The following is a 57671-nucleotide window of genomic DNA, read 5'->3' on the forward strand; positions in this document are numbered from 1 at the left end:
CAACACCGGCGCGCCGTTGCCGAGCGACACGATCAGCTGCTCGAGGACGTCGAACAACGCGTGCTGTTCGCGCGCGCTCGACCACAGGAACCCCTTCGCATCGCAAGGCAACCCGAGCCACGTCGCGAGCGCGACGCGGGCCGCCGCATGATCGCATTCGAGCGGCGCGATCATCGCGTCGATCGCCGCGAGCGCAAGGCCGGCCGGGCGATCGGCGTCGATGTGCCAATGCGCGCCGATGAACCGCAGGATCGGGAACAGCGCATGGTTCTCCCGCTCGGGCAGGCACCCGCAATGCGCGAACGCATGGCCCTGGGTGCGGACCGCCTCGCACAGCTCGTGCACGAGGCGCGACTTGCCGATGCCCGCCTCGCCGACGACGAGCCGCGGCATGCCGCGCGGCGCCCGCTCGCCGCGCGCGTCGCGACGATGGCGTGCAAGCACGTCCTGCCACGCGCGCAGCAGCGCATCGAGTTCGCGGGCGCGGCCCACCATCGGCGCGGTCATGCTGGCGTCGAGCGAATCGAACGGCGTATCGGCGCGGCGCTCGCCGAGCAGTTCGTGGACGGGCTGCGGCACGAGGCCCGCCCGCGCCAGCCGCAGCGAGGTCGGCCGAGTGTCGGCATGCCGTTCGAGCGCGAGCCGCGCATCGTCGCTGATCAGGATCTGCCCCGGCCCGGCAAGGCGCATCAGCCGCGACGCCGCGGCGGGCATCGACACGCCCGTCAGGTCCGACATGCGCGACGCGTGCGCGAGAACCTGCCCGACGTGAATCGCGGCGGCCACTTCGACGCGCCAGCCTTCGTCACGCGCGTGGCTGCCGGCAGCCGTCGGCGCCGGCAGCCGCGCCCGCTCCGCGACCCGCACCATGTCGAGCGCCGCGCGCGCCGCCCGGCGCGCGGGCCGGTCGATGTCGCCTTGCAGGCCAAAGTGGAACAGCAGCGTATCGCCGAGCCGGCCGCCGACCTGCGCGCCATAACCGACGGCGATGTCCGCGCACTTCGTCAGCCATTGCGCCTCGTAGCCGTCGAGCAGGTCGCCGTGATCGGTTCCGGCGTGCCGCTGCGTGCCCGCTCCGGCGAGCGTGACGGAACAGCACAGCGTGGTGATCTGCCGATACTCGCCAGCCGTTGCGGCCGTCGCGGCCATTCCAGCCATTCCAGCCATTTCGCCGCGCGGCGCGAACGGGTGCGGGCGCGCCGGCCGGCTGGCGCGGCTGGCATCGAACTGGCCGACCAGCGCGGCGAAGTTGAGCGCGCGAAACTGCGCCGCGAGCTCGTCGGCCGACGCGGCGCGCTGCGCCGGATTCTTGCTCAACGCGCGCCGCAGTACCGAGCCGAGCGGATGCGACGCGATCGACGGCGGCAGCGCGATATCCACCGGGCTCAGGTGCTGATAAAGAATGTCGGCCACGCTTGCGCCGTGCATCACGACATCGCCCGTCAGGCATTCGATCACGACCAGGCCCCACGCATACAGGTCGCTTCTGGGCGTCGGCGCCTCGTTGCGCAACTGCTCGGGCGCGCAATATTGCGGCGAGCCGAGCACTTCGGTGTCCTGCGTCGACGTCTGCCGTGCAAGGTCTTCCGTACCCGGCAGCAACTCGCCGATGCCGAAATCGAGCAGCTTCGCGTGCGGCTCGCCATCGGCCATCGCGATCATGATGTTCTGCGGCTTCAGATCCCGATGCACGATGCCGCGCCGATGCGCGGCCGCGAGCGCGTCGAGCACCTCCGTCATCAGCCGGCCCGTGTCGACGGCCGACAGCGGCCCCTGCGCCGCGAGCCAGTCGCGCAAGGTCCGGCCCTCCACGAACTCGAATACGGCGAACAGCCGCCCATCGGGTGCTTCGCCCTTGTCCAGCAAGGCCACGATGTTCGGGTGCCGCAGCGCTTCGCACAGATGCGTCTCATGCTGAAAGCGCGCACGCCGGCGCGCGCGTTCCGCCGTGGCCCGCGCGGCATCGTCCCGCATCAGCTTGATGGCGACGTCTCGCCCCGTGTCGCCGCAGGTGGCGCGAAACACCACGCCGTTGCCGCCTTCGCCGAGCAGCGGGCCGAGACGGTAGCGCCGCTTGCCGGCGAGCTCCGCGAACGGCGCGGCGGCGACGGCAGGCAGCGCGGCGGGCGGCACGACGGGCGGCGCGGCGGGCGGCGCGGCGGGCGGCGCGGCAGGCAGCGCGGCAGGCAGCGCGGCAGGCAGCGCAGCAGGCGGCGCGGCGGGCGGCGCGGCAGGCAGCGCAGCAGGCGGCGCGGCGGGCAGCGCGGCAGGCAGCGCGGCAGGCAGCGCGGCGGGCGGCGCGGCAGGCAGCGCGGCGGGCGGCGCAGCAGGCAGCGCGGCGGGCTGCACGGCAGGCAGCGCGGCGTGCAGCCGTGGTTCGGGCATCTGCGGCGCGACGGGCACGCGCAACGCGGTCGGCAACACGGCCGTTTCTCCCGCGTTCATGACGAGTACTGGACGACCGGGCCCGGCGCCCGACGATGCACGCCGCCGATACGCAGTTCGACGCGCGGCACCGACTGGCATTCGAGGTGCTCGCCGCGCATGACGCGGAACGGAAAATCGCCGAAGCGGACGCTGCCGCGCCGGCGTTCGACGAGCTGGCTCGCGTCGAGCCCCGGCAGGGCCGCGAACTGGGCCCGCGCGCGGTGGATCTGCACGTTGACGTGGGAGGCGTCGATGCCGAGCATGCGCGCCAGCCGGTCGAGCTCGACCCAGCCTTGCGTCGCGGCGTCGTAGCCGGCCTGCATGTCGGCGGAGCGCGCCCGGGCAAGCGTGACGAGGCTGTAGTGATGGGCGCGCTCGCCAAGATCGACCACGCCGCCGCGTATGTGCAGCAGCATGCGTACGTGCTCTTCGTTCTGGCTGACGCGGAATTCGAGCAGTTGCGCCGGCGCGGCGGGATCGGCGGGCGACGCGAGCATCATCGTCGAGCCGCTGCGCACGAGCGCCAGGCGCCAGGTGAGCTCGCCGGTCGACACTTCATCGCCGTCACGCAGCGTACGCGGCGGCAGCGTGTCGTCGCACAGCCATTCGCCGGCCGGCGACCGGACGATCGTGACCGGCCGCGCGGCGTGCGCGGGCAGGATCTGGCGCGGCGCGAGCACGATCGGATGCGCGGCGCCGCGGATCGGCCACAGCGTATCGGCCGGATCGTCGAGCGTGTCGACGCGCCACGGCGCGACGCCCGCCCGGCCGAACCGGATCACGTCGCCTCGTTGCAGCACCGCATGTTCGCCGTCGCGCAACGGCGTGCCCGATACCGTCGTGCCGTTGCTGCTGTGATCGTGCAGTTCCCACCGCCCGCCGATCCAGCGGATATGGGCATGGACGCGGGACACCGACGCATCCCGGATGACCGTGTCGCAGCGCGCGGGATCGCGGCCGAACACGTGATACGCGCGGAGCAGACACGCTTCTCCAGAAGAATCGTTCCTGAGTATCGCCATGGCCGCCCCGTTTCGGTTCCGCCCGGATCGCTCGAGTGACGCATCGACGCAGCCGGGCCAGCGATTGATTCACTGATCGCGAACAATGTCGCCTGTTCGCCGCCTCGTTACCTGTTTTCGTCAGCTATCTGTTGAATCGTTGCCCATCCGGCGCGCCATTTCAGCCAATTGAATGGTTCACCGTTTTGTTGTTTTTAAACCGTGCAACTTGATGAAAATCCTGCCAAATAAACTCATGCATCGCAACCGGAATGCGCAATCCGAAACCGGATATTGCAATGCTTTACATTTGCAGACGATTTTCCGGTGATAAATAAAGGGTCGAAGAATCTTCTCCAGGCACGACGCTGGACAGCCGCCCGCAGCCACGCTGACTGGCAATAATGACAGGCCGGATATGAGAAACAATTTCCGCCAAAGTAATCCGTCATACACGCGCAAATTGAATTAAATAATTTCGGCAATTCATATAATCATCGCCGTCATTTTGGCGGCCGGCATTACCTCGCTCATTGCGGCATACCGAAACCTGGCGATCCGCCCGTCCGCGACCTATATTTAGCCGCATGGCTAACTTTAACCCCGGCATCAGCGACGTATTCCATGCGCTGTCCGACCCGACGCGCTGCGCGATCGTCAGCGCGCTCGGCCGCGGCGAGCAGACCGTCTCCGTGCTGGCGGCGCCGTTCGCGATGGCGCTGCCGTCCTTCATGAAGCACGTCGCGGTGCTCGAGCGCAGCGGCCTCGTCCGGACCCGCAAGACCGGGCGCGCGCGCACCTGCGCGCTGGTCGGCGGCCGGCTGTCGGAAGCGGAGCAGTGGCTCGCCGCGCAGCGCGCGACGTGGGAAGCCCGGTCCGACCGCATGGTCGAATTCGTCGAACGCCGTCATGCAGAGGAGCACGTCGATGTCAGCCCACCCCGCCGAACCCGCTGAAGCCAGCGACCTCGTCATTTCCCGCGTGCTGCGCGCACCGCGCGGCGCGTTGTGGCTGGCGTGGACCGCCCCCGAACTGCTGAAGCAATGGTGGTGCCCGAAGCCGTGGACCACCGAAGTGCGCGCGTTCGAGCTGCGGCCCGGCGGCGCGTTCCACACGTTCATGCGCGGCCCCGAAGGCGGCACCAGCGACAACCCGGGCTGCTTCCTCGAGATTGCGCCCGAGTCGCGCATCGTGTTCACGTCGATGCTCACCGGCGGCTGGCGGCCGCACACGCCGTGGCTCGGGTTCACGGCCGTGATCACGATGCGCGACGATGACGCAGGCTGCCGCTACGAAGCCCGCGTGATGCATCCGGACGTCGCGACGCGCGAGCGCCACGAACAACTCGGCTTCTTCGACGGCTGGAATACCTGCATCACGCAGCTCGACGAGCTGGCCGGCACGCTCGACTGACCGCGCACGCACGCCCGGGGCGCGACGCCGGGCGTCGCGATGCGCCGCACGACTGGTGCTGCGCAAAACGCGCACGCATGCGACACTGCCCCGCATTCGCGCCGCCATGGGCGGCGCCTGCCCCGGACATGCACCAGAGGACCCTCGCGATGAGCACCGCGACCGCCGCCACGTGGTATTTCGATTTCGTTTCGCCGTTTGCCTACCTGCAGCAGGAACAGTTCGACGCGCTGCCGCCGACGCTCGCGCTCGAACCGCGCCCGGTCGTACTCGGCGCGCTGCTCGCGCACTGGGGACAAAAGGCGCCGGCCGAGATCGCGGCCAAGCGCGTGTTCATCTATCGCCACGCGCAGTACCGCGCCGACAAGCTCGGCATCCCGTTCCGGATGCCGCCCGCGCATCCGTTCAATCCGATCCGGCCGCTGCGCCTCGCGATCGCGATGGGCGGCTCGCTCGACGTGATCCGGCGCATCTTCCGGCACATCTGGCGCGACGGGCACGACGTCGCGTCGCCGGAAGGCTTCGCCGCGCTGTGCGACGCGGTCGGCTTTCCGGACGGCGTGAACGCCGTCGATGCGCCGGCCGTGAAGGACACGCTGCGCGCGTATACCGACCAGGCGATCGCGCACGGCGTGTTCGGCGTGCCGACGTTCGAATGGAGCGGCGAGCTGTTCTGGGGCGAGGATGCGACCGCGATGTTCGTCGACTGCGTCGCCTCGCGCGCGTGGCTCGACTCGCCCGAAGTGCAGCGCATCAGCGCGCTGCCGGAAGGCATCTGGCGCGGCTGATCCCGCCGGCCGGGCGGTCGACGGTTGCCCGTTGCCCGTTGCCCGTTGCCCGTTGCCCGTTGCTGGTCGCCGGTCGCCGGTCGCCGGTCGCCGGTCGCCGGTCGCCGATTGCCGGTTGCCGGTCGCCGGTCGCCGGTCGCCGGTCGCCGATTGCCGGTTGCCGGTTGCCGGTCGCCGGTCGCCGGTCGCCGGTCGCCGGTCGCCGGTCGCCGGTTGCCGGTTGCCGGTTGCCGGTTGCCGGTTGCCGGTTGCCGGTTGCCGGTTGCCGGTTGCCGGTTGCCGGTCGCCGGTCGCCGGTTGCCGGTTGCCGGTCGCCGGTCGCCGGTCGCCGGTCGCCGGTCGCCGATTGCCGGTCGCCACGCGCCGGCGTCAGAGCGCATGCCCGTCGACCAGCCCCGGCACCGCCTCCCGCATCATCGCGATGAACCGCACGAGCCGCGACGGATAGAACTGCGCGTGCGGATAGGTCAGGTAGACCGGCAGCGGCGCGGCCTCCCACTGCGGCGCGAGATGGACGAGACGCCCTTGCGCCAGCGCGTCCGCGAGCATCCACGACGAGCCGACGCAGGCGCCGACGCCCAGCAGCGCCGCGCTGCGCAGCGCATACAGGTTCGCGGTGCTGATGCGCGGGCGAATCGCGATGCGGCGCGTCTCGCCGGTCACCGCATGGCGCAGCGCCAGCTCGTTGCGGTAATACGTGCGCAGCGACAGCCACGGCAACGCGGCCAGCGCGTCGGGCTCGGCGGGCACCGGCGCACCGTTCAGCACCGACGGCGCGGCCACCACGAAGCGCGGCACCTTCGACAGCCGGATCGCGACCACGCCGGGATCGGTCGGCTCGCCGACCTGGATCGCGCAATCGATGCCGCTGCCGATGAAATCCCGCACCTCGTCCTGCAGCAGCCATTCGACCGACACGCGCGGATAGTCGGCGAGAAAGCGCGCGAGCGGCCCGACGAAACGCTCCTGCCCGAATGCGTGCGGCACCGCCACCCGCAGCAGCCCTTCGGGCTCCTCCTGCGCGCCGCGCAGGTCGGCTTCGAACGCCGCCCAGCTCGCCAGCAGCTCCTTCGCGCGCTTGAAGCAGCGCTCGCCGTCGACGGTGAGCCGCATCGTGTGCGTCGTCCGCTGCAGCAGCCGCACGCCGAGCGAGCGCTCGAGCGCCTGCAGCCGGCGGCTGATCGTCGGCTGGGTCGTGTTCAACTGCGCGGCCGCCGCGGACAGGCTGCCCGATTCGACTATGCGCACGAAGGTTTCCATCAGCTCGAAACGATACCCGGCGCCCTCCACCGGATCGGTGCGATGGCGCTCAAGGCCTTGAGCAGTGGTATTTTCTGGGCTTTTTTCGTTCATACGTCCAGCGTATAACAAATCTGCACGGCACGGTACTACCGTCGCATCCAGCCTGTCGGCACACTCGCGTCCATCTCCTCACCTGACGAAGGACCCGATCATGTCCACCCCGACGAACCTCGATACCGCGGCCCGCCCGCCGCTTACCCCGCACCACGCCGCACCGCTCGGCCGCGGACTCGTGCTGCTGCTCGCCGCGGCGGCCGGCCTCGCGGTCGCCCCGCTCTACTACAGCCAGCCGATGCTCGGCGTGCTCGGCCCGGATCTCGGCGCGGGCGCCCGCGCGGTCGGCTTCGTGCCGACGCTCACGCAGCTCGGCTACGCGCTCGGCATCCTGCTGCTCGCGCCGCTCGGCGACCGCTTCGACCGCCGCCGCGTGATCCTGATCAAGGCCGCCGCGCTGGTCGGCGCGCTGCTGCTCGCCGCCGCCGCGCCGTCGATCGGCCTGCTGCTGGCCGCGAGCTTCGCGATCGGCCTGTCCGCGACGATGGCGCAGGACGTCGTGCCGGCCGCGGCGACGCTCGCGCACGACGCGCATCGCGGCCGGATGGTCGGCACGGTGATGACGGGCCTGCTGATGGGCATCCTGCTGTCGCGGGTGGTCGCCGGCTTCATCGCCGAGAACGTCGGCTGGCGCGCGATGTTCGTGATCGCCGCCGCGAGCGTCGCCGCGATCGGCGCCGTCGCCGCGCGCGGCCTGCCGCGCTTCGAACCGACCACGCGCCTGTCGTATCGCGCGCTGATCGGCTCGCTCGGCGAACTGTGGCGCCGTCATCCGGCGCTGCGGCGCGCGGCGCTCGCGCAAGGCGTGCTGTCGGTCGGCTTCAGCGCTTTCTGGTCGACGCTCGCGCTGATGCTGCATGGCGCGCCGTTCCATCTCGGCAGCGCCGCCGCCGGCGCGTTCGGCCTCGCCGGTGCAGCCGGCGCGCTCGCCGCGCCGATCGCGGGCCGTCTCGCCGACCGTCATGGGCCGGAATGGGTCACGCGGCTCGGTATCGGCATCGCGACGCTGTCGTTCGCGGCGATGGCATTCGCGCCGCTGCTGTCGACGCATGCGCAGCTCGGCCTGCTCGCGGCGGGCACGATCGGCTTCGACCTCGGCGTGCAGGCGACGCTGATCGCGCACCAGTCGATCGTGTACCGGATCGATCCGGCGTCGCGCAGCCGCCTGAATGCAGTGCTGTTCGTCGGCATGTTCATCGGCATGGCGGCCGGCGCCGCGATCGGCAGCCAGCTGCTCGCGCAACTGGGCTGGACCGCGGTGCTCGGGCTCGCCGTCACGACGTCGCTCGCCGCGCTCGCCGTGCGGATCTGGCGGCGCTGATCGGTCGACGCACGACGCGTCGATAAAATGCACCCGGACGGGCAAGCGCCTCGCGCTTGCCCGTCTTTTCTTTTCATTTTCGATCGGCGCAAGCGCAAACACGAGCGCGCGCGCCGCCCGCCAGGTTCACGCGCCCCGCTTGCCGCATGCGTTCATCCGATGCAATGCGCAGACCAATTGATCCGATTGTCCAGTTCACCCAAATATTTTTGGCATTTCCACGGCTGCGGGAGCGTCACACACCGCCTTATCCGCGAACACCACGCCGGACGGCCCGCACGCATCCGGCCCCATGTCGCGCGACCCGTTTTATCAGGGGATTCCCGGTATTTTTTCCCATTTTCTTTGAAATTCCGGGTGGACATACTTGCCCCCCGTTGCGCTGCAGCCCGAGCGCGCCTTGAGTCCCGCCGGCCGCCATGTCATGCGCTGCACGTCCGCCGGGGCCGCAGACCATGAACGACTTCGACACCACGATCCAGCTCCACCTCACCCAGATCACGCTCAGCCCGCTGCTGAACCATGCGATCCGCGTCATCGCGGGCCTGTATACGTTCAAGGGCTTCGTGCTCGTTCCGATACTGTGCTGGCTCTGGTTCCAGCCCGGCCCGCATCGCGAACGGCAGCGCGAGATGATCGTCGCGACCGTCGCGAGCGGCCTGCTCGCGCTCGCCACGGGCCGGCTGCTCGCGAAGACCCTGCCGTTCCGCCTGCGCCCGATCTACAACCCGGATCTGCACCTGCACTTTCCGTCGGCGGAATTGCGCGAGGCGACCCTGCGGACCTGGAGTTCGTTTCCGAGCGACCACGCGATGCTGTGGATGGCGGTCGCGACCGGCATCTTCCTGATGTCGCGCCGCCTCGGCGTGCTCGCGCTGCTGTACACGGCCGTGTTCATCTGCCTGCCGCGCGCGTATCTCGGCTTTCACTATCCGACCGACCTGCTCGGCGGCGCCGCAATCGGCATCGCGATCACCTGGCTGATGACGCGCGATGCGATCCGCACGCGCTTCGCGCCGGCCGTGATGCACGGCATCCAGCGCTTTCCCGCGCCCGCCTATACGCTCGCGTTCCTGCTGTGCTTCGAGCTGATCACGCAGTTCGACGAACTGCTGACGCTCGCGCGCTCGGCATCGCACGCGCTGTGACCGGCATGCTGCCGCTGCTGCTGTCACGCCGAACCCGCGCGCGCTGCCGGGCGTGCGCGTCGGCATCCCGCCGCGCGGACGCCGGCCTGCCCGTCAATCGCGATCGGGCGCGCCGAGCGGAAAGAACGCGCGATACGGCCGCGCCTCGTCCACCGCGCGCGCAAACGACGGCCGCGCCAGCAGGCGCTGCCGGTACGCGATCACATGCGCGAACGACGGATCGATGCGATGGGTCCAGTCCGCATAGAACAGGAACGGCGCCGCGCCGCAATCGGCGAGGCTGAAGCGCGCGCCGGCCGCCCATTCGCGCGCCGCCATCCTGGCGTCGAGCCACGCATACGCGGTGTCGAGCATCGCGCGCGCATCGGCGACGCCGCGCGCGTCGCGTTCCGCCTGCGGACGCAGCGCGTCGAGCACGATCTTCTGCTGCGGCGTCGACACGTAGTTGTCGAAGAAGCGATCCATCATCCTGACCTCCAGCGCCGCGTGCGGATCGTCGGGCAGCAGCCGGACGGGCCCGGGATGGTTCAGCCCGAGATACTCGATGATGATCGTCGCCTCGATGATCGTGCGGCCCGCATCGACCAGCACCGGAAAGCGCTTCATCGGCCACAGCGCGGCGAGTTCCCGCATCGGCGCCGGGTCGTCGTGCTGCAACAGGCGATAGTCGAACGGCGTGCCGTTTTCGTACAGCGCGGTCAGCACCTTCTGGCAATACGACGAGAAAGGATGGGCATACAGGGTCGGCAGCATCGGCGCTCCTCTTCCGGGTAGGGTCATACCGGCCGCGCCTGCGCGCCGCGACATGCGGCGCACCTCGGCCGGTCAATACGACGACGAACGACACGGGCCGGAATCGACATCCGGCGATCAGGATTTCCGGCGCACGCGCCTGCCCGGCTACAGCCGCCCGTTCACGACCGTGCGCCCGTCGGCCCGCCAGCGCAGCATGCCGCCGCCGAGATTCGCGACCGCGTCGAAGCCCGCCTGACGCAGGATCACGGTCGCCTGCGCGGACCGTCCGCCGGCCCGGCACACGGTCACGATCGGCCGCTCGCGCGCGAGTTCGCCCGCGCGCGCGGCCAGTTCGCCGAGCGGGATCAGCGTCGCGTCCGGAATGTGCCCGAGCGGCCCGGTGAATTCGGCGCTCTCGCGCACGTCGACGACCTGCACCGCGTGCAGGTGATCCTCGAGCCATTGCGGATCGATTTCCCAGAAGCCCGCGAACGTATAGACGAGCGGCGCCCAGCCGGGCTCGGCCTGCTGCTCGGGCGCGCTCGCCGCGAAGCCGCACTGCAGGTTCGCCGGCACCGCGACGTCGATCTGGCGCGGGTGCGGCAGCCCGAGGTTCGTCATGTAGCCGGCGAAATCGTCCTCGCTGAGATCGCCGCCGAGGCGCGGGTTGAAGCGCCGCTCCTCGCCGACGCTCGTCACGGTCAGCCCGCGATAGTCGTGCGCCGGATACAGCAGGCACGCCTGCGGCAGCGTGAAGATCCGGCCGTGCACCGCGCGATACATCGCGCGCGGGTCGCCCTGCTGGAAATCGGTGCGCCCGGTGCCGCGGATCAGCAGGCAGTCGCCGGTGAACGCCATCGATTCATCGTCGAGCACGAGGCTGATGCAGCCGTTGGTGTGGCCCGGCGTCGCGCGCACGGTCAGGTAGCGGCCGCCGAACGCGCACTGGTCGCCGTCGCGCAGATAGCGGTCCGCCCCTTGCGCGCCGCTCGCCGCGGAAAAGCCGATCGCGCTGCCGGTGCGCTGCTTCAGCAGCCACGCGCCCGTCACGTGGTCGGCGTGCACGTGCGTATCGATGGTCATGACCAGCCGCAGGTCGAGTTCGTCGAGCAGCGCCGCGTCGCGCCGCACCTGCTCGAACACCGGATCGATCAGCAGCGCTTCGCGCGATGCGCGATCGGCGAGCAGATACGTATAGGTAGACGATTGTGGATCGAAGAGTTGCCTGAAGATCATCACGATGCCGCTCCGCCGCCTGTCCATGCCCGGCGCGCGCCACGCGCCGCCTCGCCGCGCCGCCGCTCCTCGCCCGCGCGAATCGGCCGCCGCCTTGCCGGCCCGGCCGATTCGCGCCCCCGTCGTGCCGTCGCGCGCCGCGTCAGCGCGGCTGCGTGACGTACCGCAGGTACGGCTTCAGCGTCCTGAAGCCCTGCGGATACTTCTTCTTCGCATCGTCGTCCGACACCGACGTCGGAATGATGACATCGTCGCCCGGCCGCCAGTTCACCGGCGTCGCCACCGTGTGCTGCGCGTTCAGCTGCAGCGAATCGAGCAGGCGCATCACTTCGTCGAAATTGCGGCCCGCGCTCATCGGGTACACCAGCATCGCCTTGACCTTCTTGTCCGGCCCGATGATGAACACCGAGCGCACCGTCGCGTTGTCGACCGCGGTGCGCGGCCCGCCGCCCGCGTTCGGATGGATCATGTCGTACAGCTTCGCGACCACCAGGTTGTCGTCGCCGATCATCGGATAGTTGATCGCGTGCCCCTGTGTCTCCTCGATGTCCTTCACCCACCGCTGGTGATCGCTGACAGGGTCGACGGAGAGCCCGATGATCTTCGTATTGCGCTTGTCGAATTCCGGCTTGAGCCCGGCCATGTAGCCGAGTTCGGTCGTGCACACCGGCGTGAAGTCCTTCGGATGCGAGAACAGGATCGCCCAGTGGTCGCCGATCCACTCGTGAAAGCGAATCGTGCCCTCGGTCGTCTCCGCGGTGAAATCGGGGGCTTCTTCTCCTAGTCGAATCGACATTTCGTCCTCCATGACATGGAACCCTCATGACGCCCGCGCCGCGGTCGGCGCGGCCGCGCCCTGATTCGTCGAACGTGGGTGTGGCGATCGCCGCGAGGCCCGCCCCGTGGCCACGGGGCGGATCGGCGCGCCGGCGGGCGGGCACGCGGCCCGCGCGCGGCGCGCCGCGCAATCGTCCTGGCGCGGGACGCCGGCCGGCACGCGCCGTGTCCCGCGCGCTTATAGCGTAGGTCAAATTGCGCACGCCACGGGCGGCAGTTCGCCGCGGGCATGGCGCGCGGCGGGCGTGGGACGGCCGCATCGCACCGCCTATACTTTTTGCATCGACACCCCGGCGCGCGCCGCGCGTCCGGCCGTTTCCTTTCCTGTGAGGAGACCATCATGGCCCGCCGCTACATCGATTGCCGCGAGTTTCCCAGCGACATGAACTGTTCGGTCGCGATTTCGGCCGATTCCGACGGCGAACTGCTGGAGGCCGCGGTCCAGCATGCGGTCACGGTGCACCAGCACACCGACACGCCCGAATTGCGCACGCAACTGAAGGCGCTGTTCCGCGACGGCACGCCGCCCGCCGACGCGCCCCGCAGCGCGTGAGCAGGCATCCGCGCCGCGCCGGCCGACTGTCCGCCGCAGATCTCCCCTTTCCGCCTTCCGATCGCTCCCCGCCGCGCCGGCATCCCCCGCCGGCCGGCGACTGTCGCGCGCAATGCCGACGCGCACCGTCCCGAACCGATGCGCGCGCAACGATACGCCCCTGTAACGCGCACGTTCGCGCGCGGCCCGGCGCCGCTTGCCGCGCCCGCCGCATACGGCGCGTGAGCGATGCCACAGGCCCTCGCCTTCGCGCGTGGATCACGCGTGAAACGTTTTTTCCGCGTTGTGCCGCAGCAGCCGTCGCGAGAAATGAAATTCCCCAATTGAATCATCACGTTATCGCATTTGGCACGTTGCTCGCTTACCTCCTGGAACAGGTTCGCACGCAGGTGACGCCGGCATAAACACGCCGTCCCGGTCACGCTGGCTGCAACCGGGCGGCATCGCGTATGCCGCGTCAGAACAGGCCGCAGGCCTGCAAGGGAGATCCGTTTCGCCGAACCCGACGAATCCGGGGGCCGCTGCCGGCGCGATGCGCCGGGCAGGCCACCTGGCGGATGGTCGTTTTTGCAACGCGTCGAACAACGCGAGTCGTTTCAGGAGGAAGCCATGAAAGTGCGAGGAACCCATGGGTCGCTGCGCGTATGGAGCGCCGTGCTGACCGGTCTTTGTGCAGCCGTCGTCACAGTCGCCGCACTCGGTTCGCAGGCGGCCTTCGCCGGCCCGAAACGTCAAACGGGCCACGGCTCGCTGCCCTCCAAAGGGAACATACCGGCCAAGTTCGAGACGCTGCCGTCCGGCCCGCATCCGAGCGAAGTGAAGAACGCAGGCAAGTTCAAGCCGCAACAACTATAGGCATCACGCGGAAGTCATTGTCGGGGAAGGATTCAGTCATTTCGATTACCGATGCGTGAGGTTTGCCATGAGTGCAATGCGAACGTTATTCCGCTCCCCCGGGCCATTGGCGCGCGGGCTGGCCGCCGCCGGACTCTGTGCCGCGGCGCAGGTCGCGCAGGCCGTCCCGCTGGATGCGCTGATCGACCTGAAGGTGCTGGTGCTCGCCAGCCAGCAGGCCGGCAATACCCCTGAACTGCAGGCAACGCAGACGATCCTCGACCGCCTGGGCGTGCCGTACACCATCTACAGCTACGACACGAACAACCCGACGCTGCCGCCGCTCGAAACCGGCAACCATGCGATGTATCAAGGCATCATCATGCCGGTCAGCGACGCGCGCTACATGAACCCGTTCGGCGCGAACGCGCTGGCCACGACGCTCGCGCGCTACCAGTTCAAGTACAACGTGCGGCTCGCGAGCGTCTACACGTGGCCGGGCGACACGGGCTGCATGCAGTACGTCGGCTACCGCGATACGACCGCGTCGCCGCTCAACACGACGCTGACGACGACCGGCAAGACGCTGTTCCCGTACATGAACGCCGGCTCGACCACCGCCAATCCGCTGGTCGTGCAGAACGCGTGGACCTACTTCATGTCGCCGGCGAGCCCGCTGCCGGCCGGCACGACCACGACGACGCAGATCCAGGGCACGGCGTCGACCGGCGTCACCTATTCGGTCGCATCGACCTGCCTGTTCGGCAATACCACGCCGCTCGCGGGCGACAGCACGTCGCGCGAGATCATGGCGGTGTCGTTCGACAACAACCCGTTCCTGATGCACTCGCTGACGCTGTCGTACGGCATCGTCAACTGGGTCACGCGCGGGCTGTTCGTCGGCGTCCGGCACACGTACATGGATCCGCAATTCGACGACCTCGGCATTCCGGACGAAATCTATCCGTATGCGCAGTCCGACCTGACCGGCCTGTGGTACGACGTGCGGACCGGCAAGACGACCAACACGAGCCCTCCCGGCCAGTGCCCGCTCGGCAGCCCGCCCGGATCGGTCAACCCGAGCACCGGCACGACCGCATGCGAATACCGGATGGTCGGCACCGACTTCGACAACGCGATGAACTGGCAGGACACCGTCAACGCCAATACGGCGAACGCGGGCGCGCTGAAGTTCACGATGGCGTTCAACGGTTCGGGCTTCAGCACCGATTTCGGCGGTCTCGGCAACTACCCGGCCACCGGCACCGATACGCTGACCACCGAGACCAACGCGAACGAGTTCGAGTTCAAGTGGATCACGCACACGTACGACCATGCGCTGCTCGATCCGCCGTTCACGACGACGGCCGCGCAGGTCACGACCGAGTTGCAGAGCAACCACGCCGTCGCCCAGTCGTTCGGGTTCGAGAAGTACAACAAGACCGTCATCGTCACGCCGGAGATTTCCGGGCTGTACAACGCGACGACGCTCGGTGCGCTCCGGTCGTTCGGCGTGACGACACTCGTGTCCGATTCGTCGAAGCCGACGCCGCCGGTCGGCACGCCGAATTGCCCGACCAACAACAACGGCGTCATATGGCCGCTGCCGCCGTTCAACGCGGGCAAGTTCAACTGCGTGAACCAGAACATCTTCGAGATCCCGCGCTACGCGACCGCGCTGTTCTACAACGTGTCGCAGCCGGCGGAATGGGTGGCCGAGTACAACTACTTCTACGGCGCGAACGGCATCGACCCGACACGCTGGGGCTTCGACCTGAACTACACGCAGGTGCTGGACAAGGTGTCCGATACGCTGGTGAGCTACCTGCTCACGTACGACGTCCGGCCGCTGATGTTCCATCAGTCGAACCTGCGCAGTTACAGCGGGACGAGTTCGCTGGCGGGTGACCTGCTGAACGCGGTGCTCACGAAGTACAACAAGTTCTACAAGGGCCTGCCGATCCGCAGTCCGTACCTGTCCGACTCGGGCACGCTCGGCCGGCAGCGGCTGGTGTTCAACTCGTCGAACGTGGCGGCCACGCTGAAGCCCGGCGTGTCGATCACGCTCAGCGCGTCGCGCACCGACGGGCAGTCGGTCGTGGTGCCGATCACCGGCGTGACGTTCGGCACCGTGCATGAGACGTATGGCGGCCAGAGCAACTCCACGATCACGCTGCTTCCGGCCACCGCCTATACGACGTTGATTACGCCGGCACCGGTCTGGCAATAGCTTGCCGAAAGGCATGACCGCGTCACGGAGGCGCGAGTTGACGACGCCCGCCGCAAGGCGGGCGTTTTTTTGTCTGCGGATCGCGGATCGCGGGCTGGGGCTGGGGCTGGGGCTGGGGCTGGGCTGGGCTGGGCTGGGCTGGGCTGGGCTGGGGCTGGGCAGCGTCGTTGGGCCATGCGCGAATCTGTGAAACAATCGCGCTTCGCTTTCAGCCGGAATCCGGCGCCCCAGCCAAGGAGCCTGTCGATGATCACCTCGGGAAGCTGTCACTGCGGCAACCTTACTTTCGCGCTCGACTGGCGCGAGGCCGCGCCGCGCATCGCGGCGCGTTCCTGCACCTGTTCGTTTTGCCGCAAGCATGGCGGCACCTGGACGTCCTGCCCGTCCGGCGCGCTGGAAATCACCGTGAAGGACCCGGCGCGGGTCGGCACGTATGCGTTCGGCACGGGCACCGCGCAGTTCCACGTATGCGCGACGTGCGGCGTCGTGCCGGTCGTGACGAGCAAAGTGGACGGCCGGCTCTACGGGGTCGTCAACGTCAACGCATTCGACGGGGTCGACGCGTCGCTCATCGATCCGCCCACGGCGGGTTCGTTCGACGGAGAAAGCACGGATGAACGTCTCGCGCGCCGCAAGCGCAACTGGATACCGGATGTCGTGTTCCGCCACGTCTCGTCCGCGTGAACACCTGAACAGGACCCGGCCGACATGTCGATGACGATCGATCCGAAGCAGGCCGCCGCGCTGCTGGCCGTCGCCGACACCGGCAGCTTCGAGCAGGCCGCGGTGCGCCTGCATGTGACCGCGTCCGCCGTCACCCAGCGCGTGCGCGCGCTGGAAGCGAGCCTCGGCACGCCGCTCGTGCTGCGCACGCGGCCGTGCCGGCCGACCGTTGCGGGGCAGCGCGTGCTGCAGCACCTGCGCCGCGTCGCGCTGCTGCAGGCCGACCTGCAGAGCGCGCTCGCGGTCGAGCGCGAATCGCCGATCTCCGTCACGATCGCGCTCAATTCCGACAGCCTCGGCACCTGGTTCCTGCCCGCGCTGACGTCGGTGCTCGCCGGCGAACGCATCCTGTTCGAACTGATCGTCGAAGACCAGGATCACACGTTCGCGCTGCTCGAAAGCGGGATGGCGGTGGGCTGCGTGACGACCGAACCGAAGCCGATGCGCGGCTGCGTCGCGACGCCGCTCGGCATGATGCGCTACCGGCTGCTGGCCGCGTCGGCGTTCGCCGCGCGCTGGTTCCCGCGCGGGCTCAGCCGCGCCAGCGCGCGCCGTGCGCCGGTCGTCGCCTATTCGCGGCGCGACACGCTGCAGTCGTCGTTCCTGGAAGAGAAATTCGGGTTGCCCGTCGGCGCATACCCGTGCCACTACGTGCCCGGCACGCACGCGCATTTTGCCGCCGTGCAGCACGGGCTCGGCTACGCGATGGTGCCGGCGCCGCTGCTCGGCGACGCGCCGCTCGACGCGCAGGGCCTCGTCGATCTCGCGCCCGCGCACCCGACCGACGTCACGCTGTACTGGCACGCGTGGACGGTGCAGTCGCCGGCGATGGCGTCGCTGTCCGCGCGCGTCGTCGAGGCGGCGCGGCGGCTGCTCGCGCCGCTTGCGCGCTGAAGCCGCCGCTTTGCGCTTGCGCGCGCCGCGTTCCCGCCGCGTTCCCGCCGCGTTCCCGCCGCGTTCCCGCAGTGTTCCCGCAGTGTTCCCGCGTTGTTCTCCGTGGTGCTCCCGCTACGCGCGGCGCTGCGCGAAATACCCGCCGACCGCGCTGACGAACGTATCGATGTCGGCGCGCGACACATCGCAGTGCGTGACGAAACGCGATGCATAGAGCATCTGCGTGAGGATCCCGCGTTCCTTCAACCACGCCTCGAGCGACACGCAGTCAGCTTCCGGGAATTGCGCGAACACCATGTTCGTCGCATGCGACAGCACCTTCACCTCGTCGATGCGTGCCAGCCCTTCGGCCAGATGCGCGGCGTTCGCGTGATCGTCCGCGAGCCGTTCGACGTTGTGCTCGAGCGCATACAGGCACGCGGCGGCGAGAATCCCCGCCTGCCGCATCCCGCCGCCGAGCACCTTGCGCCAGCGGTGCGCGCGCTCGAGCAGCGGCCGGCTGCCGACCAGCACCGAACCGACCGGCGCGCCGAGCCCTTTCGAGAAGCAGATCGACACCGTGTCGAACGGCGCACACACGTCCGCGATCGTGCGGCGCGACGCGACCGCCGCATTGCACACGCGCGCGCCGTCGAGATGCGTGGCGAGCCCGCGGCCGCGCGCGACCGCGACGGCCTCCTCCGCGTAGCCCGTCGGCAGCACGCGGCCGCCGATCGTGTTCTCCAGCGCAAGCAGGCGCGTGCGCGCGAAATGGTTGTCGATCGGCTTGATCGCCGCGACGATCTTGTCGATCGGCAGCGAGCCGTCGAGCGCGTTCTCGATCGGCTGCGGCTGGATGCTGCCGAGCACCGCCGCGCCGCCGCCTTCGTACTTGTAGGTGTGCGCGAGCTGGCCGACGATGTATTCGTCGCCGCGCTCGCAATGCGCCATCAGCGCAGCCAGGTTGCTCTGCGTACCGCTCGGAAAGAACAGGCCGGCCTCCTTGCCGGCGCGCTCGGCGACTGCCGCCTGCAGGCGCAGCACGGTCGGGTCGTCGCCCCACACGTCGTCGCCGACTTCGGCGGCAGTCATGGCGGCAAGCATTGCGGGGCTCGGACGTGTAACGGTATCGCTGCGTAGATCGATCATCGCTGTTCCCTGAGTAAACGCGGGCCGGCACGGGCCCCGCCAAAGCAAGACCCAGAGTGTACGCAATTCACCGCGCGCACGCCGGCCCCGGCGGCGCGCGCATGCGTGACGGACGAATGTGCGGAAATGGACGGCCGGCCGGGACGATCGCGCGGCCCGCCGGCCGTTCCCGATGATGCGACGCGCCATATTGACGCAGGTGCGGCGGCCCGCCGCGCCCCGCGCGCCACGGCGCATTTCGCGATCTTGATACGAATCAACGATTTAACGCGACAGCGCCGCGCGGGGGCTGGACATCTGCGACGAGTTGGCGCATTTCGCGCCGCAACATCGCGTTCCATACTCCAGCCAACCCTGCCACCGTCATCGGCCAGGGTCCGCCGGCAGCCCCGCCGGCGGGTATCGACAGCTTCGGTCAACTGGTATGGATACCGCATTTTCGGCCCTCGATCTGGCCCGCCTGCAATTCGCGTTCACCGTCTCCTTTCACATCGTCTTCCCGGCGCTCAGCATCGGCCTCGCGAGCTTCATCGCCGTGCTCGAATACCGCTGGCTCAAGACGGGCAAGCAGTACTACAAAACCCTCTGCCTCTTCTGGTCGAAGATCTTCGCCGTCGCGTTCGGGATGGGCGTCGTCTCCGGCGTGGTGATGAGCTATCAGTTCGGCACCAACTGGTCCGGCTTCTCGAGCTTCGCCGGCTCGGTCACCGGGCCGCTGCTGATGTACGAGGTCATGACCGCCTTCTTCCTCGAAGCCGGCTTCCTCGGCATCATGCTGTTCGGCTGGAACCGCGTGAGCCCGCGTGCGCACTTCGGCGCGACGCTGATGGTCGCGATCGGCACGCTGATCTCGACCTTCTGGATCCTCGCGTCGAACAGCTGGATGCAGACGCCGCAGGGCTTCGAGATCGTCGACGGCCGCATCGTGCCGACCGACTGGTTCGCGATCGTCTTCAACCCGTCGTTCCCGTACCGCCTGCTGCACATGGCGATCGCCGCGTTCATCGTGGCCGCGCTGGTGGTCGCCGCGACCGGCGCATGGCACCTGCTGAAGGGCCGCCGCGACAAGGGCGTGAAGAAGATGTTCTCGATGGCGCTGTGGCTGCTGCTGGTGCTCGCGCCGGTGCAGGCGCTGATCGGCGACCAGCACGGCATCAACACGCTGAAGCACCAGCCGGCGAAGATCGCCGCGATCGAAGGGCTGTGGGAAACCGAGAAGGGCGGCACGCCGCTGAACCTGTTCGGCATCCCGGACATGGAAGCGGAGACGACCCGCTACGCGGTGAAGGTGCCGCACCTCGGCAGCCTGATCCTCACGCACAGCTGGGACGGCGAGATCCGCGGCCTGAAGGAATTCCCGCCGGAAGACCGGCCGAACTCGACGGTCGTGTTCTGGAGCTTCCGGATCATGGTCGGCCTCGGCATCGCGATGATCGGCCTCGCCGCGCTCGCGTGGCTGCTGCGCCGCCGCGGCCGCCTGTATGAATCGAAATGGTTCCAGCGCTTCGCGCTCGTGATGGGCCCGACCGGCTTCGTGTCGCTGCTCGCCGGCTGGGTGACGACCGAAGCGGGCCGCCAGCCGTGGGTCGTGTACGGCGTGATGCGCACCGCGCACGCGGTGTCGCCGCTCACCGCGCAGCAGGTCAGCATCTCGATGATGACGTTCGTGGTCGTGTACTTCCTCGTGTTCGGCACCGGCGTCTACTACATGCTCAAGCTGATGAAGGCCGGCCCCGCGCTGCCCGACGTCAAGCATGACGACACGCCCGACACGCGCCCCGACCACACCGCGCGCCGCCCGATGTCGGCCGTCGACGAGCTGATCGAGACCGTCTGAACGGCCCACCCCCTACGCATACGAGGATATTCATGGACGTCACCGTAATCTGGGCCGCGATCATCGCATTGGGGCTCTTCATGTACGTCGTGCTCGATGGTTTCGACCTCGGCATCGGCATCGTCTTCCCGTTCTTCCCGGACGAGAAGGAACGCGACCTGATGATGAACACCGTCGCCCCCGTGTGGGACGGCAACGAAACGTGGCTCGTGCTCGGCGGCGCGGGCCTGTTCGCGGTGTTCCCGGTCGTCTACTCGACCGTGCTGTCCGCGCTGTACCTGCCGCTGATCTTCATGCTGGTCTGCCTGATCTTCCGCGGCGTGTCGTTCGAGATCCGCGCGAAGGCGCGCCGCACCAAGCAGCTGTGGGATCTCGCGTTCATCGGCGGCTCGGCCGGCGCGACGCTGTTCCAGGGGATCGCGCTCGGCGCGTTCCTGCAGGGCATTCCGGTGAAGGACGGCGTGTTCGCGGGCGACGCGTTCGGCTGGCTCACGCCGTTCAGCCTGCTCACGGGGCTCGGCCTGGTCGTCACCTACGCGCTGCTCGGCTGCTGCTGGCTCGTCGCGAAGACCGAAGGCGACCTGCAGCGCCGCCTGCATCGCGTCGTGTGGCCGCTGACCGTCGTGCTGCTCGGCTTCATCGCGATCGTCAGCCTGTGGACCCCGCTGCAGGATGCGGCCATCGCCGAGCGCTGGTTCGATTCGGGGCTGTTCTGGCGCCTGCTGCCGGTGCCGTTCATGGTCGCGGCCTGTGCGGTGTGGATGCACCGCGCGGTGCGCAACCGGCATGACATGACGCCGTTCGTGCTCGCGCTGGCGCTCGTGCTGCTCGGCTACGTCGGCCTGCTCGTCAGCCTGTTCCCGTACGCGATTCCGCAGAGCATGACGATCTGGGAAGCGGCCGCGCCGCGTTCCAGCCAGACCTTCACACTGGTCGGCGCAGCGGTTATCCTGCCGATCATCATCGCCTACACGACGATGGGTTACTGGGTATTCCGAGGCAAGGTGCGCCATGAAGACCAGCATTACTACCACCACTGACACCGGGCAACAGCCCGCGCCGCGCCAGCGGCTGCGCGGCTGGATGTGGTTCGTCCTGCTGTGGGCAGGCGGCGTCGCCGGGGCAGTCACGCTCGGCTATGTGTTCAAGATCTTCATGAACCTGACGCTGTTCGCGGTCAAATGACCTGAACATCCGACAGGAAGGCGCCCGGCGGCGATGGCTGCCGGGCGCTTTGTCGTTGGTGCCGCGCTCGCGTGCCCCGCATGCACGCTACTGTACCTGCCTCACCACGCCGAGCTTCAACCCGAGCACGCCGAGGATGCGATTCATCGTCTGCACGGTGCCTTCGCTGCGCCCCTGCTCGATGTCCTGGATCGTCTTGGTCGACACGCCGGCCAGCTTCGCCATCTCCGTGCTGGTCAGTCGCATCGTGCGCTTGAGATGGCGCACTGCGTCGCGCAGCGTCCACTCCGGATGCGCAAGCACGTCCTCGACCGCCTGCCGGCGCAGCGCCAGTTGATCAGGCAGCGACAGCGTGTTGTAGCGCTTGTCCATGGCTTGATCCGTTGAGTCAGTGCAGTTCGGCCAATGCGTCGGCGAGCCGCGCGAGCCCCGGCCGAAGGTGCGCATGCACGTCCGGCTCCAGGCCGAATTCGGTGCCACGTTCGGCAATGCCTCGCAAACGGGGCGCCATCTCGCGCAACCGCGCGGCCAGAACGCCGCGATCGAGCACGCAATGCGTGTCCCCAGCCTGCGGCTCACTGGACGCCACAACCGCCTCGAGCACCTTTGCCCAGTCCGGGCTGCCGCCATCGTTGTCCTGCCAGCGAATCCGCCGCGCGATACCGTCCGGATGCAGATACATCGGCGCAAAGTCGTAAAGCGGCGTCAGCGCGACGCGGCCGTCGAAATCCCGCTGCAAAGCCGTGTTCCGCGCATGGTTGTCCTTGTTGCCCAGCGCCAGGTTCGCGACGTCGCGACACAGGTATTCACTGACTTCGGCCTGCGGATCCGTGCACTGGCGAACGAGATGCCGGCACACCTCGTCATGGGTCGGCACGACGCCGAAGCCGGCCTTGCCGGTCAGCGACGCAATGCTCTCCTGCCCCAGTCGAATCACCCCGGCGGCATCGCGCACACGGTCGAAACGCGGAATGAACAGCGCACGGCCGCGTAGCGTCAGTGGCGCGTGCACGCGCAGGCCAAGATATTGCGCAATGGCCATGTAAGGGGCCTCGTGCCGCAAAATTTGCGCGAGACGTTCATTCGTGCCGCGCGCGAACTTGACGATGTAATGCGTGACCGCCCGCTCGTCCGGCAGCGTGTGATCCAGATACAGCAGGCCATCGTCGGCACGGGTAAGCAGCAGCTTCGGCCATTCGCCTTGCACGCCGGACGAACCGGCGACGAAAAGCCCGTGCGCGGCGAGATACTCGGTAAACGCATCGCCGCGCGCGGCAATCTCGTCGTCCGTGAAGCCTTGCAGCGGCCCGCGTCTCTCGTCCAGCCATTGCACGGCTTCCTTCACGCGAAGGTTGCCGATCGAGTTGCCGGCGCCCGCGAGCAGCAACGGCCAGTCGGCTCGTTCTTCTGCGGTTTCCGGCAACCCGAGACGACGAAGCAATTCGAGACGCCCGAACCCCTGCGGCAACAGGTCGATCAGGAATACCGGCCAATGAGGCTGTTTCAGCAGCTCGAGGCTGACGGGAAAGCGGCAGGTCATCGCGTGCGCATCCCGGGCAGGCCCGTGTTCGACGGCCCATTCGACGTCATATCCCGTGTAGGTGTGACAGCGCCGGCCTTCGTCGGATTGACCGAGCAGGCTGACGATGCCGACGTCATGCCAGGCGCCGCCGGCATGGAGCTGGATCGTGCACGCTTCGTTCATTTCAGTAGAAATCTATACAATTCATGCGACTTATCGTGCATGAATTATATAAATTTCCTCTGAAATAGGAAGATGCGGATGTGCGATAGGCCGGCATGCCGTGCATGCACAAACGCGGCGCCGTCGACCACCCGGCGCCGCGCATCTCCGCATTCCCCCGTCAGCGCCCGATACCCAACCCCGGCAGCACCCGCGTATGCTCGACGACCACCGCATGCAGCCGCTCCGGTTCGACACCGAGCAGCCCGAGGATCGTCGGCGCGACCTGTTTCGTGCCGACATAGTCGTCGACCGCACGCGCGCGATGCAGCCCCGGATACGACACGAGCAGGCCGAGGTGGTTGTCGTCCGGCGCGTTGCCGCCGTGCTCCTCGTCCTTCTTCTTGCTCGACGTATAGATCACGCCCGGGTTCGGCTGCACGATGATGTCCGGCGTGCGGCCGTTGGCCGGATCGCCGAACCGCTCGGCGAGCGCGGCGCCGTACAGGATGGCCGCCTGCGGGCCGTCCGCGCAGATCCCCGGCGCGTTGCAGCCGAGGTTCGCCTTCAGCGTCTCGACCGCGGCCGTGCGCTGGCCTCGGTCGCGCAGCCAGATCAGGCCGACGTCGTCGGTCTGCACGAAGCCGGTGCCGGCGAGGCCCGTGCCGTCGTTCAGGTTGCCCGACGCCGTGTTGTTCTGGCCGAAGTTGCCGTTCTGGTCGAGGTAGTTGTTCTGTTCGAGCAGCGCCGTCAGCGTGTCGCCGTTCTTCACGAGCTTCGTGTGATCGGTCGGCGACTGGCCGTGCTTCGCCGTCACGATCACGGCCGTCGAGCTGTAGAGGTTGCGCTGCTTCAGCTCGGCGACGATCCGGCCGATCGAGTGGTCAATATACGTGATCGCGTTCGCGACTTGCCCGTTCGGCGTGAAGTTCGCGTCGAGATAGCCGCCGCCCTTCGTCACCAGCGCCTTCTGCGCGACGCTCAGGGTCTGGAAGTTCGCGCCGAACAGCGTCGGCACCGGCGCGGCCGTCTTGCCGGTCGAGTCCAGGCCGTCGATCTGGTTGATCAGCGCCTGCACGTGCAGGTTGTCGAACTGCGCGGTGTGCGAATAGACGTCGGTGTAGTCCGTCTTCGTCGCCGGATCGATCGAGTTGATCTCGGTGCGCGCGAGATCGTCGACGCCCTTGCCCGACGGGCCGTTCAGCCAATCGTAGCCCCATGCGTGCTTGTCGGCCCATGCGGTGCGCGCGTTCGGCAGCGCCGCCTTCACGGCCTCGAACACGGTGTTCGTCTTCACGTAGTCGTGCGGATAGACGGGCACGCACCGGCCGCCGACGCGCGCGTTCGGGATCGCCTGCGGATTGAACGCGCCGCCGCCGTCGAGGTGCACGAGCGGGCCGCCGTTCATCGCGTCGATGCCCGTCGTTTCGTCGAACACGACGTTCCATCCCTGCTTGCCCGAACAGGTCGTGTCGGCCGGCGCGTACAGGTTGCGGTCGTACGACACGTCGTAGAACAGGCCGGCCGTCTTCGGCGAGCCGCCCGTCACGAGCGCCGCGAGGCCCGGAAACGAATCCGACAGGCCCGGCGTGTGCGCATTCGTGTACGTCACGCCGCTTTGCGCGAGCGCCGCCACGTTCGGGCACGTGTTCGCGCCGATGCAGCGCGCGAGATCCTGCTCGTGCAGGCCGTCGACGCTGAGCAGCAGCACATGCTTCACGACGCGCCGGCCGTGCTCGCCGTGGTTCCCTTGATCCCCCTGGCTGCCTTCGCCTTGCTGCGCATATGCACCCGCGCTCGCGAGCGCCAGCGCGCCCGCCACCACCCTTGCCATGTTCCGCTGCTTACCGAAGAACGAAATCATCACCCCACCTCATCGATTGACGTTGAACCGCTGGGCCTGCATGCAGGCGCGTCACTATCGCCGAGCCATGCGGCGGTCCCATGAAGCGGGGCTTTCTGTTTTCTATCAAACGTAACCAATCGCAAATGACACAAGGCGGTCGCAATGCGCTGTCCCGCCCGTGGCGCGTGCGTGCGGGCGGGCGCCGGTCACGCGCAGGCGCGGCGATTCGTCGGAATTTTGTCCGCTTGGCACCCGACTATTGGCGTGTGATAAAGGGTTTTCCCTGACCCGGAGCACGAGAATGTCGACCCTGGAAGCCCTCCGGTTCGTGCTGGACGACGCACGCACCCCCGAGATCATTCGTCACCACGTCGTCGACGCGTTGCAGTACGCGCTGCGCAACCACGGACAGGTGTTCACGGCGAAGGAGGTGCAGTGGCTGACACAATGGGACGATCCGCGCCTGCCGCTGGCGGCGAGGCGGGAACTGGATAAGCGCGACCTGCCCGAGGCCGTGCGCTGAACGCGCCGCCGCTGCCGCGCCCGGACGGGCAGGCAGCGGCACGCGGCGGGATTACTTGAGACCGAAGTCGACGCGCGTCGTCGCGCCCTTGTCTTCGATGCCCTTCGCATCGAGCTTCGGCGCCACGATGAACATCCGGCTCGCATCGATCTTCCCTTCGAGGTACTGACGCACCGCCTGCGCGCGGTTCTGCGCGAGCGTGCGCAGGCCGCCTTCGTCCACCGGCGCGTGCTCGGCGAGCGCCTGCTTCATGTCGGCGTCCGGCAGCGTCTTCTGCAGGCCGATCACGTTGCGCGGCTTCTTGAAGTCGGCGGCCTTGTACGCGCGCGTCAGGTACGTGTGGTATTCGGCCGGCTCGATCTTCACCGTCCGCGGATCGATGCTCTCGCCCTGGCCGACGACATCCTTCAGCTTTTGCTGCCGCACCAGGCGCTCGACGTACGCATCGCGCAGCCCCGGCGTGTCCTTGTCCGGATCGACGCGGCCGATCAGGTCGAGGCGGATCGACGACTTCTCGTTCAGCATCTTCACGACCGTGTCGAGCTTCTTCTGCTGCGCATCGTTCAGGTCGTACGAGCCCGGCGCGAACTCGACGTAGCCGAGCTCCTCGCCGCCGCTGCCGAACGCGTGCGCGAGCAGCGTGAACGGCGACGTGACGGCCTTCGCGATCAGGTTCAGCACCGCGCGCCAGATCAGCCCGCCGACGCTGAACTCCGGGTTCGACAGCGAGCCCGACACCGGCAGGTTCACGTCGATCTCGCCGCGCGAATTCTTCAGCAGCGAGATCGCGAGCTTCACCGGCAGCCGGGTCGCCGTATCGTTCTCGACGCGGTCGCCGAACGTCAGCTGGTCGATGAAGATGTGGTTGTTCGCCGACAACTGGTCGTTCGCGAGCTGGTAGTGCAGGTCGACGTTCAGCTTGCCCTTCGTGATCGGATAGCCCGCGTACTTCGCCGAATACGGCGTCAGGTTGGTCAGCTCGATGTCGTGCGCGGTCGCGGTGAGGTCGAGCGCCGGCTTGTCGATCAGCGGGTTGACCGTGCCCTTGATCGAGATCGGCCCGTTGCCGGCGAGGTTCGCATTGACGTCGACCGGCGCGGACGTCGTCGAATCCGTGCCGAACGCGCCCACCGTGCCCTTGATCGCGACGAGGTTCGCCGTGTAGTTCGGCTTGATGAAGTTGTCCGTGTAGGTCACGCGGCCGTTCTGCAGCACCAGCTGGCCGAAGTGCATCCGCACCGGGTTCTGCGGCGGCGGCGCGGCCTTCACGACCACCGGCGCGGATGCCGCGGCAGGCGCCGAGGCCTGCTGCGCGGCCGCGGCCGACGCCGCCTGCGGCGACAGCGGCACCGGCTCGCCCTTGCTCGCATCGCGCGTGAGCGACTGCGCGGGGCCGCTTTCCTTCGCGACGAGGTCCTTCAGGTTCAGGCGCCCCTGCGCGTCGAGCAGCACGCGGCCGTAGAAGTTCGCGAACGTCACGCGCGCGGCATCGACGTCGGTGCCCTTCTCGTCGTAGGTCGCCTTCAGGTTCGACAGCGCGAGCGAGCGCCAGCCCGCGAACGGATCGGACGTCACCTTGTCGAGCATCCGCACGTCGACGAGCGCCGCGTCGCCGCGATACGACGCGCGCGTCGCGTCGTTCGCCTGCGCGAACGTCAGGTTGCCCTGCGCGTTGAGCAGCGCGCTCGCGACGGTCGCGTTCAGCACGCTGCCGAAGTACGGCTCGAACGCCGCCGCGTCGAGGCGGTTGCCGTTGATCTTCAGGCCGAGCTTCAGCGGCTGCGCGGTGACGTCGCCGGACAGGTTCAGCGTGCCCTTTCGGTTCAGCGTCGCCTGCAGCGTCACGGGCAGCGGCTTCGACAGGTCGTCGCTGATCTTCTGCACCGACAGCTGCAGCGGCTTGATCGCGAGTTTCACCGGGCGCGGCGTCGACAGGTCGGTGTAGTTGGCCGCCGCATCCTTCAGGTTCAGCGCGTCGATCTGGTAGTGCCACGACGGCGCGGCGGCTTGCGCCTTGCGCGCGACCGTGCGCGCGGGCACGGCGGCCTGCGCGGGGCTCGCGAGCGCCGCGAGGTCGATCTTGCCGTCCTTCAGGCGCGTCACGTCGAGCGCGAGCCCGCTCGCGTCGACGCTCGCGATCTGCGCGTTGCGCGCGGCGACATCGATCTTCGCGATCTTCGCGCGCGCGTCGGGCAGCACGATCGCCGGCGCCTTCGCGTTCGGCGTGGCGATCTTCAGCGACTTCAGGCTCACTTCGCTGTCGGCCACCTGCGCGTCGAGCGGCGTCTTCGCCCAGTCGGCTTTCGCGTTGACCGTCGCGCCGAGCGTGCCGTCGAGCACCCGCGCACGCGTCGCCTCGCCGAGATACGGCTGCAACGCGGGCAGCGCGAGCGCATCGACCGCGACCTTCGCGTCGGCCTGCTTCGCCGCGAGACTGAACGCGCCTTCGGCCTTCACGTCGCCGCCGCGCGACAGCGAGGTCGACAACGTGTATTTCGCCGGCGTCTTGCCCTGCAGCGTGAAGCCGTCGAGCGTCGCGGCGAGGCGCGTGAGCGACAGCGCGGTCGGCGTCGTCGGCACGCGATCGTCGAGGTTGATCGTGCCGCCGTCGATCGCGACATGGCGGATCGTCAGGTCGAGCGGCGGCGTGTCGGCCGCCGCTTCAGGCACGGCCACGCCCGATGCCGCCGGCGCGCCCGACGCGGCCTTCGGTGCGGATGCGGCCTTCGCCGCCGCCGCAGGATGCGCGGCGAGCTTCTCGACGTTCAGCACGCCCTGCCGGTCGCGCGCGAGGTCGACGACCGGCTGGTCGACGCGGATCTCGTCGAAATGCAGGATGTTGCGCAGCGGCTCGAGGCTGGCCGCCGCGACGTGCACGCCGCGCGCGGCGAACAGCGGCTCGGATGCGGCGCTCGTCACTTTCGCGTCGTTCAGGTCGACGGTGCCGGACACGCGCAGCGCCGGCGTCTCGCCGCTCATCACGAAATTGAGCTTCAGATTGCTGCTGAGCAGGCCGCTCGCGACCTTGACCGGCAGCTTCGCCGGCACGTACGCCATCAGCTGCGGCACGTCGAGCTTGTCGAACTTCAGCTCGATCTCGGATTCGCGCGAATGCGCGAACGGCTTGGCGCGGCCGTCGATCGCGATCGGGCTGCCGTCGAACCGCAGGCGCAGCTTCGGCTCGACGAAGATGTCGGTCTTCGACGGCAGCGTCGCGATGTACGGAATGCCGAGCGTCCAGTTGTCGACCACGTGCTTCTCGTCGAGCAGGCGGTCGTCGAAGTCGATCCGGCCGTCGTTGACCTGGATGTTCGACACCGAGAAATGCGTCGGCTTGCTTTCCGGCTTCGACGGCGTCGAGAACTTGTCGATCAGGTCGGTGAAGTTGAAGCGCTGCGCGTCGTAGCGAACGATGCGAAAGCGCGGCGAATCGATGCGCACTTCGTTGACGATCGGCGCGCCGCGAAACAGCGACGTCCACGACGGCCGCACGACGAGCTTGCCGATGTCGATGAAATCGCCCTGCCCGCCGCGCTCGCCGAGATGGATGCCGTCGGCTTCGAGATTCAGCGTGTACGGGTTCAGCGCAATGCGCCGGATCGTGGCCGGGCGGTCGAGCTCCTTGCTCAACTGCTGTTCGGCGATATGGCGGATCAGCGGCGGCGCCGCAAAGAACCCGAGCAGTCCGAACAGCACCAGGAAGATCAGCACGCCGACGCCGATGCGTCGGGTCCGGGGCGCGCGCGCGGCGTCGCGCAGCGCAGTCAGCTTGGAGGGAGCGGTTTCTTTGTTGGGACTTGCCATGCTGGATTGCCTAGGGAACGGCTGTCAGGGAATCCGGGGAATCGGAGCGATCCGGCCCGTTTCCCGAAAGTATAGGCGCACTGAATGACCGGACGCAGCTCCGGCGGCGGCCGCGCCCGTCGGCCGGACGGGCGCGGCGGCGGCGCGATCACTTGCGCACGACGACGGGCGGCATCCAGGAACCGTCGCTCGCCTGTGGCTTCGGCGCGTAGAGCCGCAGCGCCAGCGCGAAATCCGCGCGCGGCGCGGGCAGCCAGTTCGACGCATTCGCGCCGCCCGGCGACGCGGCCGATACGACGATGTCGACCGAGCCGTCATGGTTGCGCCGCAGCCGGTCACGATCGCCGAGCGAGCGGCGCGCGCCGCCGACGTCGGGCAGCGCGCCGCTCGTCGTGTAGGGCGTGAGCGTCCAGAACGCGCGCGCCGGCGGCAGCGCGCCCGGCGCGAAATGCAGCGTGTAGCGGTTCGCGCCGTTCAGCGCATGGCCGTCGCTGTCGATGCGCACGACCGCGAGGGTTTCGTCGTCGCGCGTCGCGGTGCCGAACTGCGTGTACGCCGCGTACGCACGCAGCGCGTAGTCCTGGCCGTACTTGCCGGCCGTGTCGCCGATCCAGCTCCAGCCGTTCGCGGAGAGCAGGTTCGGCGGCGGCGCCGCGAGCCGCCCGCGCGCTTCGGCAACGCCAGCCGTGGCCGCGGCGAGGCGGTCGCCCGTCCACAGCACCGGGTAGCCGGCCGACACGCCGATGTCGTCGAGCTGCTGCCGCGCGTGCGCGTCGTCGGCCGGCACGGGGTTGTCCTGCAGCGCCTGCGCGAAGCGCGCGAAGTACGCCTTCGGGTCGAGCGCGGCGACCTGCTCGGCCGGCGTGCCGCCGCTCGCCGCCTCGGCGGGCGCGCTGCCGGCGTGGACCGCGACCGATGCGCCGCGCGCCGCGCCGGTGTGAACCGACAGCGGCACCACGCGAATCGCGCGCTGCAGTTTCTTCACCGCGGTCAGGTCTCGGCCACCGCTCGTCTGCAGGCGAACTTCGAGCCACGCATTGCGCGACGGCACGTCGACACGGGTCACGCCCTTCGGCAGCGTGCCCTGCCAGTCCTTCGCGGCGAAGGCAATCGTTTGCTGTCGGGCGCCGCCGCGCGGGCCTCGGGCCGCCGCGTTCGACGACCACAGCACGTTGGTCCACATGTCGAGCACGCGGGCGTCCCAGTAACGGCCGCGGGTGTCGGGCAAGGTCACGATCACCGGTTCGGCGGCGACGTCGAGCCAGCCGGTCGAGTCGAGCGTGTCGACGCCGGGCAGCGGCGGGTTGACCGCGCCGACGGGCGGCAGCGCCTGCGCGTGGCGCAGCGTGTTGAGCGGCGCCTGGCCCGGCTGCGCGCCGTCGCCGCCGGTGGCGGCGTCCTTCGCGACGTCCATCAGCACGAGCGGATACGCATAGATATAGGAATCGGCCACTTCGGCGCGCATCCAGCCGGTCTTTCGCTGGATCACGTCCGGTTGCGACGCGCATCCGGCCAGGAGCGCTGCAATAGTCAGCAACGCGCACGCGCGCCGCACGGAGACGGGTTCTCGTCGGGTTTTTATCATTGATGGCTGGCCGTATGTATTTCTTTAAAAATCAGCGCATTGCGCATCGCGCACGTGGTAATGCCGACGCAAGGCGAGGTCAGTCGCGGGGCTTCCCCGGCCTGCCCCGGCGCGGTCTCACGGCGATGGGCGCTGATATCAGGCCGGTATCATAGCGCCTTGGGGCAATCCCCAATATGGCGAATAGCTTGCATGTTTGCGGCTGGCGAAACGGCGGCGGCGGGAAACGGCGAGCGTGTTCGGAAATCGCTTCCGCTTGTCGAGAGACAAACCCGCCCCGCGATCGAAAACCTCCATATGGATCCGCGCGTCAGAATGGGCATCGTGAATGCCTGTTCGAATCCTGCGCGTACCCGACACTTGCAACCAGGGCTTGACCTTCCCACTATTGGAATGTTGATACTGGGCTCGTCTGCGGCTCAGACCGCGCTTTTGGGAACCCGACATGACAGAACCTCTCGCCTCGGCGGCGCTGAACACGATCGTGCTGACGGTAGAAGGCATGCATTGCGGCGGCTGCACCGGGCGCGTACAGCGCGCGCTGGCCGATGTGCCGGGCGTGGTCGACGCGACCGTCGACCTCGACGGCGGTAAGGCCACGGTCAACGCGCAAGACACCGTCGATCCGGCCCTGCTGATCGCGGCGGTCGGCGAGGCCGGGTATCGCGCGGCGTTGCGCGAACCGGCCGGAACGGGCAGCTATCGCGCTGCCGAACCGGCTTCGCCGACACCCATCCGCCCGGCCTCCGCCGCGCCCGCACCGATCGAACTCGATATCGACGGCATGACCTGTGCGTCATGCGTCGCGCGCGTCGAGAAGGCGCTGGCCAACGTGCCCGGTGTCACACGGGCGTCGGTCAATCTCGCGACCGAACGCGCGACCGTCGAGACGGAAGCCGGCGTTACCGCATCCCGTCTCGCGGACGCGGTGAAGCAGGCCGGCTATGGCGCGACGCCGGTCGCGGCACCGGATGCCGACGTTGCACCGCCGCCCGCTTCGCGCCATACCGAACTCGACATCGGCGGCATGACCTGCGCATCCTGCGCCGGCCGTGTCGAAAAGGCGCTCGCGGGCGTGCCGGGCGTCACGCGGGCGTCGGTCAATCTCGCGACCGAACGCGCGACCGTCGACGCGGAAGCCGGCGTCACGACCGCCCGGCTGGTCGACGCGGTCAAGCAGGCCGGCTACCTCGCGACACCGCTCGCCGAGCCGGACGCCGCCGACGCACCGCCCGCCCCGTCCGACGCAATCGAGCTCGACATCGGCGGGATGACCTGCGCGTCCTGCGTCGGCCGCGTCGAAAAGGCGCTCGCGAACGTACCGGGCGTCGCCCACGCATCGGTCAACCTCGCGACGGAACGGGCCTCGGTGCATGGCGTCGCGGCCCTCGATCCCGCCGCGCTGATCGCGGCGGTCACGGCCGCCGGCTATCGGGCGTCGCCCGTCGCCGCGCCTGTGGCTGGCGCGACCGGTGGGGTCGGTGGGGTCGGTGGGGTCGCCGCCACTACACCCGCCACTACACCCGCCAGTGCAACGCCGAGCGCCGACGATCGCAAGCGCCGCGAAGCGATCCGTGACCGCAACCTCGTGATCGCCGCCGCTGTGCTGAGCGCGCCGCTCATGGCGCCGATGGTCGCCGCGCCGTTCGGCGTCGATGCGATGCTGCCCGGCTGGCTCCAGCTCGTGCTCGCGTCGATCGTCCAGTTCGGCTTCGGCGCGCGCTTCTACCGCGCGGCCTGGCACGCGATCAAGGCGCGCGCCGGCAACATGGACCTGCTCGTCGCGCTCGGTACGTCGGCCGCCTACGGGCTGAGCCTGTGGATGCTGCTGCGCGACCCCGCGCACCCCGGCCATCTGTACTTCGAGGCATCGGCGGTCATCATCACGCTGGTGCGCTTCGGCAAATGGCTCGAGGCGCGCGCGAAGCGCCAGACCACCGACGCGATCCGCGCGCTGAACGCGCTGCGGCCCGATCGCGCGCGCGTCGTCGAGCACGGCGTCGAGCGCGACGTGCCGCTCGCGCAGGTGCGGGTCGGCACGCGCGTCGGCATCCGGCCCGGCGAACGGGTGCCGGTGGACGGCCGGGTCGTCTCGGGCCGTTCGCACGTCGACGAATCGCTGATCACCGGCGAGAGCCTGCCGGTCGCGAAGGACGGCGGCGATCCGGTGACGGCCGGCTCGATCAACGGCGAAGGCGCGCTCGTCGTCGAAACCACCGCGATCGGCGCGGAGACGACGCTCGCCCGCATCATCCGGCTCGTCGAATCCGCGCAGGCGGAAAAAGCCCCGATCCAGCGGCTCGTCGACCGCGTGAGCGCGGTGTTCGTGCCGGCGATCCTCGGCATCGCCGCGCTGACGCTGGTCGGCTGGCTGATCGCCGGCGCGGGCGCGGAAACCGCGATCCTCAACGCGGTCGCGGTGCTCGTGATCGCGTGCCCGTGCGCGCTCGGCCTCGCGACGCCCGCCGCGATCATGGCCGGCACCGGCGTCGCCGCCCGCCACGGCGTGCTGATCAAGGACGCGCAAGCGCTCGAACTGGCGCAGCGCGCGACCGTGATCGCATTCGACAAGACCGGCACGCTGACCGAAGGCAAGCCGTCGGTAACGGCGTTCGACGCGATCGGCATGCCGCGCGACGAAGCGCTCGCGCTCGCCGCGGCGGTGCAGCGCCACAGCGATCACCCGCTCGCGCGCGCGGTCGTCGCCGCGCACGATGCGGATGTCGCGGCCCGCGGCGGCGCGGCCGCCGCGCGTGTCGGCGCCGATGCGCGCGCGGTTGCCGGGCGCGGCGTCGAAGCGCGCGTCGACGGCCAGTTGCTGGCGCTCGGCAGCACGCGCTGGCGCGACGAGCTGGGCATCGTCGTGCCGCCCGCGCTCGATGCGCGCGCGGCCGAACTCGAACGCGCCGGCAACACGATCTCGTGGCTGATGCGCGCCGACGCGCCGCGCGCGGCGCTCGCGCTGATCGCGTTCGGCGACACCGTGAAGGCCAGCGCGCGCGATGCGATCGCGGCGCTCGCCGCGCGCGGCGTCGCGAGCGTGCTGGTGACGGGCGACAACCGTGGCAGCGCGGCGGCCGTCGCGGCGTCGCTCGGCATCGGCGAGGTGCACGCGCAGGTGCTGCCGGACGACAAGGCGCGCGTGGTCGCAGAGCTGAAGCGCACGCACGGCGGCATCGTCGCGATGGTCGGCGACGGCATCAACGACGCGCCCGCGCTCGCCGCGGCGGATGTCGGCATCGCGATGGCGACCGGCACCGACGTCGCGATGCACACGGCCGGCATCACGCTGATGCGCGGCGATCCGGCGCTCGTCGCCGATGCGATCGACATCTCGAAGCGCACGTACCGCAAGATCCAGCAGAACCTGTTCTGGGCGTTCGTCTACAACCTGGTCGGCGTGCCGCTCGCGGCGCTCGGGTGGCTGAACCCGGTGATCGCGGGCGCGGCGATGGCGTTTTCCAGCGTGAGCGTGGTGACGAATGCGCTGCTGTTGCGGCGGTGGAAGGGACGGGCGGGGTAACGGCGCGCCGTTGGAACAGTGAAGACGGGCCCGGTTTCACCGGGCCTGTTCATTTGAGGGGCGGGCGCTAGCCCGACACGACCGGCTTGATCAGCGTGGTCGTGATCGGCACGAAGCCGCACGCGCGATACAGCGCCCGCGCGGCCGCGTTGTGATTGAAGACCGACAGCCCGATTTCGGTGACGCCGTGCCGGCGCGCGTCGGCCTCGAGCGCATCCAGCACGCGCGTGGCCCAGCCCTGACGGCGCCGGGGCGGTGCGATGTCGAGGTCGTAGATGAACAGCGTGCGATTCGGCCCTTCGGTCACGATCGCGAACCAGAGATCGCCGATCGCGTCGCCGGTGGCATCGTCGACGAGCGACACGATCGTCTGGCCGGCGGTCAGCAGGCCGTCTGGAAGCAGCGTATCGAAGCAGGCCCGGGCGCGCGCGGCCGCCTCGTCGGCGGGGTTCTGCCCGGATAGCACGAGATCGCGCGCGTAGCCGTCGATGGCCCGCGCGCGGTAGGCGCGAAATTCGCCGGCCGTCATCGGCCGCATCTGCAACATGGCCCGGTCGCCGTGTGAGGGAACGGATTTCCAGTGTAGCGGGACAGCCGCGCAGTGTGCGCGGCGCGGGAGCGGAAAGGCCTGCGCGTGCGCATTGCACGCCGCGCGGGGCGAATCGGCGAATCGGCGAATCGGCGAATCGGCGAATCGGCGAATCGGCGAATCAGCGAATCAGCGAATCGGCGAATCGGCGAATCGGCGAATCAGCGAATCAGCGAATCAGCGACGATACAGGCACAGCGGCACGAGGTGCGAGCGGCGCAGGCGCTCGGCTTCGGCGCGACGCGCGGCGTACGAATATTCCGCATCGAGCGGCAGGTGCGGCGAAACGAACAGGTCGTCGATCTTTTGCAGCAGGGCGAGGATGAAGCTCATGTGCGACTCCGACAGGGATGACTAGGGTTTTCCCTTAGATGAACGCCATTCTAAGGGTTTTCCCTAAACTCTGCCAGCACACCGCTGCAATTTGCCGCAACCGGCCGATAGGGTCGGATTACTTGATGCCGCGACGGCCATGCTTCACGGCCACCGGCTTCTGGGCCGGCGCCGGGCGGCTCACGCTGCGCTCCAGGCGGTTGACCTGCGTCATCAGCATGTCGTTGTGCTGCTCCAGCGTCATCACGCTGGCCTGCTGCGTCGTCAGGTCGGCCTTCAGGCGGTCGATCCGCTGCTGCTGGGCGGCAGCCTCCTGCTTCAGCCGGGATACCTGGATCGTCTGCAGCACCAGCGCGGCGAGCCCGGCCAGCACGACGACGGCCAGCGCGAGCAGCAGGCGGTTCACCCGGCGCATTTCGCGATCGGCCGCGCGGTGCAGCGCGGTCGTTTCCGCTTGCAGCGCGGCAAGGCGCTCGGAAAGCGGACGCAGGTGCGCATCGGGATCGAACGCAGGGGTGGCGGCGGATGCATCGTCCGATTGCGCCGCGAGGGACGGCTCGACGCGGTCGGAGGAAGGCTTCGTGATGATCGACGCCACGGAGGCGGCCGTGCGCGATGGGGATGGCGTCGCCGCAACGGCAGACGCGGCGAGGATGGCCGTTGAGGCCTCCTCCGGGATATCAGGTTGGCTCGGCGCGGGCGCCGCGTCGTCCGCTGCCGGCCCGGACGGCGCCGCCGCTTCGCGCGCGGTTGCCGTCGATGCGCGGCGCTTCGCCCCCGCCGACGAACGGGCGCCGGCCGCGCGTGGAGCGGCCGCCTTCGTTGCCAGGCCGGCGGCGGCGATTTCCTCGGCGTCGTTTGGCGGTTCGCGGTCCTGCGTGGACGACGTGATAGCGGCGGTGGTGCCATCGGCGCCGGTCGGCGCATCCTTCACCGAAATGTCGGACGTCGCTTCCGTCGCAATGTCGTCAGTCGAATGGCCATTCACGCCGATCGGCACATCCTTCGCCAACCCATCGGACGCCGCTTTCGACTCGACATCGGCAGCGGCCACATTCCCTGCGCCATGCGAAGCGCCCTCTGCGATCGCGTCGCCCGAAGCAACTTCACCGGACGCGGCCGCCCGGCCGTCAGCCTCTGCAACCGCGCTGTCGACAACGGCAATTGCGTCGCCCCCGCCCATCGCAGCATGCACGTCCGCTGCCAACGTCTGCGGCGCGTCGAACCCGTCGAGCATCGCCTGCTGATGCGCGTGCGCATCGTCGACGACGACCTCCGTATCGGCGGCCACCGCCTGGCGCGCCGCCATCTGCACCCGCTCGCCCGCGTCGAGCACCGGATCGCCGAACAGGTCGAGCGTGCGCTCGTCGCGGTGCGTGTCGGCGGCCTGCGCATCGCGGCCGGGCTGCAGCGCCGCGCGGGCAGGCGCACGGCCCGCCGCTGCTGCGGCAGCGCGTCGGCGCGGCTTCGCGGAGGACGGGCGGTTGGAACGGGAACGGGGCGTAGCGACGGGTTCGGTCATGGAGATCGGGTGCGTGGCCCCGCGAACGCGGGACCGGAACGTCGAACGGAATCGGTGACCGGGCATTGTCGCATGGCCGGTCACCAATCAATATGACCTGTCGCCTATTCGCCACCGGACAAACCGTTCCCCTCTTCGCAGCGCGTCACGCCGGGCAGCGCGCGCAGCGTGTCGCGAATCGCCTGGTATTCGACGTCGGACACCCGTGCGAGCGCGATGCGCACGTCGTCGTGCTCGTCGCTGTCCTCGGCCTGCTGGACGATGAACTGCTTCACGCGCGCACTGTTGGGCCCGAGCGCCGCGTGCAGCGAGTCGAACGTCAGCGTGCCGCGCTCGACGGTGAGCACGAGCTGGCGCCGCTGCCGCACCGTGAAGTAGCGCCGCTCCAGCGGCTTCACGCCCGCCAGGATGACAAGGATGATGAACGTCGCCGAAATCGACGCGACGTAGAGCCCGCCGCCCACCGCGAGGCCGATCGCCGCGACCGACCACAGGCTCGCGGCCGTCGTCAGCCCGCGCACGATCTCGCCGCGCAGCAGGATCGACCCCGCGCCGAGAAAGCCGATGCCGGACACGACCTGCGCGGCGACCCGCGACGGATCGAGCACGACGTGCGGGCTGCCGAGCGCGTCGGCGAAGCCGAACGCCGACACGATCATGATCAGCGCCGAGCCGACGCACACGAGCATGTGGGTTCGCAGGCCGGCCGCCCACGAAAGACGCTCCCGCTCGAAGCCGATGACACTGCCGAGCGCCGCCGCCAGGATGAGCCGCATCACGAGTTCAACGTTGCCGAGCATCGGATTTCCCTCCTTTTTCTGGTGCCGGTCGCGCGGAATGCTTTATCCTTGGCCGCGGCCGCGCGCTTCCGGGCCGCGCCGACACGTTTCGATTCACGCGTTCAACCCCGCCATGTCCGACTCCGCTTCCACCCAAGCCGCCCAACTGCGCCACCATTTCGCGCGCGTCATCCTGCCGATCTGGCGGGGTTCGGGGTTCGACCGCACGATGCAGCTGCCGTTCGAGGCCGTCGATCCGGCCACCCATGCGCCGCTGCCCGTCACGCGCTATCGCGCAATGGCCTGCGCACGGCAGCTGTTCGTATTCGCGCAGGCGGGCGAGGCCGGCCACGCGGCAACCCTGTTCGATGCATTGTGCCGGCGCTTCCGCGACACTCGCCACGGCGGCTGGCACTTCAGCATCGACGCGGCCGGCGCGCCGCTCGACACGACCAAGGACCTGTACACGCATGCGTTCATCGTGTTCGCGTGCGCCGCCCATTACGCGGCGTCGGGCGAGCGCGCCGCGCGCACGGTCGCCGAGGACACCGCCGCGCTGATCCAGGACCGCTTCGCGCCGCAGCGCGGCAGCGCATTGCTCGACGCCGCGCGTCACGACGATTTCTCGTCGTCGGGCAACGGCCCGCTGCAGAACCCGCTGATGCATCTGACGGAAGCGTGGCTCGCCGCGGCCGACGCGTTCGGCGACACGGCGTTCGACGACGCGCTCGGCCGGACCGCGCAGGCGGTGGAGCACGCGTTCGTCGACACGGCAACCGGCTGCATCGCCGAGCTGCCGCTCGGCGCGGCGGACAACCGCTTCGAGCCGGGACATCAATTCGAATGGTTCTATCTGGCCGACGCGGCCGGCGCGCGCGTCGCGCACACCGGCCTGCGCGATGCGCTCGCGCGGGCCTTCGTGTTTGCCGAGCGGCACGGCGTCGATCCGCTGACGGGCGGCGTCAGCGCCGCGCTCGACGCGCAGGGCGCGTGCCTCGACGGCACGCAGCGGATCTGGGCGCAGACCGAATACCTGCGCGCGCTTGCGACGCACGGCAGCACGCCTGCGTCCGCGCCGCTCGCGACGCAGGCCGCGCGCTTCGCCGCGCGCTTCCTGCATCCGCGCGGCTGGTTCGAGTGCAAGACGGCCGACGGGCAGGTGTCGCGCGCCGACATGCCGTCGACGACGCCCTACCACCTCGCGACCGCTTACGCGGCGCTGCCTTCCGGCGCGTAAGCCGGCGCGGCATATGACGGCGCGGCACGCTCGCCGCGCGCGCCGCCCACCTCGAACACCGACACGGCCTGCATCAGGTGCGTGGTCTGGTCGTTCAGCGATGCCGCCGCCGCCGCGACCTGCTCGACCAGCGCCGCGTTCTGCTGGGTCAGCTGGTCCATCTGCGTGACGGCCTGGTTCACCTGCTCGATCCCGACGCTCTGCTCGACCGATGCCGACGTGATCTCGGTCATCGTCTGCGCGACGCGCGAGATCGACGTCGACACCGTGCGCATCGCTTCGCCCGCGCGCTCGACGAGCGCCGCGCCGCCGTTGATCTGCGCGACCGAATCCTCGATCAGCGACTTGATTTCCTTCGCCGACTGCGCGCTGCGCTGCGCGAGCGAGCGCACCTCGCCCGCGACCACCGCGAAGCCGCGGCCCTGCTCGCCCGCGCGCGCGGCCTCCACCGCCGCGTTCAGCGCGAGGATGTTGGTCTGGAACGCGATCCCGTCGATCACCGAGATGATTTCCGCGATGCGGCCCGAGCTCTGCGCGATGCCGCGCATCTTGTCGATCACGCTGTCGACCACGCCGCCGCCGTGGCTGGTCGCCTTGAGCGCCTCGTCGGCCAGCTGGCTCGCGGCGCGCGCGCTGTCGGTGTTCTGCCGCACGGTCGCGGTCAGCTCTTCCATGCTCGCGGCGGTTTCCTCGAGCGACGCGGCCTGCGTGCCGGTGCGCGCCGACAGGTCGGCATTGCCGCCGGCGATCTCGCCCGCGCCGAGGTGGATCGCATCCGACGCCTGGCGCACGGTCCGCACGGTGTCCGCGAGGCTCGCCTGCATCGTCGCGAGGCCGCGCAGCATCCGGTCGATCTCGTACACGCCGCCCGCGTGGACCGTCTCGTCGAGGCGGCCCTGCGCGATCCGTTCGAAATGGAGGCCGGCCTCGTCGAGCGGCGCGACGACCGCGCGCCGCGCGGCCGCGTAGATCGCCACGCTGCTCGCCAGCATCGCGACCAGCAGCACGATGCTCACCCACTTGAACCACGCCATGCCGCCGTCGATCGTGTCGAGCGCCGAGCGGCTCGATGCGCTGCCGTAGTCGACGAAACGGTGCAGCTCGGTCAGGTATGTGTCCTGGAAGCCCTGGGTCGGCTGGTCGAGGAACGCCTGGATGTTGTCCGCCTGGAGGAACTGCACGAGTTCCGCGAGCGCCGCGTGGAACTTCTGGTAGCGCTCGCCGAGCGCCGCGACGCGCGCGCGGTTCTCGTCGTCGATCGCCGGCACGGCGTTCAGCCGCGCGAACGCCTTGTCCGCTTCGGCCAGCGATTCGCTCGCATGGCGCAGGATGTCTTCCGGCTTCGGGCCGCCGCGCACCATCCGCGTGCCGGCGCGCGACAGGTTGACGCGCGCGTCGAGCAGGCGCTCGGTCGCCTGGTTCGCCGCGCCGACCTGCGCGATCGCGACGTTCGACAGATCGTCGACGCCGGCGCGCGTGGACGCGAGCGACCAGAAGCCGAGCCCCTCGACGGCGATCAGAAAGAGGCAGAACACGGCCAACACGCCGAGCAGGCCCGACGCGAGCTTGATTTTGCTGAACATGGAAATTCCTGGAACACCGACGATGCGGCAAACCCCGGCGTTAGCGGCATTTCCGGGGCGGACTTTAGGTGTCGGCGAAGAAATCGCGCAAATGATGGGGAATGCCGGCATTCGGCGCAATAATCGCGCCCGCACGACATCGCCATTTGCAAGAAACGCGGACGAATCTCCTTGCTTATCCGCGCCCCCCTTCCTAGAGTTCAGCGCAAGCGGCCACTCATTGCGAGGAATGTCGATGACCGACATCGTGGATCACGCCCGCGGCGCATTGCGGGCGCAACCGTTCAGCATGCTGCTCGGCACGGAGCTGATGCACATCGGCGAGCACGAAGTGTCGCTGTGCCTGCCCGTGCGCGACGAGTTGCGGCAGCAGCACGGCTACGTGCACGGCGGCGTCATCAGCTATCTCGCCGACAACGCGCTGACGTTCGCCGGCGCGCTCGCGCTCGGGCCGCGCGTGGTCACGGCCGAATACAAGATCAACTACCTGCGGCCGGCGGTGAACGGCACGCTCGTCGCGCGCGCGAAGCTGGTCTACGCCGGGCGGCAGCAGGCCACCTGCCAGTGCCACGTGTTCGTGATCGACGGCGATCACGAGCGGCTCGTCGCGATCGCGCAGGGCACCATCAATCGCGTCGGCGACGGGAAGGTGCCGGGGGCGCCGGAGGAAACGGCCTGAGCGATCAAGGATGCGAACAAGCGGCCGCGGCGAATGCGCGGCGCATTTCGTTCTAACATTTCATCGCGGCGAGATAGACTGCATCGCGCTCGCGCCGACCGACCGCGACGACCAGCACGATGACCTCCGTGTCGCGCACTTCGTACACAAGTCGGTAGCCGGCACTGCGCAGCTTGATCTTGTAGCGATCCGGGTGGCCGTGCAGCTTTGCCGAGGGGATGCGAGGATTTTCGAGCCGCTCGGCGAGTTTGGATTTGAACTGGTCGCGAACGGTGCGATCAAGCTTCTTCCACTCTCTCAATGCAGGTTCGAGAAAGGCGAGTTCAAAGGTCATTCAGCTTGACCTTGACAGCCTTCTCCTTGACACGCGTATCAGCCAGCGCGTTGTCTTCGATATCCTCCAGACGTTCGAGCATCGCCTCCCAAGTCTTCGCCGGGATGCAATAGAACGCCGGTTCGTTGTGGTTCAGGATCGCCACCGGGAAACCCTCTCCCGCCGCGACAGTTCCCATCGGGTTCCGCTTCAGTTCGGAAACGCTCGCCGTGACGTTTGCCAGGATGGTGTGGGGCATTTCGGCTCCTTCTTCAATTGAGGGTCGATTGTACCTCTTTTAGCACCAAATTTAGCACCAAAATTGGACCCATGGCTTACGCTCACCCCGTGAACCACCGACGTATGGACGCGCCTACTCCGTCCCACCATCCGTCAACGGCAGGAATCGCGGCGCAACGCGCGCCCGCACGACGCCTTGCGCGTCGGTCTCGTAAATCCCGCGCGCCGCGTTGTGCGGATGCTTCGCCGCCTCCGCCACACTCAACACCGGCGCGAAGCACGCATCGGTGCCTTCCAGCAGCGCGCGCCAGTGCGTTGCCGGCTGCCGCGCGAACACCTCCGCGAAACGCGCCTTCAGCGCCGGCCAGCGCGCGCGGTCGTACTGCGACGCCGGATCGACGTCCGTCAGCCCCAGCCGCTCGACCAGCAACGCGTAGAACGGCGGCTCGAGCGCGCCGATCGTCACGCATTCGCCGTCCGCGCAGCGGTACACGTCGTAGAACGGCGCGTCGTGGAACAAGCTCGGCTGCGCGCCGTCGAGCTGGCCGTTCGCGCGCGCCCACAGCGCGAGCGTGCCGAGCATCGCAACGATGTCGACGATCGCGCCGTCGACCACCCGCCCCGGGCCGCCCGCGCGCACGTCGAACAGCGCGCAGACGATGCCGAACGCCAGCCCGAGCGCGCCGCCCGCATCGCCGACGACGGTCGGCGGCAGGCCCGGCCGGCCGTCGCACGGCGCGGCGAGCGACAGCAGGCCCGTCAGCGCGACGTAGTTCAGGTCGTGCCCGGCAGCCGCGGCCAGCGGGCCCGTCTGGCCCCAGCCGGTCATCCGGCCGTACACGAGCCGCGGGTTGTGACGCGCGCAATCGGCCGGGCCGAGGCCGAGCCGCTCCATCACACCGGGCCGCAGCCCTTCGATCAGCGCGTCGGCGCGGGCAATCAGCGCAAGCGCTTCGTCGCGCCCGGCCGGCGATTTCAGGTCGAGCGGCACGATCGTCTTGCCGTCGCGCAGCACGTCGCCGTCGCGGGCCTGCAGCGCGTCCGGCGCGCTCGTGCGGCCCGCCGGGCGTGCGATCAGCGTGACCTGCGCGCCCATCCCCGCGAGGATCCGGCCCGCGAGCGGGCCGGGGCCGAGGCCTTCGAATTCGACGATATGAACGCCTTTCAGCGGCGCATCGAGCGGCATGCGGTTCTCCATGCTTGGCGGTCGGATGGCATTCGCGATGCCCCCTCAAATGAAAAATCCCTGCTCGGCGGGGCTCGCTTCGCAGGGATCGGTCAGCCGTCGTACGGACGGGCGGACGGGCTAACGCGCCGGAACCGGCACGCGTCAGAACGCATCCCCCGGCACACGCACCCAGCCTTCCATCAGCACGCGCGCGCTGCGGCTCATGATCGCCTTGGTGACGGTCCATTCGCCGTTGGCCTGCTGCGCCTCGGCGCCGACGCGCAGCGTGCCCGACGGATGGCCGAAGCGCACCGCCTGGCGTTCGCCTCCGCCCGCCGCGAGGTTGACGAGCGTGCCCGGAATCGCGGCGGCCGTGCCGATCGCCACCGCCGCCGTGCCCATCATCGCGTGATGCAGCTTGCCCATCGACAGCGCGCGCACCAGCAGGTCGACGTCGCCCGCCCGCACCCGCTTGCCGCTCGACGCGACGTAGTCGGCCGGCTTCGCGACGAAGGCGATCTTCGGCGTGTGCTGCCGCGTCGCGATCTCGTCGAGCGTGTCGATCAGGCCCATGCGCAGCGCGCCGTGCGCGCGGATCGTCTCGAACATCTCGAGCGCCTTCGCATCGCCGTTGATCGCGTCCTGCAGCTCGGTGCCCGTGTAGCCGATCGCGTCGGCATCGACGAAGATCGTCGGAATCCCGGCGTTGATCATCGTCGCCTTCAGCGTGCCGACGCCCGGCACCGCGAGATCGTCGACGAGGTTGCCGGTCGGGAACATCGAGCCGCCCGCGCCTTCCTCCTCGGCGGCCGGATCCATGAACTCGAGCTGCACTTCCGCAGCCGGGAAGGTGACGCCGTCGAGCTCGAAGTCGCCCGTCTCCTGCACCGCGCCGTTCGTGATCGGCACATGGGCAATGATCGTCTTGCCGATGTTCGCCTGCCAGATCCGCACGGTCGCGATGCCGTCGCGCGGCACGCGCGCCGGATCGACGAGGCCGCCGCCGATCGCGAACGGGCCGACCGCCGCCGACAGGTTGCCGCAGTTGCCGCTCCAGTCGACGAACGCCTTGTCGATCGACACCTGGCCGAACAGGTAGTCGACGTCGTGACCGGGCCGCGTGCTCTTCGACACGATCACCGTCTTGCTGGTGGACGACGTCGCGCCGCCCATCCCGTCGATCTGCTTGCCGTACGGATCGGGGCTGCCGATCACGCGCAGCAGCAGCGCGTCGCGCGCGGCGCCGGGCGCCTGCGCGGCCTCGGGCAGGTCCTGCAGGCGAAAGAACACGCCCTTGCTGGTGCCGCCGCGAATGTAGGTCGCGGGAATCCTGATTTGAGGGATGTGTGCCATGTCCGTGTTGTCGTAATGTGACTCGGGGCGGGGCGTCGCCGCCCCGCCGCGTGGCGCGCGTCAGCGCGCCGTCATGCCGCCTGCGACGATTCGAGGAAGTCCTGCGCGAAGCGCTGCAGCACGCCGCCCGCGTCGTAGATCGACACTTCCTCGGCCGTGTCGAGCCGGCACGTGACCGGCACCGTGACGCGCTCGCCGTTCCTGCGGTGAATCACGAGCGTCAGGTCCGCGCGCGGCGTGCGTGCGCCGACCACGTCGAAGGTCTCGGTGCCGTCGATGCCGAGCGTCGTCCGGTTGGTGCCCGGCTTGAACTCGAGCGGCAGCACGCCCATCCCGATCAGGTTCGTGCGGTGGATCCGCTCGAAGCCCTCGGCGACGATCACCTCGACGCCCGCGAGCCGCACGCCCTTCGCGGCCCAGTCGCGCGACGAGCCCTGGCCGTAGTCGGCGCCCGCGATCACGATCAGCGGCTGCTTGCGATTCATGTACGTCTCGATCGCTTCCCACATCCGCATCACCGTGCCGTCCGGCTCGACGCGCGCGAGCGAGCCCTTCTTCACCGCGCCGTCGACCACCGCCATCTCGTTGACGAGCGTCGGGTTCGCGAAGGTCGCGCGCTGCGCGGTCAGGTGGTCTCCCCGGTGCGTCGCGTACGAGTTGAAATCTTCTTCCGGCAGGCCCATCTTCGCGAGGTATTCGCCGGCCGCGCTGTTCGCGAGGATCGCGTTCGACGGCGACAGGTGGTCGGTCGTGATGTTGTCGCCGAGCACCGCGAGCGGGCGCATCCCCTTGAGCGTGCGCTCGCCGGCGAGCGCCCCTTCCCAGTACGGCGGCCGGCGAATGTACGTGCTCTGCGCGCGCCAGTCGTACAGCGGCGCCGCGCGCTCGCCCGCATCGGCCACGCGCGCGAACATCGGCTCGTAGACCTTGCGGAACTGCTCGGGCTTCACGCTCGACGCGACGATCGCATCGATCTCCTCGTCGGTCGGCCAGATGTCCTTCAGCGTGACGGGCTTGCCGTCCTGGTCGTGGCCGAGCACGTCCTTCTCGATGTCGAAGCGGATCGTGCCTGCGATCGCATACGCGACGACGAGCGGCGGCGACGCGAGGAACGCCTGCTTCGCATACGGATGGATGCGGCCGTCGAAGTTGCGGTTGCCGGACAGCACGGCGGTCGCGTACAGGTCGCGATCGACGATCTCCTGCTGGATCTTCGGATCGAGCGCGCCCGACATCCCGTTGCAGGTCGTGCACGCGAACGCGACGATGCCGAAGCCGAGCTTCTCGAGTTCCGGCAGCAGGTTCGCTTCTTCCAGATACAGTTCGACCGCCTTGGAACCCGGCGCGAGCGAGCTCTTCACCCACGGCTTGCGCGCGAGGCCGCGCGCGTTCGCGTTGCGCGCGAGCAAGGCCGCGGCGATCACGTTGCGCGGGTTGCTGGTGTTCGTGCAGCTCGTGATCGCGGCGATGATCACCGCGCCGTCGGGCATCTCGCCCGCCTTCTCTTCCCACTGGCCGGCAATGCCGCGCGCGGCGAGGTCGGACGTCGGCAGCCGCTTGTGCGGGTTCGACGGGCCGGCCATGTTGCGCACCACCGACGACAGGTCGAACGTCAGCGTGCGCTCGTACTGCGCGTGGTCCAGCGTGTCGGCCCACAGGCCGGCTTCCTTCGCGTACGTCTCGACCAGCTTCACCTGCTCGTCGCTGCGGCCGGTCAGGCGCAGGTAGTCGGTCGTCTGGCCGTCGATGAAGAACATCGCGGCCGTCGCGCCGTATTCGGGCGCCATGTTCGAGATCGTCGCGCGATCGCCGAGCGTGAGGCTCGCCGCGCCCGCGCCGCGGAATTCGAGGTACGCGCCGACCACCTTTTCCTTGCGCAGGAATTCGGTCAGCGCGAGCACCACGTCGGTCGCGGTGATGCCGGGCTGGCGCTTGCCGGTCAGCTCGACGCCGACGATGTCCGGCAGCCGCATCCACGACGCGCGGCCGAGCATCACGTTCTCGGCTTCCAGCCCGCCGACGCCGATCGCGATCACGCCGAGCGCGTCGACGTGCGGTGTGTGGCTGTCGGTGCCGACGCAGGTGTCCGGATACGCTATGCCGTCCTGCGCCTGGATCACCGGCGACATCTTCTCCAGGTTGATCTGATGCATGATGCCGTTGCCCGGCGGGATCACGTCGACGTTCTCGAACGACTGCTTCGTCCATTCGATGAAGTGGAAGCGGTCCTCGTTGCGGCGATCCTCGATCGCGCGGTTCTTCGCGAACGCGTCCGGATCGAAGCCGCCGCACTCGACGGCGAGCGAGTGGTCGACGATCAGCTGCACCGGCACGACCGGGTTCACCTTCGCCGGGTCGCCGCCGCGCTCGGCGATCGCGTCGCGCAGGCCCGCGAGGTCGACGAGCGCCGTCTGGCCGAGGATGTCATGGCACACGACGCGCGCCGGGAACCACGGGAAATCGCGTTCGCGCTTGCGCTCGATGATCTGTTTCAGCGAATCGGCGAGGATCGCCGGATCGCAGCGGCGCACGAGGTTCTCGGCGAGCACGCGCGACGTGTACGGCAGCGTGTCGTACGCGCCGGGCGCGATCGCGTCGACCGCGGCGCGCGCGTCGAAATAATCCAGCGACGTGCCGGGCAGGGGTTTGCGGTAGGCGGTATTCATGATGTGGGGGAAAGCTGGGAATTCATGAGCGGGGGAAGCCGACCGGCCTCCCCCGGCGCCCGATCAGCGCTTCTCGATCGGCACGAACTGCAGGTCTTCCGGACCGGTGTAGTTCGCGCTCGGGCGGATGATCTTGTTGTCGACGCGCTGCTCGATGATGTGCGCGGCCCAGCCGGACGTGCGCGAGATCACGAACAGCGGCGTGAACATCGCGGTCGGCACGCCCATCATGTGATACGACACGGCGCTGAACCAGTCGAGGTTCGGGAACATCTTCTTCGCGTCCCACATCACCGATTCGAGGCGCTCGGCGATGCTGTACAGCTTCAGGTCGCCCGCTTCCTTCGACAGCTTGTGCGCGACGCCCTTGATCACCTTGTTGCGCGGATCCGAGATCGTGTAGACGGGGTGGCCGAAGCCGATCACGACTTCCTTGTTCTCGACGCGGCGGCGGATGTCGGCTTCCGCTTCGTCCGGCGAGCGGTAGCGGCTCTGCACCTCGTACGCGACCTCGTTCGCGCCGCCGTGCTTCGGCCCGCGCAGCGCGCCGATCGCGCCGGTAATCGCCGAGTAGATGTCCGAGCCCGTGCCGGCGATCACGCGGCCCGTGAACGTCGACGCGTTGAACTCGTGCTCCGCGTACAGGATCAGCGACGTGTGCATCGCGTCGACCCACGACTTCGACGGCGCCTTGCCGTGCAGCAGGTGCAGGAAGTGGCCGCCGATCGAGTCGTCGTCGGTTTCGGTCTCGATGCGCTTGCCGTTGTGCGAGAAGTGATACCAGTACAGCAGGATCGAGCCGAGCGATGCCATCAGGCGGTCGGCGATGTCGCGCGCGCCCGGCAGGTTGTGGTCGTCCTTCTCCGGCAGCACCGTGCCGAGCACCGACACGCCCGTGCGCATCACGTCCATCGGGTGCGCGGACGCCGGGATCTGCTCGAGCGCCGCCTTCAGCGCGTTCGGCAGGCCCCGCAGCGCGCGCAGCTTGGCCTTGTAGGCGGCCAGCTCGGTCAGGTTCGGCAGCGTTTCGTGCACGAGCAGGTGGGCGATTTCCTCGAACTCGCACGACTCCGCGACGTCGAGGATGTCGTAGCCGCGATAGTGCAGGTCGTTGCCGGTCTTGCCGACCGTGCAGAGAGCCGTGTTGCCGGCCGTCACGCCCGACAGCGCGACCGACTTCTTCGGCTTGAAGGCGCCTGCGGCGGCCGGTGCTGCTGCGTCTTTCGTCTCGCTCATGCTTTCATTCTCCATTTTGTCGGCCAGTGCTGGCGCTTCTGCGCCTGCTTTGGCCCCATGCAATGCTCAGATTCGTGTCTCGTGGGGAGGGGGCGCGGGTTACTTCTTGCCCTGCGCGAACAGCTCGTCGAGCTTCTGCTCGTAGGCGTGATAGCCGAGATAGTCGTACAGCTCGGCGCGCGTCTGCATCGTCGGCACGGCCGCCTTCTGCGTGCCGTCGCGGCGCAGCGTCTCGTAGAAATTCAGCGCGGCCTTGTTCATCGCGCGATACGCGCCGCAGCAATACAGCGCGATGTCGACGTTCGCCTCGCGCAGCTCGTCGAGCGTGAACAGCGGCGTCGAGCCGAATTCGGTCAGGTTCGCGAGGATCGGCACCTTCACCGCGGCCTTGAAGCGGCGATAGTCGTCGAGCGTCTTCATCGCTTCCGGGAAGATCATGTCCGCGCCGGCCTCGACATAGGCCACCGCGCGCTCGATCGCCGAGTCGATCCCTTCGGCGGCGGCCGCATCGGTGCGCGCCATGATCACGAACTGATCGTCGGTACGCGCATCGACCGCGGCCTTGACGCGATCGACCATCTCTTCGATCGGCACGACTTCCTTGCCCGGACGGTGGCCGCAGCGCTTCTGGCCGACCTGGTCCTCGAGGTGCACGGCGGCGACGCCGGCCTTGATGAACGAGCGGACCGTGCGCGCGATGTTGAACGCGCCGCCCCAGCCCGTATCGATATCGACGAGCAGCGGCAGGTCGGTCGCGTTGGTGATCCGGTTCGCGTCGATCAGCACGTCTTCCATCGTGCTGATGCCGAGATCGGGGATGCCGAGCGAATTCGCGGCGACGCCGCCGCCCGACAGGTAGACGGCCTTGAAGCCGACGGCCTGGGCCATCTTGGCCGCGTAGGCGGTGATCGCGCCGACCACCTGCAGCGGCTGCTCGGCCGCGACTGCCGCACGGAATTTCGCGCCGGCGCTTTGAAGATGCGTATTGCTCATGAACGGCCTCCTGATGGAACGTCCGTTGAAACAGCAAATACCGGGCCAGCTCGCGTGCCGGCGCTAACTCACTGATTCTTAAGCAACCGACCGGTGGCCTGGCTGGCCCGGTGATTTCAAATCAGAAACCCGCGGTTCCAAAACTGAAATTCAACGCGCATAATCGGTCGTCATGGACATCTCCGCGATCAAGCTCGGCGGCCCGGCCGAGCGCACCGTGCGGCCACGCGTGTGGGCCATGGGCATCAGCCGCCTGCGGGATCTCTTTCGCGAGATCGCCGGCGAATTCGACGAGCGCGCCGACGTGCGGATCGTGTCGCGCGCGTACGAGGAAGCGCTCAATGCGATCGCCGAGGCCGGCGCCGCGCGGCCCGACGTGATCGTCGCGGCCGGCTCGAACGGCGGCTTCCTGAAGACCCGCGCGCAGGTGCCGGTCGTGGTCGTCACGCCCACCGGCTTCGACGTGATGCAGGCACTCGCCCGCGCCCGGCGCGACGCGTCGCGGATCGCGCTCGTCAGCGCAGGCGAAACGCCGCCCGAAGTGCGCCGCTTCGTCGCCGCATACGGCCTCGACGTGGAGTTTGCGTCATATCAGTCCGCGCAGGAAGCGGAATCGTGCGTGCACGAATTGCGCGACCGCGGCATCGAGACGATCGTCGGCCCGGGGCTCGTCACCGATCTCGCGGCGAGCGTCGGCATGGGCACCGTGTTCCTGTATTCGCACGCCTCGGTGCGCAAGGCGATCGACACCGCGCTCGAAGTCGCGTACGCGACGCACGCCGAGGCGCTGCGCCGCCAACGCCTCGACAACCTGCTCCAGCACCTGCGCGACGGCGTCGTCGCGCTCGACGCGCGCGGCCGCGTCGAGGCGATCAACGAGCGTCTCGCGCTCGCGCTCGGGGTCGAACCCGCGGCGGCCGTCGGCCGCGCGCTGGTCGACCTGACACCGGAGCTGCGCACGCTGCGCGGCGACGACGGCGATGCGCTCGCGACCGTGCGCGGCGTGCGCTACGTCGTGCATCGCGGGCCGCTCGTCGATCGCGGCGTCACGTCGGGCAGCGTGCTGACGTTCCAGGAATCGCGCGCGGTCGAACGGCTCGACCGTGCGCTGCGTTCGCAGCCGAACACGCAGCAGTTCGCGGCGCGCTACACGCTCGACGACGTGGTCGGCGCATCCGCGCCGATGGCGCGCGTGCGCGACCTCGTGCGCCGCTACGCGAAATCCGATGCGACCGTGCTCGTGCTCGGCGAAAGCGGCACCGGCAAGGAGATGATCGCGCAGAGCCTGCACGCGCTGTCCGCGCGGCGCAGCTACCCGTTCGTCGCGATCAACTGCGGCGCGTTTCCGGAGGCGTTGCTCGAAAGCGAGCTGTTCGGCTACGAGGAAGGCGCGTTCACCGGCGCGCGGCGCGGCGGCAAGACGGGCCTGTTCGAGGCCGCGCACCGCGGCACGCTGTTCCTCGACGAGATCGGCGAGATGCCGCCGTCGCTGCAGAGCCGGCTGCTGCGCGTGCTGCAGGAGCGCGAGGTGATCCGCCTCGGGTCGACCGAGCCGATCCGCATCGACGTGCGCGTGATCGCCGCGACGCACCGCCCGCTGCTCGCGGCCGTCGAGGACGGCACGTTCCGCGCGGATCTCTATTACCGGCTCAACATCCTGAATGTCGGCCTGCCGCCGCTGCGCGAGCGCCCGGCCGACATTCCCGCGCTCGCGGCCGCGCTGCTGGTGCAGGCCGCGCGGCGCGAAGCGCGGCTCGCGGACAGCCTGCGCGATGCCGGCGACGCGGCGCGCGTGCTCGACGCGACGCAGCCGATCCTGATGCGCTACCGGTGGCCCGGCAACGTGCGGGAACTGCAGAACGTGATCGAGCGGATCGCGGTGGAGCTGGCGGAGGAAGCAGACGCCGACGCCGGCCGGACGGGTGCGGCCGGCATGCTCGCGCCGGACGCGCTGCGGGTCATCGCGCCGGAACTGTTCGCGGTGCCGGCCGACGCCGCCGCGGACGACGCACCGACGCTGCAGGCGCGCCGCCGCCGCGCGGAAGCCGACGAAATCCGCGCGGCGCTCGACGCATGCGGGGGCGATCGCGACCGCGCATGCGCGATGCTCGGCATCAGCAAGACGACGATGTGGCGGAAATTGTCGGGCAGGTAGGCGCGGGACTGCCCGGCATGCGCCGCGTCACTGCGCGGCGCGCGTGCGCTGCAGCTGCTCGCCGAGCCCTTCCACGCCGAGCCGCACCGTCTGCCCCGGCTTCAGGTACACCGGCGCCGGCTTGATGCCCATCCCGACGCCCGGCGGCGTGCCGGTCGTGATCACGTCGCCCGGCTGCAGGCTCGTGCAGCGCGACAGGTACGCGATCAGTTGCGCGACCGTGAACACCATCGTGCGCGTGTTGCCCTTCTGGTAGCGATGGCCGTCGACCTCGAGCCACAGGTCGAGCTGCTGCGGATCGGGCACGTCGTCGCGCGTGACGAGCCACGGGCCGATCGGGCCGAACGTGTCGAAGCCCTTGCCCTTGTCCCACTGGCCGCCGCGCTCGATCTGCCATTCGCGTTCGGACACGTCGTTGACGACGCAATAGCCCGCGACGCAGTCGAGCGCGCGCGCCTCGTCGACGTCCTTGCACGCGGTGCCGATCACCACGCCCAGCTCGACTTCCCAATCGGTCTTCACCGAGCCTTTCGGGATGTCGATGCCGTCGTTCGGGCCGCACACCGAGCTCGTCCACTTGCCGAACACGACCGGCTCCTTCGGCACGGGCATCCCTGCTTCGGCCGCGTGATCGGCATAGTTCAGGCCGATGCCGATGAACTTGCCGATCCGTCCGACGCACGGGCCGATGCGCGGCTCGCCGGATACGAGCGGCAGCGTCGCCGGATCGATGGCGCGCAGCCGCGCGAGGCCGGCATCGGACAGCACGTCGCCGGCGAGATCCGCCACGTGTGCCGACAGATCGCGAATCCGGCCGTCCGCGTCGAGCATGCCGGGTTTTTCCTGGCCGAGGGGGCCATAGCGAAGCAGTTTCATCGAACTCAACCTCTCTTATCGGATGGGACAGGATACCGGCGCACGCGGCAGCGTGCCGCGAAGCGCCGGAGTCACGCGTCGATCGCCGATCTTTGTACCACCTGCGGCCGGCCGCGAAATGACGCGCGACGCATACCGACTATTGCAGCGCGCGCTGGCGTTGCGACGCAGCATCGCGGCCGTCGCTTCCGGCCCCATCTCATTGATTCATCATACGAAACAAATGTGCATTTTATTTCCATATTTGTCATCGAGATGGCCTATCATCCTTTCCTGTTTAGTAACGATCGGTAAAAAGACGCCGCATTAATTCCAAATTGTTTGTTGTTATGCTCGACCGAAGTGCGCTCACCGACAGCCGCGAGCTTTGCATATGGGCGTTGCAAAGCCGTCATGCGTGTTCTGTCAACCGATCGTGAGCATTTCACCGACCCACGATACCAACGCAATGCAGATCATCAATGACCGCCTCCCCGTTGACGACGCCCACGGAGACGGCGGGGGACTTGAACGCTATCGCGCCCCCGCGCTCGACAAGGGGCTCGACATCCTCGAGTTGCTGTCCGAGCAGAAGGAAGGGCTCACCCGCACGGAAATCACGAAGGAACTCGGCCGCAACGCGAGCGAGATCTACCGGATGCTCGAACGCCTGGTCGCGCGCCGCTACGTGATGCGCTCCACGGGCGGCGACCGCTACACGCTCAGCCTCAAGCTGTTCGCGCTCGCGCATCGCCATCCGCCGATGAACCGCCTGATCGCCGAAGCGCTGCCGCCGATGCAGCGGTTCGCCGATCTGGCCGAGCAATCCTGCCACCTGTCCGTCTACGATCGCGGCAACCTGCTCGTGATCGCGCAGGTGGACGCGCCCGGCCAGTGGGGCGTGTCGGTGCGGCTCGGCTCGCGCATCGGGCTGGCCGATTCCACGTCGGGCCGCGTGCTGCTGGCGTTCCAGTCGTCCGAGCACCGCGCGACCATGCTGACCGAGCATCGCAAGGGCAGGGGCGACGCGCCGCTGAACGAGCAGGAACTCGCGCAGGCATGCCAGACGATCCGCCAGGACGGCTTCGTGTGCCAGGACAATCAACAGGCGTTCGGCATCACGGACCTCGGCGCGCCGATTCTCGGCCCGTCCGGCCACGCGATCGCCGCGCTGACCTGCCCGTACATGCGCCGCATCGATACGAGCACGGCCCCCTCCATCGACGAGGCGCTCGAGCGGCTGCGCGCCGCCGCCGCGACACTGTCGATGGGCCGCGCCGGCGCGAACTGACGGGCGGCCGCGCGCGTACCACTGCGACGCCGGTGCGATGCCGGCGCCGCGGTGGCATCGCGCGCGCCGCTTCCGGCATGGCGGCTACGCTAAAATAGCGGCCCTCTCCAAAACTACGGCGGCCGGCCATGCCGGCGGCCGTGTCTGATGAATGTCATGGCCAAACTTCTGAGCGATCTCGAATTCCAGCGTTTCTCCGAACTCCAGCAGAAGCAGGCAAGCTTCACGATCACGCCCGAAGAGGCGGACGAACTGCGCGACATCGTCGCGCGCGCGCAAAAGAAGCGCGACGACCGCGCTGCCGCGATGCAGGCGATCGAAAACTACATCGAGCAGTTCGACATCACGCCGGACGAGCTTTTCTCGCCCGAGCAGATCGGCGACGCCGCCCGCACCTACGGGCTCATCACCGCAGCCAAGAAAGAGCGCACGCTGCCGCCGTCGATCACGTTCAACGGCAAGCCGTATCAATGGACCAAGACGCTCCCGGACGACGTGCGCGGCGCGCTGTTCGACGCGTTCACGGCCGGCGAATCCGTCAAGCGCTTCATCGCGATGCCGAAGGACGGCGCGCGCTGTGCGCTGACGATCGCGCGTCTCGAGCGCGAAACGGGCGCTGTCTACGCCGACCTGCATCTTGAAGAACTCGCGATTTCGCGCGAGCAGGTGAACGACGCGGCGACGAAACTGGCCGCCTGACCCCGCGGCCGCACATGGCCGACACCGGCGCGCCGTGCTGCAATGGCCGGCGCCGCACCCATGGGAGCCCGGCGTGCGCCGGCTCCCGAAAAGCCTCACTTCAAGCTCCCGCAAGCGCTCACCTGCGCATCCCGAAAGGGCTCACCTCAGTTTCCCGCAGACGCTCACCTCAGCTTCCCGAAAAGGCTCACTGTCGTCTCCTGAAAAGGCTCACCGAGGCTTCCCGAAAAGGCTCACTGCAGTCTCCCGAAAAGACTCACCTTGGCCTCCCGGAACGGCTCACCCAAGGCTCCCGGAGAGGCTCACCGGCCTATCCCGAAAGGGCTCACCAACTGCTCCCGAAAGCGCTCACCAGGCGTTCCCGGAAAGGCTCACTGCGGCTTCCCGAAAAAGCTCACCTTTGATATTCCGGCGACGCGAAGGCATCGCGAAGCTTGCGTTGCTGCCGCTTCGCCACGCTTCAATGTCGCGGCCGGATCGTTGCCAGCGCATCGATTCAGCGTGCGGCCGATGGCGGGGCGACACCGCCGACGTCACGCGTCGGCCTGCAGCTTCATCCTGAAGCCCACGACGCCGGGTTCCTCCGTCGACGTGACCGCGAACCCGCATGCTCGCGCCAGCGAGATCATCGGCGTGTTCTCGCGCAGCGCCTCGCCGACCATCCACGGAGTGCCGCGCGACCGCGCATATTCGATGATGCGCGCCATCAGCAGACGCCCGAGCCCCTTGCCCTTCTGATCGGGCCGGATCGCGATCGCGAACTCGGTCGTCTCGTTGTCCGGATCGGTTACCGCGCGCACGGCGCCCAGCGTGTGCGACTGGCCGGCGCCGTCGTCGACCGACGCGATGAATGCCATCTCGCGGTCGTAGTCGATCTGCGTCATGCGCGCGAGCTGCGAGTGATCGAAGCTGCGCACCGCGCCGAAGAAGCGCATCCGCAGATCTTCCGGCGTCATCGCGCCGAGCAGTTCGTTGTGCGCGGCCTCGTCCTCCGGGCGGATCGGCCGGATCGTCATCGTCCCGCCCTCCCACGCGAGCGTTCGCTCGAGATGGCGCGGATACGGCATGATCGCGAGCCGGCTGCGGCCCGTCGCCAGCGTGATGCGCGGCGCCACCACCCGCACGCGATCGGGCAATACGCGCAGCGTGACCGTCATCGCGACCACTTCGCGCACGTCGCACACCACCTGCGACAGCGCGGTGAACGCGCCGAGCGCGGGTTCGACCGGCGTGCGGCGCGCGTACGGCGAGCGCTCCATCACCGCGCGTGCGAGCACGGTGTTCAGCGGCGGCAGCCCGTAGACGACGAACGGCGCCGACGCGCCGTCCGGCGGCGGCACCGCATAGCGGAAGACCGGGCCGAAGTTCGGGTCGTCGTGCATGTCGACCGTCACGTCGACGATCGCCGCATCCGGCGCGTCGCCCGGCGCCGCACCTTGCAGGCCGAAATGGGACAACCACTGCGCCGCGGCCTCGCCCGCGAGTTCGTGCTGCCCCGCTTCCACCATCCGGCGCGCCGCATCCTGCGCGGACGCGACGCACGCCGCCGGCTGCGGCGGCGTGGCCTCCGGCGTCTGCATCAACAGCTCGCGGCCGAGGTTGTAGTCGACGAGACGCGCGTACGCACGCGCGAGCCGCTGCGGCGTCGTATGCACGGGAATGCCGTTCGCATGCAGCGCGTCGCGCGTCGCCGCATCGACCGCGCCAAAGAAACACGCGAGGATGCCGCGATGCGCATGCTGGCGCGTGTCGATCAGCATGCGCGCGACGGCGTCGGCCGGCGCGCTGTGCGACGTCGAATGCACGACGAACAGCGTGCCGGTTTGCGGAAACGGCGCAAGCGCGCGCACCACCGCGCCGAAATGCTCGGGGCGTGCGTCGTCGCCGAGCGTCAGTGGATTGGCGGGCGCGTCGAGGTGCGGCAGCGCGGCGGAGACGGCCGCCGTGGCCGCCTCAGGCCATTCGGCCAGCACGTCGCGCACCTCCGCGACGGCATCGACCGCGAGCTTCGCGACGCCCGCGTCGCTCGTCACGAGGGTCGCCGCACCACGCGCCGTGACACGGCCGACGCCGAGCGTCTCGATCTCGTCGAGCAGATCGTCGAGCGCGTCGACCCGCACCATCCCCGCGCGCTGAAACGCCGCCGTATACAGCGCATCGCCCGGATCCGCCCGGCCGGTGCGCAACGCGAGCACGGGCTTGTTGCGCGCGGCCGCACGCGCGGCCGACATGAACTTGCGCGCCGCCTGCACGGTGTCGAGCTCGAGCAGGATCGCCCGCGTGCCGGGATCGCTCGCCAGGTAGTCGAGCACGTCGCCCGCGTCGACATCGGCCTCGCCGCCCAGCGCGACGACGTGCGAAAAGCCGAGGCCGCGCGCCTGCGCCCAGCCGAGCACGGCGTTCGTCAGCGCGTTCGACTGCGACACCCAGGCGACGCCGCCGGGGCGCACCGTGTAGGCCGGCGCGCCGAAATGCGCATGCCGCGCCGGCGACAGCACGCCGAGGCTGCCCGGCCCGACGATACGGAGGACGAACGGCCGCGCCGCCTTGAGCGTGCGCTCGAGCGCCGCGCGATCCGCGGCGGTGCGCACCTCGCCGACGATCACCGCGACCCGTGTGCCGAGGGTGCCGAGCTTCTGCACGATGCCGGGCCAGGTCGCGGGCGGCGTGCAGATCACGGCGACCGACGGCGGCGCCGGCAGCCGGCCGACGTCCGCGACGACGGGGTAGCCGTTCAACTCGCGGTGCTTCGGGTTGACCGGCCACACGGCCCCCTGGAACGCGCCGTCGAGCACGCGCGCCCACACCATCGCGCCGATACTGCCCGCGCGCGGCGATGCACCGATGACCGCAACGGACCTGGGCTGGAACAGCGCATCGAGATGGCGAACAGTCACATCGGCTCCATACGGTAAGGAAAGACGGCCGGCCCCGGCTCGGCGAGCCGCGCGCCCGGTCGACGCGAGTTCAAGCATAGGCGAACCGCCCGCGGCTGCCTATATGCCGAACGGCCAGCTACCTGCCCGCGATCAAGCCGCGCATCATGCATTCATGCAGCACCTCGGCAACGGCAACGCGGCCGACCTGGCAAAGGTGAGGATTTACAGGAGCGAAGGTGAGAATGTTCGGGAATTGCGCGCCGGAATGCGCGAAAACGCCAAAGGTGATGAAAACATGCGCGGCACATGCACCACGCGCATCGCGCGCGGGAGCACATGGGCGACATGCGATTACCGCGCTGTTTACCGGAAATCGGCGCGACATGCGGATAAATCGCGGCGCTTTAACGGATTGGCGTACGGCAATCGCACCGCGCGCCGTCGCGATTCGGCGAATCGCCCTGCTTCGCGCCGCCCCAAAAACAAAACG

General features: G+C 68.9%; 47 protein-coding genes (2 of these 47 only partly in view). 21 read left to right on the plus strand and 26 right to left on the minus strand.

The features are described 5' to 3' along the window. Both HWY45_RS07555 and HWY45_RS07560 read right to left on the minus strand, forming a co-directional pair. Positions 1-2445, minus strand: partial view of a TOMM system kinase/cyclase fusion protein gene (locus HWY45_RS07555; protein ID WP_230946788.1) — the 5' portion only. Its footprint begins 1908 nt before the window's first position; 2445 of the gene's 4353 nt are visible here — the first part of the coding sequence; it begins with the start codon at positions 2443-2445; its stop codon lies beyond the left edge, outside the window. Further along, complete coding sequence (locus tag HWY45_RS07560) at positions 2442-3449, minus strand: FHA domain-containing protein (RefSeq protein WP_059879421.1); 1008 nt, start codon at positions 3447-3449, stop codon at positions 2442-2444. The genes HWY45_RS07555 and HWY45_RS07560 overlap by 4 nt, the downstream gene beginning before the upstream one ends. Positions 3450-4015: 566 nt before the next feature. Here HWY45_RS07560 and HWY45_RS07565 point away from each other — a divergent pair. The 3 genes from HWY45_RS07565 (at position 4016) to HWY45_RS07575 (ending at position 5629) form a co-directional block, all read left to right on the plus strand. Next, positions 4016-4384 (plus strand): ArsR/SmtB family transcription factor, encoded by a 369-nt coding sequence (locus HWY45_RS07565; RefSeq protein ID WP_059879418.1) that lies wholly within the window; start codon positions 4016-4018, stop codon positions 4382-4384. Further along, on the plus strand, positions 4356-4841 hold the full coding sequence (locus HWY45_RS07570; protein WP_059879415.1) for an SRPBCC family protein: 486 nt from the start codon (positions 4356-4358) through the stop codon (positions 4839-4841). Before HWY45_RS07565 ends, HWY45_RS07570 begins: the two co-directional genes overlap by 29 nt. 149 nt (positions 4842-4990) lie before the next feature. Further along, on the plus strand, positions 4991-5629 hold the full coding sequence (locus tag HWY45_RS07575) for a 2-hydroxychromene-2-carboxylate isomerase (protein ID WP_059879597.1): 639 nt from the start codon (positions 4991-4993) through the stop codon (positions 5627-5629). A gap of 369 nt (positions 5630-5998) precedes the next feature. Here the strand turns inward: HWY45_RS07575 and HWY45_RS07580 are convergent, their stop codons facing one another. Then, positions 5999-6889 carry a LysR family transcriptional regulator gene (locus HWY45_RS07580; protein ID WP_230944929.1) on the minus strand — a complete coding sequence of 297 codons (891 nt, stop codon included), beginning with the start codon at positions 6887-6889 and terminating at the stop codon, positions 5999-6001. 193 nt (positions 6890-7082) lie between these two features. On the opposite strand from HWY45_RS07580, the gene HWY45_RS07585 reads away from it, so the two are divergent. Both HWY45_RS07585 and HWY45_RS07590 read left to right on the plus strand, forming a co-directional pair. Further along, positions 7083-8306 carry an MFS transporter gene (locus tag HWY45_RS07585; protein ID WP_059801285.1) on the plus strand — a complete coding sequence of 408 codons (1224 nt, stop codon included), beginning with the start codon at positions 7083-7085 and terminating at the stop codon, positions 8304-8306. Between the two features lie 455 nt (positions 8307-8761). After that, complete coding sequence (locus HWY45_RS07590; protein WP_059879409.1) at positions 8762-9454, plus strand: phosphatase PAP2 family protein; 693 nt, start codon at positions 8762-8764, stop codon at positions 9452-9454. 93 nt (positions 9455-9547) lie between these two features. On the opposite strand, the gene HWY45_RS07595 is transcribed toward HWY45_RS07590, so the two are convergent. The 3 genes from HWY45_RS07595 to HWY45_RS07605 form a co-directional block, all read right to left on the minus strand. Beyond that, complete coding sequence (locus HWY45_RS07595) at positions 9548-10207, minus strand: glutathione S-transferase family protein (RefSeq protein ID WP_059879406.1); 660 nt, start codon at positions 10205-10207, stop codon at positions 9548-9550. A gap of 147 nt (positions 10208-10354) precedes the next feature. After that, complete coding sequence (locus HWY45_RS07600; protein ID WP_059801281.1) at positions 10355-11425, minus strand: rhodanese-like domain-containing protein; 1071 nt, start codon at positions 11423-11425, stop codon at positions 10355-10357. A 142-nt stretch (positions 11426-11567) separates the two neighbouring features. Then, positions 11568-12221 (minus strand): peroxiredoxin, encoded by a 654-nt coding sequence (locus HWY45_RS07605; RefSeq protein ID WP_059801392.1) that lies wholly within the window; start codon positions 12219-12221, stop codon positions 11568-11570. Between the two features lie 381 nt (positions 12222-12602). Here HWY45_RS07605 and HWY45_RS07610 point away from each other — a divergent pair, with 381 nt between their 5' ends. The 5 genes from HWY45_RS07610 to HWY45_RS07630 all read left to right on the plus strand — a co-directional run bounded on the left by HWY45_RS07610 (position 12603) and on the right by HWY45_RS07630 (position 17496). Then, positions 12603-12815: a DUF1059 domain-containing protein gene (locus HWY45_RS07610; protein WP_059879403.1), complete on the plus strand. Its 213-nt coding sequence runs from the start codon at positions 12603-12605 to the stop codon at positions 12813-12815. 567 nt (positions 12816-13382) lie between these two features. Beyond that, positions 13383-13670 (plus strand): hypothetical protein, encoded by a 288-nt coding sequence (locus tag HWY45_RS07615; protein WP_230942221.1) that lies wholly within the window; start codon positions 13383-13385, stop codon positions 13668-13670. 76 nt (positions 13671-13746) lie between these two features. Beyond that, a complete protein-coding gene (locus HWY45_RS07620) occupies positions 13747-15879 on the plus strand; it encodes an Agd3-related carbohydrate deacetylase (RefSeq protein ID WP_230942220.1) in 2133 nt (710 codons plus the stop codon). Positions 15880-16125: 246 nt separating this feature from the next. Further along, positions 16126-16563, plus strand: a complete 438-nt coding sequence (locus tag HWY45_RS07625) for a GFA family protein (protein ID WP_059879397.1) — start codon at positions 16126-16128, stop codon at positions 16561-16563. Positions 16564-16587: 24 nt separating this feature from the next. Beyond that, on the plus strand, positions 16588-17496 hold the full coding sequence (locus HWY45_RS07630) for an HTH-type transcriptional regulator ArgP (protein WP_059801276.1): 909 nt from the start codon (positions 16588-16590) through the stop codon (positions 17494-17496). 114 nt (positions 17497-17610) lie between these two features. On the opposite strand, the gene ltaE is transcribed toward HWY45_RS07630, so the two are convergent. Then, positions 17611-18624 (minus strand): low-specificity L-threonine aldolase, encoded by a 1014-nt coding sequence (ltaE, locus tag HWY45_RS07635; RefSeq protein WP_059879394.1) that lies wholly within the window; start codon positions 18622-18624, stop codon positions 17611-17613. Between the two features lie 424 nt (positions 18625-19048). On the opposite strand from ltaE, the gene HWY45_RS07640 reads away from it, so the two are divergent. From HWY45_RS07640 to HWY45_RS07650, 3 genes are read left to right on the plus strand one after another with little or no spacing between them, the layout of a single operon-like run. After that, entirely contained in the window at positions 19049-20461 is a 1413-nt protein-coding gene (locus HWY45_RS07640) for a cytochrome ubiquinol oxidase subunit I (protein WP_059879390.1), read from the plus strand. A 32-nt stretch (positions 20462-20493) separates the two neighbouring features. Beyond that, entirely contained in the window at positions 20494-21501 is a 1008-nt protein-coding gene (gene cydB, locus HWY45_RS07645; RefSeq protein WP_059879387.1) for a cytochrome d ubiquinol oxidase subunit II, read from the plus strand. Beyond that, on the plus strand, positions 21473-21646 hold the full coding sequence (locus HWY45_RS07650) for a hypothetical protein (RefSeq protein ID WP_170304066.1): 174 nt from the start codon (positions 21473-21475) through the stop codon (positions 21644-21646). The genes cydB and HWY45_RS07650 overlap by 29 nt, the downstream gene beginning before the upstream one ends. 87 nt (positions 21647-21733) lie before the next feature. Here the strand turns inward: HWY45_RS07650 and HWY45_RS07655 are convergent, their stop codons facing one another. The 3 genes from HWY45_RS07655 to HWY45_RS07665 all read right to left on the minus strand — a co-directional run bounded on the left by HWY45_RS07655 (position 21734) and on the right by HWY45_RS07665 (position 25194). After that, positions 21734-22018 (minus strand): helix-turn-helix domain-containing protein, encoded by a 285-nt coding sequence (locus HWY45_RS07655; RefSeq protein WP_059565134.1) that lies wholly within the window; start codon positions 22016-22018, stop codon positions 21734-21736. 16 nt (positions 22019-22034) lie between these two features. Next, a complete protein-coding gene (locus HWY45_RS07660) occupies positions 22035-23351 on the minus strand; it encodes a type II toxin-antitoxin system HipA family toxin (protein ID WP_059879383.1) in 1317 nt (438 codons plus the stop codon). A gap of 160 nt (positions 23352-23511) precedes the next feature. Beyond that, positions 23512-25194 (minus strand): alkaline phosphatase family protein, encoded by a 1683-nt coding sequence (locus HWY45_RS07665; RefSeq protein ID WP_059879380.1) that lies wholly within the window; start codon positions 25192-25194, stop codon positions 23512-23514. Positions 25195-25477: 283 nt separating this feature from the next. Here HWY45_RS07665 and HWY45_RS07670 point away from each other — a divergent pair, with 283 nt between their 5' ends. Then, positions 25478-25699, plus strand: a complete 222-nt coding sequence (locus tag HWY45_RS07670) for a hypothetical protein (protein WP_059565132.1) — start codon at positions 25478-25480, stop codon at positions 25697-25699. 51 nt (positions 25700-25750) lie between these two features. Here the strand turns inward: HWY45_RS07670 and HWY45_RS07675 are convergent, their stop codons facing one another. Next, positions 25751-29503, minus strand: coding sequence for a DUF748 domain-containing protein (locus tag HWY45_RS07675; protein ID WP_059879377.1), 3753 nt, complete (start codon positions 29501-29503; stop codon positions 25751-25753). Between the two features lie 148 nt (positions 29504-29651). Further along, complete coding sequence (locus HWY45_RS07680) at positions 29652-31088, minus strand: DUF1254 domain-containing protein (RefSeq protein WP_059879373.1); 1437 nt, start codon at positions 31086-31088, stop codon at positions 29652-29654. A gap of 445 nt (positions 31089-31533) precedes the next feature. Here HWY45_RS07680 and HWY45_RS07685 point away from each other — a divergent pair, with 445 nt between their 5' ends. Beyond that, positions 31534-34611, plus strand: coding sequence for a heavy metal translocating P-type ATPase (locus HWY45_RS07685; protein WP_081069697.1), 3078 nt, complete (start codon positions 31534-31536; stop codon positions 34609-34611). A gap of 67 nt (positions 34612-34678) precedes the next feature. Here the strand turns inward: HWY45_RS07685 and HWY45_RS07690 are convergent, their stop codons facing one another. The 4 genes from HWY45_RS07690 to HWY45_RS07705 all read right to left on the minus strand — a co-directional run bounded on the left by HWY45_RS07690 (position 34679) and on the right by HWY45_RS07705 (position 37855). Next, complete coding sequence (locus tag HWY45_RS07690; RefSeq protein ID WP_059801264.1) at positions 34679-35158, minus strand: GNAT family N-acetyltransferase; 480 nt, start codon at positions 35156-35158, stop codon at positions 34679-34681. A 219-nt stretch (positions 35159-35377) separates the two neighbouring features. Beyond that, positions 35378-35533 (minus strand): hypothetical protein, encoded by a 156-nt coding sequence (locus HWY45_RS07695; protein WP_165940515.1) that lies wholly within the window; start codon positions 35531-35533, stop codon positions 35378-35380. Between the two features lie 118 nt (positions 35534-35651). After that, a complete protein-coding gene (locus HWY45_RS07700; RefSeq protein WP_230946797.1) occupies positions 35652-37139 on the minus strand; it encodes a flagellar hook-length control protein FliK in 1488 nt (495 codons plus the stop codon). Between the two features lie 20 nt (positions 37140-37159). Beyond that, entirely contained in the window at positions 37160-37855 is a 696-nt protein-coding gene (locus HWY45_RS07705; protein WP_059879367.1) for an MgtC/SapB family protein, read from the minus strand. 112 nt (positions 37856-37967) lie between these two features. On the opposite strand from HWY45_RS07705, the gene HWY45_RS07710 reads away from it, so the two are divergent. Further along, positions 37968-39071 carry an AGE family epimerase/isomerase gene (locus tag HWY45_RS07710; protein WP_059879363.1) on the plus strand — a complete coding sequence of 368 codons (1104 nt, stop codon included), beginning with the start codon at positions 37968-37970 and terminating at the stop codon, positions 39069-39071. Here HWY45_RS07710 and HWY45_RS07715 read toward each other — a convergent pair. Beyond that, complete coding sequence (locus HWY45_RS07715) at positions 39044-40654, minus strand: methyl-accepting chemotaxis protein (RefSeq protein ID WP_059565121.1); 1611 nt, start codon at positions 40652-40654, stop codon at positions 39044-39046. The genes HWY45_RS07710 and HWY45_RS07715 overlap by 28 nt on opposite strands. A gap of 235 nt (positions 40655-40889) precedes the next feature. Between HWY45_RS07715 and HWY45_RS07720 the strand changes: the two genes are divergently transcribed. Then, positions 40890-41333, plus strand: a complete 444-nt coding sequence (locus HWY45_RS07720) for a PaaI family thioesterase (RefSeq protein WP_059879591.1) — start codon at positions 40890-40892, stop codon at positions 41331-41333. A gap of 52 nt (positions 41334-41385) precedes the next feature. Here HWY45_RS07720 and HWY45_RS07725 read toward each other — a convergent pair whose 3' ends face one another. The 7 genes from HWY45_RS07725 to prpB all read right to left on the minus strand — a co-directional run bounded on the left by HWY45_RS07725 (position 41386) and on the right by prpB (position 49302). Continuing rightward, on the minus strand, positions 41386-41667 hold the full coding sequence (locus HWY45_RS07725; RefSeq protein ID WP_059879359.1) for a type II toxin-antitoxin system RelE family toxin: 282 nt from the start codon (positions 41665-41667) through the stop codon (positions 41386-41388). Further along, on the minus strand, positions 41657-41905 hold the full coding sequence (locus HWY45_RS07730) for a type II toxin-antitoxin system Phd/YefM family antitoxin (RefSeq protein WP_059565119.1): 249 nt from the start codon (positions 41903-41905) through the stop codon (positions 41657-41659). Before HWY45_RS07730 ends, HWY45_RS07725 begins: the two co-directional genes overlap by 11 nt. 114 nt (positions 41906-42019) lie before the next feature. Continuing rightward, complete coding sequence (locus HWY45_RS07735) at positions 42020-43072, minus strand: CaiB/BaiF CoA transferase family protein (RefSeq protein ID WP_059879588.1); 1053 nt, start codon at positions 43070-43072, stop codon at positions 42020-42022. Positions 43073-43216: 144 nt separating this feature from the next. Beyond that, on the minus strand, positions 43217-44407 hold the full coding sequence (prpF, locus tag HWY45_RS07740) for a 2-methylaconitate cis-trans isomerase PrpF (RefSeq protein ID WP_059565118.1): 1191 nt from the start codon (positions 44405-44407) through the stop codon (positions 43217-43219). 71 nt (positions 44408-44478) lie between these two features. Further along, positions 44479-47073: a Fe/S-dependent 2-methylisocitrate dehydratase AcnD gene (gene acnD, locus HWY45_RS07745; protein WP_059879357.1), complete on the minus strand. Its 2595-nt coding sequence runs from the start codon at positions 47071-47073 to the stop codon at positions 44479-44481. 63 nt (positions 47074-47136) lie between these two features. Beyond that, a complete protein-coding gene (gene prpC, locus HWY45_RS07750) occupies positions 47137-48309 on the minus strand; it encodes a bifunctional 2-methylcitrate synthase/citrate synthase (protein ID WP_059801251.1) in 1173 nt (390 codons plus the stop codon). A gap of 99 nt (positions 48310-48408) precedes the next feature. Then, positions 48409-49302 (minus strand): methylisocitrate lyase, encoded by an 894-nt coding sequence (gene prpB, locus HWY45_RS07755; protein WP_059801248.1) that lies wholly within the window; start codon positions 49300-49302, stop codon positions 48409-48411. 172 nt (positions 49303-49474) lie between these two features. On the opposite strand from prpB, the gene prpR reads away from it, so the two are divergent. Then, positions 49475-51457 (plus strand): propionate catabolism operon regulatory protein PrpR, encoded by a 1983-nt coding sequence (prpR, locus tag HWY45_RS07760; protein WP_059879354.1) that lies wholly within the window; start codon positions 49475-49477, stop codon positions 51455-51457. Between the two features lie 27 nt (positions 51458-51484). On the opposite strand, the gene HWY45_RS07765 is transcribed toward prpR, so the two are convergent. Further along, a complete protein-coding gene (locus HWY45_RS07765; protein WP_059879352.1) occupies positions 51485-52333 on the minus strand; it encodes an ureidoglycolate lyase in 849 nt (282 codons plus the stop codon). Between the two features lie 448 nt (positions 52334-52781). Here HWY45_RS07765 and HWY45_RS07770 point away from each other — a divergent pair, with 448 nt between their 5' ends. After that, complete coding sequence (locus HWY45_RS07770; RefSeq protein ID WP_059879349.1) at positions 52782-53603, plus strand: IclR family transcriptional regulator; 822 nt, start codon at positions 52782-52784, stop codon at positions 53601-53603. A 147-nt stretch (positions 53604-53750) separates the two neighbouring features. After that, positions 53751-54302, plus strand: a complete 552-nt coding sequence (locus tag HWY45_RS07775) for a hypothetical protein (RefSeq protein WP_059801245.1) — start codon at positions 53751-53753, stop codon at positions 54300-54302. Positions 54303-54835: 533 nt separating this feature from the next. On the opposite strand, the gene HWY45_RS07780 is transcribed toward HWY45_RS07775, so the two are convergent. Further along, the gene (locus tag HWY45_RS07780; RefSeq protein ID WP_059801243.1) at positions 54836-57199 is read right to left on the minus strand and encodes a GNAT family N-acetyltransferase; all 2364 of its coding nucleotides are present in this window, start codon (positions 57197-57199) and stop codon (positions 54836-54838) included. A 103-nt stretch (positions 57200-57302) separates the two neighbouring features. On the opposite strand from HWY45_RS07780, the gene HWY45_RS07785 reads away from it, so the two are divergent. Next, positions 57303-57671: the 5' portion of a hypothetical protein gene (locus HWY45_RS07785; RefSeq protein ID WP_150999072.1), read on the plus strand. It continues 51 nt past the right edge of the window; only the first 369 of its 420 coding nucleotides appear in the window; its start codon is at positions 57303-57305; the stop codon falls past the right edge of the window.

The sequence above is a fragment of the Burkholderia stagnalis genome (assembly GCF_902830275.1).
Taxonomy (GTDB): domain Bacteria; phylum Pseudomonadota; class Gammaproteobacteria; order Burkholderiales; family Burkholderiaceae; genus Burkholderia; species Burkholderia stagnalis.

Bases quoted from the DNA above. Each gene is read 5' to 3' on its own strand.
- HWY45_RS07560 (WP_059879421.1), bottom strand. From the start codon at position 3,449: ATGGCGATACTCAGGAACGATTCTTCTGGAGAAGCGTGTCTGCTCCGC.
- HWY45_RS07565 (WP_059879418.1), top strand. From the start codon at position 4,016: ATGGCTAACTTTAACCCCGGCATCAGCGACGTATTCCATGCGCTGTCC.
- HWY45_RS07570 (WP_059879415.1), top strand. From the start codon at position 4,356: ATGTCAGCCCACCCCGCCGAACCCGCTGAAGCCAGCGACCTCGTCATT.
- HWY45_RS07575 (WP_059879597.1), top strand. From the start codon at position 4,991: ATGAGCACCGCGACCGCCGCCACGTGGTATTTCGATTTCGTTTCGCCG.
- HWY45_RS07580 (WP_230944929.1), bottom strand. From the start codon at position 6,889: ATGGAAACCTTCGTGCGCATAGTCGAATCGGGCAGCCTGTCCGCGGCG.
- HWY45_RS07585 (WP_059801285.1), top strand. From the start codon at position 7,083: ATGTCCACCCCGACGAACCTCGATACCGCGGCCCGCCCGCCGCTTACC.
- HWY45_RS07590 (WP_059879409.1), top strand. From the start codon at position 8,762: ATGAACGACTTCGACACCACGATCCAGCTCCACCTCACCCAGATCACG.
- HWY45_RS07595 (WP_059879406.1), bottom strand. From the start codon at position 10,207: ATGCTGCCGACCCTGTATGCCCATCCTTTCTCGTCGTATTGCCAGAAG.
- HWY45_RS07600 (WP_059801281.1), bottom strand. From the start codon at position 11,425: ATGATCTTCAGGCAACTCTTCGATCCACAATCGTCTACCTATACGTAT.
- HWY45_RS07605 (WP_059801392.1), bottom strand. From the start codon at position 12,221: ATGTCGATTCGACTAGGAGAAGAAGCCCCCGATTTCACCGCGGAGACG.
- HWY45_RS07610 (WP_059879403.1), top strand. From the start codon at position 12,603: ATGGCCCGCCGCTACATCGATTGCCGCGAGTTTCCCAGCGACATGAAC.
- HWY45_RS07620 (WP_230942220.1), top strand. From the start codon at position 13,747: ATGCGAACGTTATTCCGCTCCCCCGGGCCATTGGCGCGCGGGCTGGCC.
- HWY45_RS07625 (WP_059879397.1), top strand. From the start codon at position 16,126: ATGATCACCTCGGGAAGCTGTCACTGCGGCAACCTTACTTTCGCGCTC.
- HWY45_RS07630 (WP_059801276.1), top strand. From the start codon at position 16,588: ATGTCGATGACGATCGATCCGAAGCAGGCCGCCGCGCTGCTGGCCGTC.
- ltaE (WP_059879394.1), bottom strand. From the start codon at position 18,624: ATGATCGATCTACGCAGCGATACCGTTACACGTCCGAGCCCCGCAATG.
- HWY45_RS07640 (WP_059879390.1), top strand. From the start codon at position 19,049: ATGGATACCGCATTTTCGGCCCTCGATCTGGCCCGCCTGCAATTCGCG.
- cydB (WP_059879387.1), top strand. From the start codon at position 20,494: ATGGACGTCACCGTAATCTGGGCCGCGATCATCGCATTGGGGCTCTTC.
- HWY45_RS07650 (WP_170304066.1), top strand. From the start codon at position 21,473: ATGAAGACCAGCATTACTACCACCACTGACACCGGGCAACAGCCCGCG.
- HWY45_RS07655 (WP_059565134.1), bottom strand. From the start codon at position 22,018: ATGGACAAGCGCTACAACACGCTGTCGCTGCCTGATCAACTGGCGCTG.
- HWY45_RS07660 (WP_059879383.1), bottom strand. From the start codon at position 23,351: ATGAACGAAGCGTGCACGATCCAGCTCCATGCCGGCGGCGCCTGGCAT.
- HWY45_RS07665 (WP_059879380.1), bottom strand. From the start codon at position 25,194: ATGATTTCGTTCTTCGGTAAGCAGCGGAACATGGCAAGGGTGGTGGCG.
- HWY45_RS07670 (WP_059565132.1), top strand. From the start codon at position 25,478: ATGTCGACCCTGGAAGCCCTCCGGTTCGTGCTGGACGACGCACGCACC.
- HWY45_RS07675 (WP_059879377.1), bottom strand. From the start codon at position 29,503: ATGGCAAGTCCCAACAAAGAAACCGCTCCCTCCAAGCTGACTGCGCTG.
- HWY45_RS07680 (WP_059879373.1), bottom strand. From the start codon at position 31,088: ATGATAAAAACCCGACGAGAACCCGTCTCCGTGCGGCGCGCGTGCGCG.
- HWY45_RS07685 (WP_081069697.1), top strand. From the start codon at position 31,534: ATGACAGAACCTCTCGCCTCGGCGGCGCTGAACACGATCGTGCTGACG.
- HWY45_RS07690 (WP_059801264.1), bottom strand. From the start codon at position 35,158: ATGTTGCAGATGCGGCCGATGACGGCCGGCGAATTTCGCGCCTACCGC.
- HWY45_RS07695 (WP_165940515.1), bottom strand. From the start codon at position 35,533: ATGAGCTTCATCCTCGCCCTGCTGCAAAAGATCGACGACCTGTTCGTT.
- HWY45_RS07705 (WP_059879367.1), bottom strand. From the start codon at position 37,855: ATGCTCGGCAACGTTGAACTCGTGATGCGGCTCATCCTGGCGGCGGCG.
- HWY45_RS07710 (WP_059879363.1), top strand. From the start codon at position 37,968: ATGTCCGACTCCGCTTCCACCCAAGCCGCCCAACTGCGCCACCATTTC.
- HWY45_RS07715 (WP_059565121.1), bottom strand. From the start codon at position 40,654: ATGTTCAGCAAAATCAAGCTCGCGTCGGGCCTGCTCGGCGTGTTGGCC.
- HWY45_RS07720 (WP_059879591.1), top strand. From the start codon at position 40,890: ATGACCGACATCGTGGATCACGCCCGCGGCGCATTGCGGGCGCAACCG.
- HWY45_RS07725 (WP_059879359.1), bottom strand. From the start codon at position 41,667: ATGACCTTTGAACTCGCCTTTCTCGAACCTGCATTGAGAGAGTGGAAG.
- HWY45_RS07730 (WP_059565119.1), bottom strand. From the start codon at position 41,905: ATGCCCCACACCATCCTGGCAAACGTCACGGCGAGCGTTTCCGAACTG.
- HWY45_RS07735 (WP_059879588.1), bottom strand. From the start codon at position 43,072: ATGCCGCTCGATGCGCCGCTGAAAGGCGTTCATATCGTCGAATTCGAA.
- prpF (WP_059565118.1), bottom strand. From the start codon at position 44,407: ATGGCACACATCCCTCAAATCAGGATTCCCGCGACCTACATTCGCGGC.
- acnD (WP_059879357.1), bottom strand. From the start codon at position 47,073: ATGAATACCGCCTACCGCAAACCCCTGCCCGGCACGTCGCTGGATTAT.
- prpC (WP_059801251.1), bottom strand. From the start codon at position 48,309: ATGAGCGAGACGAAAGACGCAGCAGCACCGGCCGCCGCAGGCGCCTTC.
- prpB (WP_059801248.1), bottom strand. From the start codon at position 49,302: ATGAGCAATACGCATCTTCAAAGCGCCGGCGCGAAATTCCGTGCGGCA.
- prpR (WP_059879354.1), top strand. From the start codon at position 49,475: ATGGACATCTCCGCGATCAAGCTCGGCGGCCCGGCCGAGCGCACCGTG.
- HWY45_RS07765 (WP_059879352.1), bottom strand. From the start codon at position 52,333: ATGAAACTGCTTCGCTATGGCCCCCTCGGCCAGGAAAAACCCGGCATG.
- HWY45_RS07770 (WP_059879349.1), top strand. From the start codon at position 52,782: ATGCAGATCATCAATGACCGCCTCCCCGTTGACGACGCCCACGGAGAC.
- HWY45_RS07775 (WP_059801245.1), top strand. From the start codon at position 53,751: ATGAATGTCATGGCCAAACTTCTGAGCGATCTCGAATTCCAGCGTTTC.